Origin of the sequence: Labrys okinawensis, assembly GCF_047345005.1 — a bacterium.
GTDB lineage: Bacteria > Pseudomonadota > Alphaproteobacteria > Rhizobiales > Labraceae > Labrys > Labrys okinawensis.
The window spans coordinates 6670683-6727433 of sequence record NZ_CP178864.1; the positions used below are offsets into that span (position 1 = coordinate 6670683).

The window sequence follows — 56751 nt, forward strand, 5'->3', positions numbered from 1 at the left end:
CCGAACCGAACTGGGCGAAGGCGGCCATTTCGCGATACTGGGCGAGTTCGCCCTTGATCCTGCCGGCGACCTTCTTCATGGCCTTGGTCTGCGCCGACGAGCCGACGCGCGACACCGACAGACCCACGTTCACGGCGGGGCGGATGCCCTGATAGAACAGGTCGGTCTCAAGGAAGATCTGGCCGTCGGTGATCGAGATCACGTTGGTCGGGATGTAGGCCGACACGTCGTTGGCCTGGGTTTCGATGACCGGCAGCGCGGTCAGCGAGCCGAGGCCGGCGGCCTGGCCCATCTTGGCGGCGCGCTCGAGCAGACGGGAGTGGAGATAGAACACGTCGCCCGGATAGGCTTCGCGGCCCGGCGGGCGGCGAAGCAGCAGCGACATCTGGCGATAGGCGACGGCCTGCTTGGACAGATCGTCATAGATGATCACGGCGTGCATGCCGTTGTCGCGGAAATATTCGCCCATGGCGCAGCCGGCGAAAGGCGCCAGGAACTGCATCGGGGCCGGGTCGGAAGCGGTGGCGGCGACGATGATCGAGTAATCGAGCGCGCCGTTCTCTTCCAGCACCTTCACGAACTGGGCGACGGTGGAGCGCTTCTGGCCGACGGCGACGTAGACGCAATACAGCTTCTTGCTCTCGTCATTGCCCTGGTTGAGCGGCTTCTGGTTGAGGATGGTGTCGAGCGCAACGGCGGTCTTGCCGGTCTGGCGGTCGCCGATGATCAGCTCGCGCTGGCCGCGGCCGATCGGGATCAGGGCGTCGATGGCCTTGAGGCCGGTCGCCATCGGCTCGTTCACCGACTTGCGCGGGATGATGCCGGGGGCCTTCACGTCGACGCGCGCACGGTGCTCGTACGAGATCGGGCCCTTGCCGTCGATCGGGTTGCCGAGGGCGTCGACGACGCGGCCAAGCAGACCCTTGCCAATCGGCACGTCCACGATGGCGCCCGTGCGCTTGACGGTGTCGCCTTCGGAGATTTCACGGTCGGACCCGAACAGCACGATACCGACATTGTCGGTCTCGAGATTCAGCGCCATGCCGCGCACGCCGCCGGGGAACTCGACCATCTCGCCGGCCTGGACGTTGTCGAGGCCGTAGACGCGGGCGATACCGTCACCGACGGAGAGAACCTGACCGACTTCCGAAACCTCGGCCTCCTGGCCGAAATTCTTGATCTGGTCCTTCAGAATGGCGGAAATTTCTGCGGCGCGGATGTCCATCAGCCGACCTCTTTCATGGCGATCTTGATCGATTGGAGTTTGGTCTTGAGCGAGGCGTCGATCATGCGGGAACCGATCTTGACGATCAGACCGCCGATGAGGCTCGGGTCGACCTTGACGTTGAGCGTAATTTCCTTGCCGGTCGCCGTCTTGAGCGAGTCCTTGAGGATATTGAGATTGTCGTCGGAGAGAGGCTGTGCGGCAGTGACATCGGCCGCAGCCTGGCCGCGGGCCTTGGCGACGAGCGCCGTGTAGCCGCGGATCATGTCGCCAACCGCGAAGAGGCGGCGGTTATGAGCGGCAAGCTTGATGAAATTGGCGGCAAGACCACCGATGCCGGCACGATCCAGCACAGCCGTGACGGCCTTGGTCTGCTCATCGGAGGAAAAGACGGGGCTGCGAACGAGGCGCTTGAGGTCGGCGCTTTCTTCAACCAGGCCACTGAAACGGCCAAGATCGGCGGCGACAGAATCGATGGCGTTCTGCTCAGTTGCGAGCTCGAACAAGGCGACGGCATAGCGGCCTGCCATGCCGGATACGATCGGTTCTTCCCCTGCCACCGCGCGTCTCTCTCTTGTAGCCGCTTCGGAAAGGAGACAGTCCAGCCGGGATTCCCCCGCACCTGACCGCCCAACCCCTTGGCGGATATGTTGAATTTCTTCACGGTTGCAGAACCGGGCCCTCCCCTGCCCTGCAACACGAGCGCTCACCTAACACACAGGCATTGCTGACGCAACAAGAGCCAAACACTGAAAAGGCGGGGAAAAATGCCGCGCCCCCAGCATTTTTCCGCCCTGTTTCGCATGGTTCTCGAAAGTGAACCGTTGCAGCCGCGTGAAGACAAACAAAAGGGCCGGCAATTGCCGGCCCGGAAGAGGCATTGCGCGGAGATCCACGCAAGACCTCAAATGTCAGATTTTCGCCTCAGGCGTCAGACTTCTGGGTGAGAATCTGGCGGCCGCGATACATGCCGGTCTTCAGATCGACATGGTGAGGACGGCGCAGTTCGCCCGAGTCCTTGTCCTCGACATAGGTCGGGGCCTTGAGCGCATCGGCGGAACGGCGGAAGCCGCGCTTCATGCGGGAGGTTTTTCGCTTCGGAACAGCCATTGGTTTCTTCTTCGTGGCGTGCGGATGCCGTGACAGTCACGGCAGCCCGATGACAAAATTCGATTGAAGGCGCAGCGTATACAGGAAGAGAACTCAGGAAGAAAGAGGCCGGAGTCATTATTTTCCCCGGGATCGCCGGCTCCGCGGGTGCACGGCCATCTTGCCCGTTCTTCCCTTATCATGGGGCGCGCCATTTCCAGGAATGGGCAAGATGCCCATGCACCCGGGACTACTCCACACAGGTAAAATACTCCGCCGAGTTCCGAGCCCGGTTCATGATCAGGCCGGCGAGGTTGCGCAGCCGTCTCGTCGGCGCGCCGGCGCTGCGGCGGATCGGGTTCGGCAGCGCCACGGCGAGCTGCGCGGCCTCGCGGGCATTCAGCCGGGATGCAGGCTTCCTGAAATAGAACTGCGAAGCGGCTTCGATGCCATAGATGCCATCGCCCCACTGCGCCACATTGAGATAGATCTCCAGCGTGCGCCGCTTCGACCAGACAAGGTTGGCCCACAGCGCCAGCGGCACTTCCAGCGGTTTGCGCGCGAAGGTGGGTAGCGGCCAGAGATAGAGGTTCTTCACCGTCTGCATGGCGATGGTGGAGGCCCCGCGCGAAGGACCGCCTTCCCGCTCCAGCACTGTGCCGATCGCCCCGAAATCGACGCCCCAGTGACGGCAGAACTGGCCGTCCTCCGACGCCATCACCGAAAAGCGCGCTACGAGAGCGATGTCGTCCAGCTTCACCCATCGCCGGTCCACCTTCTGTCCCGTGGCATAGAGTCCGAGCATCGGCAGGGAGACCGGCGGCACCACGGCGTAGACGAAAGTGAGCAGCACGGGGATGGCTGCAACCGCGATCAGGGCATAGGCAAGGCGCCGCCAGAGCGGCCGCGAACGTCTCCTGGCCGGCATGGCAACCCCAAGCTCCGTGCCTTGTTCGGGCATTGCCGCGTCAGCCATGGTCCCGCCCGGCCCCAAATGTTCTTAACCTCAATAGCGCAAAGCAAGCGGTGGCGCACCCTACAGTTAAAAAAGGGTTAACATCAGGAGCATGAGCAAGGTTGCGGCCGATCCGCTCTAGGCAGCCCGTGAGCGACCCCTCATATTAGGCGGTCTACTCAGGCGGGCCGCCCCGATCATGCATCCTAATATCACCTTCACACAGCTGCGCTGCTTCGTCGCCGTGGCGGAGACTAGCGGCTTCACCTCGGCCGCCCAGCGCATCCACCTGACACAGTCGGCGGTCAGCCAGGCCATTGCGGGACTGGAGGATGCGCTCGGCGCCAAGCTTCTCACGCGCACGCGCGAGGGGGTCGTCCTCACCGACATGGGCGAAGCGGCCCTGATCGAAGCCCGAGCGCTGCTTGCCGGCGCCCAGCGTCTGGCTGCCGTTACCCGCAACAGCGACAAGCTGGCGGGTGCGACCTTGCGCATCGGCTCGGTGCAGAGCGCGGCGGCGCGGCTGTTGCCCGGCTGGCTGAAGCCTTTCCGGGCGCTCTATCCACAGGCGGGCATCACCCTGCACGAGGGCACCGACGACGAGGTGACCGCCTGGGTGCTGGCTGATGCCGTCGATGTCGGCATCAGCGGCCAAGCGCATCCCGATCTCGACAACCACATCGTCGCCAATGATGATTTCGTGCTGGTGCTTCCGGCCGATCACCGCCTGGCCAAGAATGCCTCGATCAGCCTTGAGGCGCTCGATGGCGAGCGCGCCATCTTTTCCGGCGGAGGCGACGACACGCAACTCGCGACCGCGCTCATGGCCGCCGGCGCCAAGCCCCAGGTGCTGTTCCTGGCGCGCGACAATTCCACCATCTTCGGCATGGTGCGCGAGGGCATCGGGCTCACCATCATGCCGGACCTGACCTTGCCGGATGACACGACGGGCCTTGCCGTGCGCCGGCTGACCCCGACACTGCGGCGTGACCTGCATGCTTCCACGCACAAGAGCGGCCTCAGCCCGGCCGGCAAGGCCTTCATGGAGTTGCTGCCGATCGATACCCTGAACGGCTCGACGTGAAACGCCTAGGCGCCGGGTGCCGGCACCAAGCCGTAACGGAGCATCGTCTCCTTCATCTTGACGAGATCCGGCGACTCGACGCTGAGCAGGTCCGCCACCTCGCGGAAATAGCCGGGACCAAGCACACCAGGCGTCAGCACCACCAGGCAGGAGGCCGGCTCCTGCGTATCATTGCGGAAGGCGTGGACGACGCCACGGGGAACGAAGAGAGACTCGCCCGGCGCCAGTGTGAGATCGCGTCCGTCGACACGGAAGCTCATCACGCCGGATAGGCCGTAGACCGCTTCATCCCAGCTTTCATGGTAATGGGCCACCGGCATGCGGGAATTGGGCTGCACGATCATCTCGAACATGTCGAGACTGCCCGCGGTGTCTTCCTTGCTCTGCAGGAAGCGCAGTTCGAGGCCCTTGATGCTTATGGTCTCTGGCATGGCTGATGGCGCCTTCGGTGGATTGACGCCCCAAGCTGGACGCCCGCGAGGAATGCCGCAAGGGTTCGCACAGGGGTATCTCGCGTATTTCCTATCCCTCTTTAGACGATGAATCCGGTCACATGCTGCCCGACTGTACCAGATGGGAGCTTGAGTCGTGGGACCGCCGGCTTTCCAGCCGGCTCTTGCGCCATCGACTCGCAGAAAAGAACCGTCCAGGACGCAGCGGTCCCAGCTTCACCCGCCGCTCTGCGTGATCACCATCTCCAGCATCTTGGCGGCCTTTGTGAAATAGCGCTCCTTATGGCGGAGCATGCGGAAGGCGCGGGGCGGGATGTCGAAGCCGATGCGCACCAGGCGACCTGCCTGCAGGTCGGGGCCAGCGACCAGTTCCGACATCACGGTGACATAGGGGCCCGAACGCACGGCCGAGCGCACCGCCTCGTTGGAGGGCAGTACCAGCGCGACCTCGAGTGCCGCGGGATCGACTCCCCAGGCCCTCAGAGCCTCCTCGAAGGCCGAGCGGGTGCCGGAGCCCGCTTCGCGCATGATCCACCGAGCGGTGGCGATGTCATAGGCCCGGACCACGCGTCCGTCGGACCAGGGATGGCCAGGGGCGACTACGACGATCAGGCGGTCATGCGCCACTGTCTGCACATGCAGGGCCGGCTCGTCGATGGCGCCTTCGATGAAGCCGATCTCGGCGGCGCCTTCCAGCACCGCCTGCGTCACGCTCTGGGTGTTGCCGATCTCCAGGCGGAGGTCGATGGTGGGGTGGACATCGTGATAGCGGGCGAGAAAGGGCGCCACCCAGTAGCTGGCGATGGTCTGGCTGGCCTGCAGGGTGAGCGAGCCGCGCAGGCCTCCCCCGAGTTCGGAAAGCGCCAGCTCTGCGGCCTTCGCGGAAGCGAGCGTTGCCCGTGCTTCGGGCAGAAACTGGCGGCCGCCCTCGGTCATTTCGATGCGCCGGCCCACGCGGTGGAACAGAGTGGCGCCGTAACGGTCCTCCAGCACGCGGACGGCCGAACTCACCGCAGAGGGCGTCAGACGCAAGTCCTCCGCGGCGCGCGTGAGATGCTCCCGCTCGGCCACCGCCACGAAAATCCGCAATTGTTCCAGGGTCATGGGCCAATCATTCGATTTAATCGAACGAAACCTACACTATTTCGAAATGGATTGAACAGCGCTTTTCGGCGAAAAACATCCATCGCATCGAAGCCCCGAAAAGTACCCGCAATGACCCCCGGCATCAGCAACAAGGTTCGCGAAATCATCCCAGGTGCTGGCCTGTGCATCGTGGTCACTGCCCTTGCGATGGCGGCCCAGCTCGTCGAGACCAGCTTGTTTGGCAAAGCCTGGCTGGAAGCCTTGGTGCTCGCCATCCTGATCGGTGCGCTGGTCCGCACCTTCGCCCAACCTGAAAAGCATTTCGACCGCGGCATCACCTTCGGCGCCAAGACCTTGCTGGAAGTGGCGGTAGTGCTGCTCGGCGCTTCCGTCAGCGCCGCCGCCATCGCCGATGCCGGCCCGGCCCTGATCGTCGGCATAGCCGGCGTGGTAGCAGTTTCGATCCTGCTGAGCTTCGGCATCGGCCGCTCGCTTGGCCTGCCTTACAACATGGCGCTGCTGGTCGCCTGCGGCAACTCGATCTGCGGCAATTCCGCCATCGCGGCCACAGCACCGGTGATCGGCGCCAATGGCAAGGATGTCGCCGCCTCCATCGCCTTCACTGCCGTGCTCGGCGTGGTGGCCGTGATCTGCCTGCCCCTGCTGGTACCCGCCTTGGGCTTCTCGGCCGGCCAGTATGGCGTGTTCGCCGGCCTCACAGTCTATGCCGTGCCGCAGGTGCTGGCCGCCACGGCTCCGGTCGCTGCCCTCAGCGTGCAGATCGGCACGCTGGTCAAGCTCACCCGCGTGCTGATGCTCGGCCCAGTGATCTTGGTGCTCGCCTTGATCGGCGAACGCCAGCGCGCCGCCAGCGCCGACGACAGCGCCGTCCGTGCCAAGCCAAAGCTCAGGCAGATCGTGCCCTGGTTCATCATCGGCTTCCTGGCAATGATGGCCCTGCGGTCCTTCGACCTGCTGCCGCAAGCCTCGCTCCAGCCCATCGCCTCGGCCTCCAACACGCTGACCATCGTCTCGATGGCCGCCCTCGGCCTCACCGTCGACATCCGTGCCGTCGCCAAGGCCGGCCCGCGTGTCACCTCCACGGTGATCCTCTCGCTGCTGGTGCTCGGCGTGATCAGCTATGCCCTCATCATGCTGCTGAAGGTGGCGTGAGCGCTCAGAGATCCAGGCTCAGCGCCGCGCCTGACGCCGGCACCGAGCAGCAGAGCAAAGCCTCGTCCTTGCCCACTTCGGCCATGGGCTCGCCTTCATGGGATACTGCGCCTGACAGCACCTTCGTCCGGCAGGTGCCGCAGGAACCGACACGGCAGCTATAGGGCGGGCTTAAGCCCAGCGCCTCGGCAAATTCCAGCAGGGAGCCGGACGAAGGCTTCCACTCCGCCTGCCGGCCCGAAGCCGCGAAAGCGACTGTAACGGGCTCGGCTGCCGGCTCCAGTACGATCCGCATCGGATCTCCCGCGTCCCTCCGGCGCTTGAATGCGGAAGGACCGAAGGCTTCGGCGTGGATGCGGTTGTCGGGCACATTCAAGTCGCGCAAGCCGTCGTAGAGGCCCTGCATGAAAGTGCCGGGCCCGCAGAGATAGAAGTCGTGGTCGTCGAAGCGGAGGCTGGAGCGCAGGAGGGCGGCGTCGATGCGGTCGTAACGCTCGTAATCCCCTTCACCGGCACCGGTCGAGTCGCTCAGGACGCGCACCACCTTCACCGCACCTTCCGCGGCTGCCACGAGCGCGGCGATCTCGCGATCGAAGGCGCGCTCCGCCTTGGTGCGGGCGGACTGGAACAGCACAGTCCGGCGGATGCGACGCTTGCGCAGGCCCTCGTAGACGATATGGCGCAGCATCGCGAGCATGGGCGTGATGCCGATGCCGGCGGCGAGCAGCACGGCCGGCCTCTCTTCCAGCGCGTCGATGGTAAAAGCTCCCGCCGGCGCGCGAGCCTCGATGACATCGCCGGGCTTGAGGCCGTGCAGGAAGCGCGACACCGCGCCCTCGCGCTTGACGCTGATGCGATAGACCCCGTCCGAAGGCGCTGAGGAAAGCGTGTAGGTGCGCAGGGCCTCGTTGCCATCGGGCAAGTGCACGCGGATGGGAAGATGCTGCCCGGCCTGGTGGGCAATCAGCCCGGCGCCGTCGGCGGCCTCGAGATAGAGCGATCGGATGACACTGCTCTCCTCGACGATCCCCGCCACGCGGAAGGGCCGCCAGGTCTTGCCGAGCTCGGCAGCCTTCAACCAGGCGGCGGCCTCGGCCCAACTGCCTGTCAGCAAAGCGTTCGGTGAGGCCCCCTGCGGCCGGGACAGCCAGCGCAGCGGCAGGACCCCTGGGCGGTAGACGATCTGGCGGGGCGTGAAGCGCAGCAGCCGCTCGGCGCCTTGGAACGCTGCGATCTCGGGCGAATCGAGCTCGACCTCGCCGAGGCCGGAGAGCTGCAGGAGGTCACCCGTCTCGAAATCGATGAAGACGAGACCGGCCTTCTGGTTCACCAGGATATTGCCGAGCGTGTTGAAGAAGAGATTGCCGGCAAAGTCCGGAATGGTCAGCACGCCGTCCTCGCCCACCCGCACGAAACCGGGCCGGCCGCCGCGATGGGAGACGTCGACCTGGCGCCCGCTATCGGGACGGTCAGCGTAGGAGGCGATGAAGAAGGTATCCGCCTTGACGATCATCGCGGTAGCAAGACCTTCCAGGCTCCGAAGGCGCTGGGGCGTTTCGGCATGCGGCAAGGTAGGCTCGCGCGTGAAATCGAAATTGCGTATCTGGATATATTGCGGGCAATTGCCGTAGCTCTGGCCGACGACGACGTCGAAGGAAGCCTCATCGCTCCGCTTGACCGTGCCGTTCAACCGGTTGCGCCGCCGGGTGTGCAACTCGATGCCGATGAGGCCGATGGCGTCCCCGTCCCGCAGGCCCGAGGCCGCCGGATCGGCCGGATTGACCGCAGCCGCGACATGCAAGGTGTGGGGATCGGGCGAGCTCAGGAACCCCGGGTGGCCTGACAGCACCGTCGCCCAGGCATTACCTGCAGGATCGACCGTCGCGGCCACGAGAAAGGGCAGCTGGGGATAAAACTCGCGATGCTGGTCGATCAGATGGTCGCGCAGGACGCGGCGACCGACCACATCCATGCGCTCGGCGACGCCGGCCCGCCGTTGCAGAGCTATCTCGCCCCGGTGCCACGGGGACGTGGACAGGATGGGAGTGCTGCCGTCCATGGTGGAAACCTTTCGATGACGAGGCGAGCGACCCTGGGGGCGGGTCATCAGACCCGACCCCCCAAATGTCCTAGGCCGCCAGCCCGATGGCTGTCTTCTGGAAGGGCACGAAGCCCGGAAGTGCCTCGACCCGGCGCAGCCAGGCGTTGACATGACCGTAGGGCGCAAGATCCACATTCCCCTCGGGTGCCGAGGAAATGTAACTGTAGAGCGCGACATCGGCCGCGGTCGGGCGATCCGTGGCGATCCATTCGCGACCGGCCAATTCTCCATCGATCAGCTTGAGGATGCCATGCGCGCTGGCGATGGCCCTCCTGGCATCAAAATCCCGCCCGAACACGGTCACGAGGCGGGCGGCGCAGGGCCCGTTAAAGATCTCGCCCGCGGCCACTGAGAACCACCGCTGCACGGCGGCGGCCGCCTTCGGCTCCGTGGGAACCCAATCCGTCAGGCCAAGCTTGCGAGCGACGTAGACGATGATTCCGACGGAATCCGAGACGATAACGCCATTGTCGTCCAGCACCGGCACCTGCCCGAAAGGATTGAGGTTCAGGAAATCGGGATGCTTGTGCGCGCCTTTGGCAAGATCCATCTCGACCAGCTCATGCTTCACCCCTGCCAGTGATAGGAAGAGATGCGCCCGATGCGAATGGCCGGACAGGGGATGGTAATAGAGCTTCATGGTCGATCTCCCAAGGTGGTGCGTTTCGACCAGAAACATACTTATTCCATTGCTAAGAGAGAATACGCATTATCTGGAAGTCATTATTTCATTGAATGAAACAGTGATACGCGCGAGGAGCCATGGATCGCTGGCAAGCCATGCGGGTGTTCGTGAAAGTGGCGGAGACGGGCGGCTTCGCAGAGGCGGCGCGCAAGCTCTATATGAGCCCGCCCGCCGTCACCCGAGCCGTCGCCGCCCTCGAGGAGACGATCGGGGCAAGGCTTCTCATCCGCACCACACGCTCGGTGAAGCTCACCGATGCGGGCCAGCGCTACCTCGCCGATTGCCAGCGCATCCTCGCCGATCTCGCCGATGCTGAGGCAGCCGCCGCCGGCTCCTATGCAACGCCGAGCGGCACGCTGGTGGTCACCGCGCCGGTGCTGTTCGGCCAGATGCATGTGATGCCCATCGTGATGGATTATCTCAGCCAGCACCCGGCGGTGACGGTGCAGACCCTTTTCCTCGACCGTGTCACCAACCTGATCGAAGAGGGCATGGACGTCGCCATCCGCATCGGACGCCTGCCGGATTCGGAATTGAACGCCATACGTGTCGGGACGGTGCGCCGGGTGGTCTGCGCCTCGCCAGCCTATCTCGTGGCGCATGGCCAACCCATGACGCCCGCCGAACTCGCCAACCACAGCGTCATCGCCAATGTGAGCGCCTGGCCTTCGCTGGAGTGGCGCTTCGGGCGCGAGCGAAAGACCAGCGTCGGTATACATCCGCGCCTGATCTGCAATCTCAACGAGGCTACCATCTCTGCCGCCATCGAAGGCTGGGGCCTGGTGCGCGTGTTGTCATACCAGGTAGACGACGCCGTCAGGGACGGGCGTCTTCGCATCCTTCTCGCCGAATTCGAGGAAGAGCCCCTGCCCGTCCATGTCGTGCATGCCGGCGGGCGCGGACCGTCAGCCAAGATCCGCTCCTTCGTCGATTTCGCAGTAGAACGGCTAAGGGCCAGCCCGGTCTTCGGCGCCGGTTAGTTGGAGTGGCAGTCTCCGACTGCCATTTTTGAAACCGAATCCTTTGCAGGAGTGGCCCATGGCGGTCGGAGACCGCCACTCCGATCCCGCCCGTTGACCATCCCGCATGGGGCGCTATAGACTGTCACACCAGCACGGGGATGGAGTCCCCCCAAACCGCCGCAAGGCTGATGACTCCTACCAGGCGTTTCGCGCCGGTAGGGGTGTGTCCGTTCTCCTCCTGATCGAAACGCTGTGCCGTTCAAAAAGGAGGACCCATGTCTGATTCATTCACGAATACGCTTCTCATCGCCATTGGCGGGGCCCTCGGCTCGGTGGCGCGCTATTGGGGCGGCATCTGGATGGCGCCCTACGGCCAGAGCCTGCCCTGGGGCACCATCCTCATCAATATTCTCGGCTCATTCGCCATTACCTTCTTCGGCACGCTGACCATCGCGAGCGGCCGCATCCCGCTGGCGGACGGGTGGCGGCTGTTCTTCATGGTGGGCATCTGCGGCGGCTTCACCACCTTCTCCTCGTTCAGCCTGCAGACCTTCGAACTTCTGCACATGAACATGCCCGGGCGAGCGCTGGCCAATATAGCCGCCTCCGTCCTGCTCTGCCTCGCCGCCTCGGCGGTGGGCTACTACGCCGCCACCGGCATCAATGGCGGATCACAGCAGACGGCGCAGGTGCAGACAGAGGAATCGTGAACTGAGAGCGCGGACTTCACAGCGATATGCGAGCATGTCGCTGTGAAGTCCGCGCTCTCAGGAACCGATCTCGATGTTGGAGACGTCGAAGGCCCGGTGATGCGCGATGGTCGCCGCCCCCACCGCACATTCGAGTTCGCCCAGGGTGGAGAGGCGGATCTGAGGCCTCGCCATGCCCGGCACGATGGCAGCACCCACCGCCTCGGCGATCGCGTCGAGCCGCGACGCCAACACCGGCCGCATAGGCCCGCCGAGGACGATGGTGCCGGGGTTGAAGATGTTCACCAGTGTGGTGAGCCCGGTAATGAGATGGCCGGCGAGGCCGTTCATCACCGCGTCGGCGTCGCGATCGCCGCGAGCGGCCGCCTCGGCCACCCGCGTTGGCAGAGCCGAGAGACCGTCCGTGTCGTAGCCCTCGCCGGGTCGGTAGGCGCGCTGCAGGGCGGCGATGTTGACGAAGGTTTCCAGGCAGCCCTCCTGCCCGCAGGAGCAGCGGGGGCCCGCGGTACGGATGCGCAGATGGCCGAATTCGCTGCCGGTGCCGCTGGCCCCGCGCATCAGGCGGCCGTTGATGATCGCAGCACCGCCACAGCCCGTGCCGAGCTTGAGATAAATGATGGCGTCGGTCGAGAGGCCCGGCTGGGTATAGACCTCGCCGAAGGCGGCGGCATGGGCATTGTTCTCGACGAATACCGGCACGCTCAGCGCCGCCTCGGCGAGGGCTCGCAAATTGACGTCCTTCCAGCCGAGGATCGGCAAATGCACGACATGACCGTCCGAGCGCACCAGGCCGGGCACGGTGATGCCGACCGAACGCAGCCGGCCCTTCACCCGACGTCGGCGCTCCAGCCCCTCGACATAGGTCGCGATGGCCTCGACCGCTGCAGTCGGGCTGATGGTGGTGGCCAGGCGCTGCGTCTCGCTGTCGACGACGCCGAGCGCCAGGTCGAGCAAGGCGAACCGCACCAGGCCGACACCGATCTCGGCACCCAGGAAGAAGCCGCCCTGCGGGTTGAGGGCGATGTCGACGCCGGGCCGCCCGACATCCCGCCGCGCGCCATCGCCCCGTCGGGCGTGCTGTTCGATCACCAGGGCATCCGAAGCGAGATTGTCGACCAGATTGGTGATTGTCGCCGGCGTCAGGGCAAGGCGGCGCGCGAGCTCGGCCCGCGGCATGGCACCCTGCAGGCGCAACTGGGTCAGGATGCGGCGCTCATTGACATAGCGGGCGAAGGTCTGGTCGGCCATGCGCTCCTCCGCTACTCAATGTATGCGGCCGGGCGGGGAAGCATAAGCGACTCGTTCCGCTTTGATCGCCTCTTCTCGCCCAACACACATCCCTCATCGACCACGACAGCCGGCAAATTATCATCCTTGCCGCTTGCCTTCCATATTTATTTAGATAATAAATAAATTATCGACAGCCGTGGAAAGTCCATCCAATGCCGAAGAAGGAAGACCGTCGCCTCAAGGTGGGCGTGCTGGGCTGCGGCCCGATCGCCCAGGCAGCCCATTTCGAGAGCTGCACCAAGGCGCGCAATGCCGATCTCTACGCCATTTGCGACGTGGCGCCGGACTTGCTGGAGCGCATGGCCTGGACCCACCAGCCGGAAAAGACTTTCTCCGATTATGCCGCCATGCTGGCCGATCCCGAAATGGACGCCGTCATCGTCGCCACCTCCGATGCCTTCCACGTCCCCGCCTCCCTGCAGGCGCTTGCGGCTGGCAAGAATGTGCTGAGCGAAAAGCCGATCGGTGTCGGCGTCGAGGAGGTCGAAAGCCTGCGTGAGGCCGTGACGAAAAGCGGCAAGGTGCTGCAGGTCGGCCATATGAAGCGTTTCGACGCCGGGCTGGAGGCGGCCAAGGACTTCATCGACCACGAGATGGGCGAACTCCTGGCACTGAAAGCCTGGTACTGCGATTCCACCCACCGTTACCCGATGACCGACGCAGTGCAGCCCCTGATCGTCACCAGCAAGCTGGCCCGCAAGCCGGCCGGCGATCCCAAGGCCGATCTGCAGCGCTATTACATGCTCGCCCATGGCAGTCATCTCGTCGACACCGCACGCTATTTCGGCGGCGAGATCCTGGAGGTCGAGGCGCGCCTTTCCGAGCGCTTCGGTGCCCGCTGCTGGTTTGTGGATGTTGCCTTCGCCAATGGAGCGCTCGGCCATCTCGACCTTACAGTGGCCGTCCGCATGGACTGGCATGAAGGCTTCCAGATCTATGGCGAGCAGGGCAGCGTCATCGGCAAGACCTATAACCCCTGGTACTACAAGAGCAGCGAGGTCGACATCTTCCGCGAGAGGGACGGCGCCACCACCCGCGTGCTGGGCGCCGATGGCCATTTCTATCGCCGTCAGCTCGAGGGCTTTGCCGACGTCATCCTGAAGGGCGCGCCGATGCGCGGCGCCGATGTCGAGGACGGCGTCGCCTCGGTGCGCGCGATGATCGCCATCGCCCAATCAGCCCGCGAAGGCCGGACGGTGAAGCTCAAGGACGTGCAGGGAGTGCTGTGATGGAACTCGGCATCTTCGCCAAGACCTTTCCGGGCAGCGAACCGGGCCTTGTGCTGGCGGCGGCCCGCGCGGCCGGCTACCGCACCGTGCAGTACAACATGGCCTGCTCCGGCCTCGATTCCATGCCGGCGGCGATCCCGGACGCGATGGCGGATGCCGTTCGCGCTGCAGCGACCGAACAGGGCATCGACATCGCCGCGGTTTCCGCGACCTACAACATGATCCATCCCGATCCCGCGGTTCGCCAGCGCGGCCGTGACAGCCTCGCCGTCATCGCCGCCGCCGCCGACCCTATGGGCACGCGCCTCCTGACCCTCTGCACTGGCACACGCGACCCCGAAGACCAGTGGCGAGCCCATCCCGCAAACCATACTCCCGAGGCCTGGCGGGATCTCACCGCGAGCCTGGAGGCGGCAATCGCTATCGCCGAGACCTACGACGTCTACCTGGGCATTGAGCCAGAGCTTGCCAATGTCATCGATTCCGCCATCAAGGCCCGCATGATCCTCGATGAGATGGCGAGTTCACGCCTCAAGATCGTGCTTGATCCCGCCAATCTCTTCGAGATGGCCAATCTTCCTGAACAGCGCCGGATTGTGGCCGAGGGCATCGACTTGCTGGCCGACCGCATCATCATGGCACATGCCAAGGATCGCGATCCCAAAGGCGGTTTTGCCACTGCCGGCAAGGGCGTGATCGACTTCGACCACTACCTCGCCTGCCTCGCCCGCGCCGGTTTTGACGGGCCGCTGGTGACGCATGGGCTGAGCGCGAGCGAGGCCGCAGGGGTGGCCGTGTTCCTGGGTCGGAAATTGGCGGAGTTGCGACCTTGAGCAGTGTTCGACACAGGACGCGCGAAGCCTCCCCCACGAAGCTGGGGGAGGTGGCCGAGCGCAGCGAGGTCGGAGGGGGTGTGGTCAGGATAAAGTACGGGAAGCACCGTCCCCGGCTTTCGTTTCCCATGCCTTTTTCTGACCACACCCCATCCGTTACGACTTCATCGTGCCACCTCCCCCAACTTCGTGGGGGAGCCTTTGCGGTGCATCTTTCGCTCGGACGGCGGAGCCAGGCCGTATGACCCCGTCCCCTTCCTTCTTCGACCGTAACGGCCTTCGTCTTGCCGTCTTCACCCACGGCAGCGGCACCCCAATGGTCTTTCAGCACGGGCTGTGCGGCGATGCGGGCCAGACGGCCGATGTCTTCCCTTTCGACCTGCCCGCCCGCTGCCTGACGCTCGAATGCCGGGGCCATGGCGCCTCTGAGGCCGGCGATACCACGCGCTTCTCGATCGCCACCTTCGCCGACGACATCGCGGCCTGGGTCGAGAGTCTCCATCTCGGCCCGGTCGTCCTCGGCGGCATCTCGATGGGGGCCGCCATCTCGTTGCGCCTCGCCGTGACAAGGCCCGAACTGGTACGCGCCCTGGTGCTGGCCCGCCCAGCCTGGATCGCCGAGGCGGCGCCTCCCAATATGGAGGCCAATGCCGTGGTCGGCGATCTGCTGGCGGGTTATTCGCCGGAGGAGGCCCGCGCCAAGTTCGATGCATCGGAGATTGCGCGCGACCTCGAGGAGCGAGCGCCCGATAATCTCGCTTCCCTGCGCGGCTTTTTTACCCGCAGGCCGCAGGCCGTGACCTCGGCCCTGCTCACCCGCATCTCGGCGGACGGCCCGGGTGTCTCTCGCGAGCAGATCGCCTCTCTGAAGCTGCCGACCCTGGTTGTAGGTACCGATGTCGATGCCATCCATCCCATCGGCCACGCCGAGGCGCTCGCCGCCATGATCCCCGGCGCCCGCTTCCTGCGCATCACCCCCAAGGCGCTCGACAAAGCGCGCTACACCCAGGATTTCCGCACCGCTCTGGCGCAATTCCTTTCGGAGAACCCCGCATGAAACCCGCCTCCGGCTGGCTCGAAGCCCTGCCCGCCGACCGCCTGCTCGCCGAATTCTCGCTGTGGTCCGCCGATCTCGGCCGCCTCGCCGACGACATCGCCCGCGTCGAGCCCCACGTCGACATGTTTCATATCGACGTCGCGGACGGCCATTTCTCGCCGGCCCTGCTCTATTTCCCCGACCTTACCGCCGTGGTGCGCAAGGTCACGGCCAAGCCCCTGCATGTCCATCTGATGACGATGGACGACATCCTGATCGACCAAATCGACCAGTTCGCCGAGGCAGGCGCCGACCTCATCTCCATCCACGCCGAGAACGCGAACGCGGACGTTGCCCTCGCCCATATTGCCAAGCTTGGCCTCGCCTCGGGCGTGGTGCTGCAGCTCCATACGCCGGTGGCGGCCGCCGAGCGCTTCCTCGACCGCATCGGCATCCTCACTTTGCTCGGGACGCTGATCGGCATCAAGGGTGTCGGCCTGGACGATTCGGCGCTCGACCGCCTGCGCGAGGCGCGCAAGCTGATCGCCGCCAAGGCCGGCCACCGCATCATCCTCGCCTCCGACGGCGGCAACCGCGAGCACACCGTTCCCAATCTGCGCCTCGCAGGCGCCGAGACCATCGTGATGGGCTCCCTCGCCTTCGGCGCACCGGACCTTGCCACCCGCATCGACTGGGTGCATGGCCTGACGCGGGAAGACTGAACATGTATCGACGCGCCATCGGCATCGATCTCGGCGGCACGCAGCTTCGCGTCGCTCTCGTCGACGATACCGGCACGGTGCTGAAACGCGCCGCCACCCGCACCGACGTGCCGGGCGGACCAAGGGCCGTTATGGCCCAGTTCAAGGCGTTGGTCGCCGAAATCACCGAGCACGAGGGCCTCGACCGCATCTCCGGTATCGGCGTCTGCGCGCCCGGCCCGCTCGACAGCACCACCGGCACCTTCATCCACGTCCCCACTCTGCCGGGCTGGGAAGACTTTCCCTTGCGCGACGAACTGGCGGAGGCGTTGGGCACGCGGGTGGTGGTCGAGGGCGACGCCATTGCCGCCTGCTATGGCGAATGGCATTTCGGGGCCGGCAAGGGCCTGCGGCATCTCCTCTATATCACCGTCTCCACCGGCATCGGCGGCGGCGTGATCAGCGATGGCCGCCTGCTCCATGGCCGGCGTGGCATGACCAGCCATGTCGGCCATTTCCGCATGGCGATGAACGGACCACGCTGCTCCTGCGGCGCCATCGGCTGCTTCGAGGCCTTCGCCGCCGGCACGGCACTCGACAGGCGTGCCCGCCAGGCGGCGCTGGACCATCCCGAAAGCCTGCTCGCCCGCATGGTCACGCCCACCGCCGGCGACGTCGTCGAGGCGGCCCGCCAGGGCGATACCGTGGCAAGTTGCCTGGTCGACGAAGAAGCCGGCTATCTCGGCGAGGGCCTCACCAGCCTGATCCACCTTTACAGCCCTGAGAGGGTAATTATCGGCGGCGGGGTGTCAAACGGCTTCGACCTGATGGAAACGCGCATTCACGCCGCGATCCGCAACACAGCAATGCCCTCCTTCAGAGACGTGCCCGTCGTGAAGGCCGGCCTCGGCGACAACGCCGGGCTGGTGGGCGCCGCAGCTTTGCTGCTGTTCGACGAACGGGGCGAATAACAGAGATCGGAGGCTTCCAGCGAACTCTCCGAGGTCCTGAACGCCTCGGTTTCCATGAATTGAATTAACACCGCCCCGGCCGGGTGCTACCCCTTGCCAGTTCGACCTCCCCTTTGTGAAGCGGTGCGCCGCGGCTGTTGGAGCCGCCTCTCCCCTGCCACCGACAGTCTGGAGCTTCATCCATGGATTACGTCAAACTCGGCTCTACCGGCCTCGAAGTCTCGCGCGTCTGCCTCGGCTGCATGACCTATGGCGATCCCCAGCGCGGCAACCACAGCTGGACCCTGCCGGAAGAGCAGAGCCGCCCGCTGATCCGCCAGGCGATCGAAGCCGGCATCAATTTCCTCGACACCGCGAATGTCTATTCGGATGGTTCCTCGGAGGAGATCGTCGGCCGTGCCATCAAGGATTTTTCGCGCCGCGAGGAGATCGTGCTCGCCACCAAGGTCAATTCACGCATGCGCCCCGGCCCGAACGGCGCCGGCCTGTCCCGCCGCGCGATCCTCGGCGAGATCGACCACAGCCTGAAGCGCCTCGGCACCGATTACGTCGACCTCTACCAGATCCACCGCTGGGACGCCTCCACGCCGATCGAGGAGACGCTGGAGGCCCTGCATGACGTCGTGAAGGCTGGCAAGGCCCGCTATATCGGCGCCTCCTCGATGCATGCCTGGCAATTCGCCAAGGCGCTCTACATCTCCCGCCTCCATGGCTGGACCGAGTTCGTCTCGATGCAGAACCATGTCAACCTGCTCTATCGCGAGGAAGAGCGCGAGATGCTGCCGCTCTGCGAGGATCAGGGGGTCGCCGTCATCCCCTGGAGCCCGCTCGCCCGCGGCCGCCTGACCCGCGCCTGGGACGAGACCACCGAGCGCCAGGAAACGGACGCTTTCGGCGGCACGCTCTACAACGCGCATGTCGAAGCCAATCGCAAGATCATCGAGGCGGTCGCCACGATCGCAAAGGCGCGCGGCGCGCCGAAGGCACAGGTCGCGCTCGCCTGGCTTGCCCAGAAGAGCGTGGTGACGGCCCCCATTGTCGGCGCCTCCAAGCCCAACCACATCACGGATGCGGTGGCGGCGATCAGCCTGAATCTCACGGATGCGGAAATCGCCTCGCTGGAGGAACCCTATATCCCGCAGAAGACCGCGGGATTTCAGTGATGACAATCGCCTTTTAGAGAGGCGAGTCGCGCCCTGTATTCAACCCAACCAGGAAATCTTTATGTCCCCCACCATCCGCTTCAACGACGGCAACCAGATTCCCCAGATCGGCTTCGGTGTCTGGCAGGTGCCCAATGAAGGCGCTAACGCCGCCGTGACGGCTGCGATCAAAGCCGGCTACCGTTCGATCGACACCGCCGCCGCCTACCAGAACGAGACGGGCGTGGGCGATGCGGTCGCTGGCTCCAGCGTGCCGGCAAAGGATCTCTTCATCACCACGAAATTGTGGAATGCCGACCAGGGCTATGACACAACCCTGCGCGCCTTCGATGCCAGCATGGGGAAGCTCCGGCTCGACAAGCTCGACCTCTACCTCATCCATTGGCCGGTGCCCTCGCGCGACCGCTATCTCGAGAGCTGGAAGGCCTTCATCAGGCTGCGCGAGGAGGGACGCATCGCCTCCATCGGCGTCTCGAATTTCCAGGTACCGCATCTCGAGCGCCTGAAGGCCGAGACCGGCGTGGTGCCGGCGATCAACCAGGTCGAGCTGCATCCGCGCTTCCAGCAGAAGGCGTTGCGTGACTATCACGCCAAGGAAGGCATCGCGACGGAGGCCTGGAGCCCGCTCGGCCAGGGCCGGCTGCTTGCCGATCCCGCCATTGCGGCCATCGCCGGCAAATATGGCAAGACATCGGCCCAGGTAATCCTGCGCTGGCACCTCGACATCGGCAATGTGGCGATCCCGAAATCGGTGACGCCGGCCCGCATCATCGAGAATTTCAAGGTCTTCGATTTCAGGCTCGCCCCAGAGGACATCGCGGCCATCGATCGACTGGACGATCCTCACGGCAAGATTGGCCCCAACCCAGATACTTTTGCGATGATGTGAAGCAAGACGCGGCGCGAGGCCTTCTTCGCGGAGCGGGGCAGGCTTTCGTGCATCTTACGCGAAGAAGCGGTTGGCCGGCCGCGGCAGGCCCAGGTTCTCCCGCAGCGTCTTGCCCTCATACTCGCGCCTAAACAGGCCGCGCTCCTGCAGCACCGGCACCACCTTGTCGACGAAATCGTCGAGACCGCCAGGCAGATAGGGGAACATGATGTTGAAGCCGTCGGATCCCTCGGTATGCAGCCATTCGGCCATGGCGTCGGCGATGGTTTGGGGCGTGCCTACGAAAGCCAGGCCGGCGTAACCGCCGAGGCGCTGGGCAAGCTGGCGCACGGTGAGCCCCTCGCGCTCGGCAAGCTGCAGTACACGTTCACGCCCGCTCCTCGACTGGTTGGTCTCGGGGATCGGCGGCAGCTTTCCTTCGGGATCGAAGCCCGAGGCGTCATGGCCGAGCGCGATGGAGAGCGAGGCGATGGCGCTGTCGTAATGGACGAGGCTGTCGAGCTTCGACCGCTTTGCCTTCGCCTCCTCCAGCGTGTCGCCAATCACCACAAAGGCGGCCGGCAGGATCTTCATGTGATCGCGGTTACGCCCGAGCTTTTCCATACGGCTCTTCACATCGGCATAGAAGCGCTGACCGTCAGCAAGCGTCGCCGGCGCCGTGAACACCGCCTCGGCGGTCTCGGCAGCCAGTTGGCGACCTGCCTCCGAGGAGCCAGCCTGCACAATCACCGGCCAGCCCTGCACCGGACGGGCGATGTTGAGCGGACCGCGCACCGAGAGGCTCTCGCCCTTGTGGTCGAGCACATGCATCCCGGCCGGATCGAAGAAGATGCCGCTCTCGACATCGCGGATGAAGGCATCGTCGGCCCAGCTGTCCCAAAGGCCCGTCACCACGTCGTAGAACTCGCGCGCCCGATGGTAACGCTCGTCATGCTCGACATGGTCGGTCAGGCCGAAATTGAGCGCCGCATCGGGGTTGGACGTGGTGACGATGTTCCAGCCTGCCCGGCCGCCGCTGATGTGGTCGAGCGAGGCAAAGCGGCGGGCGACATGGTAGGGCAGGTCGAAGGTGGTCGAGGCGGTAGCGACCAGGCCGATATGCTCGGTGGTCCCGGCCAGCGCCGAGAGCAGGGTGAAGGGCTCGAATGAGGTCGCCGTGTGGCTGCGCTTCAGCGCCTCCACCGGCATGTTGAGCACGGCGAGATGGTCGGCCATGAAGAAGGCGTCGAAGCGACCTTGTTCCAGCTTCTGGGCCAAGCGCCGGAGGCCTGGAAAGTTGAAATTGGCGTCCGGCCAGGCGCCGGGATAGCGCCAGGCGCCGGTATGGATGCTGGCGGGCCGCATGAAGGCCCCGAGCCGCAATTGGCGAGCCATGAAATTCTCCACTTAAATCGCTTGTAAAAAAAAGGAACTGCCGGCAGGCTTGGCAGGAAATGAGTTTAGGGGACTCTGTCTCGGCGGATAATTACATTCAACACATAGCTCATATGTAATTGTCGCATCCTTGCATCCCCATGACGAGCCCGACGCTGCTGCCCCGCGGGACAAACGTGGAGGGTAGACAGTCATCACCGGTGCATCGCGTTATTGCGGCGCCTTGACCGTTAGGGACGCCTAGCCGGGAATTGGCGTCTCGACCGGCTTCCGGCCTGATGAAAAGGCGGCCCGAGAATGCCGAAAACGACGGCACGTTGCGGCTCCTCGAAAGGGATTCTTCGCCGTCCTCCAGTCACGAATCAGTCAAATCCAGGTGACCAAAATCGAAGAATATCAACGGCCTGACTGGCCTGTCGCATTGTCCCTATCAATGTACCTTTCGTTACACACAAGTGGCAGCCATGTTATTGATGTATCAGGAGAAACAGCTGGCTATTTGTGCTCGAAATCGGCTAAGCTTGACCATCGCGAATTTCGGCCCTATCGTCCCGATCGTTGATTCACGGATTGACATCCCATTATCCCTGATAATTATACTTGACGTTATACTCGCGTAGGGTGATTTCCCCAGACAACTGACAGGCGTTCTTCTGTCGCTCACGAGAACAGTAGCCTGCCTTTTGTGCGTTTCTAAGCAATGCCGCGGCGCGCCAAACGGGTTCGGACGCAGCGGAACCTTCCCGAGGAACTCGCTGTCCCTCATCCACCTCAACCGGAGCCCATCAAAGCAAAAAACCTAACCATCCCCGGATACTCATAACAAGGAGTGACATATGCCCTATTCCGGAAGCGAACACGCCCTCTCGAAAGCAACGACCTCCGCCATCAACGCCGGAGCTCACGTGTTCAGGGAGGCCCGCGAAGCAAAGGGATACAGCATCGAGGATCTGGCCGTGACGTGCGGCCTGACGGTGGACGAGATCAAGGATGTGGAATTGGGCCTGGATGCCAGCCCCAGCTATCTGCGCCGCGTGGCAGCCGCACTTGGCCTGCCGGAAAGCGCCGCCTGCAACGCCTAGAGCAAAATGCGTTCAGGTGGAGCGGATTTCGGAATTAACTGACTGGTATCAAAAGCATTTTGCGATTCTCGGCGATTCGATTTGAAAGCAAAACGCTCTAGAAGGTAATCTCGGGAGGAACCGGCATTCGCCGCATCCGTAGGCTACGGATGCGGCGAATGTCGTTTTGAGCGCCGTCAGTAGTGCGACTACTGTGTCAGGCGCCGCGGCGGAAAGGCTGGGTTCAGGCGAAGCCCGCGCAAGAGATCGAGGGCCGCGTTGAGCTGGGTATCGTTCCTGGCATCGACGGGGACGTAGAAGGACGAGCCGCCGCCTTCCTCCTCGCCGTCTCGCGCCTTGAGATGACCGGCGAGTCCTGCTTCCCCGCTCGTGCGGTGCACAACGCTATAGGCTTCGGCATCGCTCTGGAGAATGAGAATGTCGGGCTCGATGCCCTCGGCCTGAATGGAGCGCCCCAGCGGCGTATAATAGCGCGCCGTGGTCAGGATCAGGGCGCTCTCATCAGCCAGACGCGAGACCGTTTGCACCGAGCCCTTGCCGAAGGAGCGGGTGCCGAGGATGGTGGCGCGCTTGAGGTCCTGCAGCGCACCTGCCACGATCTCCGCGGCCGAAGCGGTGCCGCCGTTGATCAGCACGATCACCGGCTTGTCGCCGATGAGGTCGGCGCCATTGGCGATGAATATCTTGGCGAGATTGGGATCGCGCCCACGCACCGACACCACCACGCCCTTGCCGACAAAACCGGCAGAAACCGTGATCGCCTGGTCGAGCAGGCCGCCGGGGTTGTTGCGCAGGTCGACGATATAGCCTTTGAGATCCTTGGGCTTGATATCCGCCTGCAGCTTGACGGTGGCCTTGTGCAGACTGCCGAAGGTGTTGTCGTCGAACTCGACGATACGGATATAGCCGACATCCCGGCCGAGTTCCTGGAATTGCACCGTCTCGGTGGCGATGATGGCGCGAGTGATGTCGAGATCGAAGGCTACAGGCCTGCCTGCACGCTGGATCGACAGCCTTGCCGTGGTGCCCTCCGCACCCTGCATCTTCTTGAGCACATCATCGAGGCTCATGGACCGGAGCGGCGTCCCGTCGATGCTGAGGATGATGTCGCCGGCCAGCAGCCCTGCCTTGGCGGCGGGCGAGTCCTCGAGAGCGTGCTTGACCACTATCGCGCCATTGTCGAGCGACACCTCGATGCCAAGGCCGGCGAACTTGCCCGTCAGCTCGCGCTGCATGTCACGAAAGGCGCGCGCATCGACATAACGCGAATGCGGATCGAGCGAACCGACCATGCCGTCGATCGCCGCCTCGATCAGCTTCCGCGGATCAGGCTCGTCGACATAGTTGGAGAGGATACGTTGATAAATGGCGGCGAAGCGCCCAAGTTCATAGATCTGTTGGGCACTGTCCGTACTGGGATCATCCGGATCGGGCGGCTGCGCCACAGCCGGAGGCGACATCAGAGCTATTGCGAGACAGATGACTGCAAGTGGACGTACCGGCATGGCAGCCTCCACCAAACATCATCTAGAGAGTATACAAGGTAATAATGGCCGGATAATAGCGCCCTTGAGTTTATGTTCCTTGCGAAACAGTACCGGCACGACGGATTCATCAATGATTTCCAACATAAATATGGTCGGAAGCGGCAACGGGACTCTTTCCGAAGCAATGATCGAAAGTCTCGTCCATACCTTCTATGGCCGGGTGCGGCAGGATGAGCTGATCGGCCCGATCTTCAACGCCAAGGTGGCCGACTGGGACGACCATCTCGCCAAGCTCTGCGCCTTCTGGTCTTCCATGGTGCTGCGGACGGGGCGCTATGATGGAAGGCCCCTGCGCCCTCATCTGATGCTGCCGCTCGAAGGGCGCCATTTTGACCGCTGGCTCGACCTTTTCGAGCGCACCGCCGGCGAGGTGCTGCCGCGCGAAGCCGCGCTCGTCTTCATCGACCGCGCCCGCCGCATCGCCGACAGTTTCGAGATGTCGATCGGCACGCAACGGGGCGAGATCCGCCCGCCCCGCCATCAGGGCCGACCAATGCCGCTGGCGGACGGGTAGCGTGTCGGTCAGCCAACCGATCCCATGCCAAAATGCTGATCGAGACGCTCGAATTGCAGTACTTGTGCATAGGCCGCCGCCATCTCCCGGCTCACCGCTTCCAGCATCAGCCGATTCTCGATCCATACTTCGGCGAGGACCTCGGAAACGTGACCCGAGTCGGATGCCGGGATCGATATGTGATGGAGCATTTGAAATCATTCCCGTGTTGATGGGGAAATAGATCGAAGCGCTGCTATCGAGGAGTGCGATCGCGTGGCTGGCGACCGTTCCGGGCCAAGCCGATGCACATGGCGAGAAAGAGGAGTGCCCCGAGAAGCCAGATCAGGGAGCCAACGATCGCAAGCACCTGGGTTGTTTGGGTAACGGCCAATGCAATGCCGGGCAGAAAGGTGATGGCGCCGAGATTTGCGACGCCGAACTGCCAAGGCGCTAGCTTCGACGCCCCCAATTCCGGGAAGGCTCTGATGGTGAGACCGTACAGGCCCAGTGACGCCCAACCCACCAGGTTGATATGGGCGTGTACGGCGACGAGTTGAAAGTTCTCGGTGATACCCATGCCGATACCAAGGCAGAGACCGATAACAAGATATGTTGCTGCTGCGACGATGTAATAGCGGTCGATCCGGCCCACTGTGCTGCCTCTATGCTTCACCTGGACCCGTGATTACGCCGACGAAGCGACCGCTCGCTTCAGTCAAATCACCCATCGTTCGAAAAATCTGTCTGGGTAGTTTCCCGCGTTCACCGCTTCGCTGGCGCAAAACCACCGGACAGGCGGGCGCCGCCAAAGCTCAGAACAGATTGTGCTCGTAGGCGTAGGCTGTCGCGGCTGCTCGCGATGGCACGTCAAGTTTGTTGAAGATGTTGGCAAGGTGGCGGTCTATGGTCCGCACGCTCAAGCCGAGTTCGGCGCTGATCGATCGATTGGTCTTGCCGTTAGCGACCAGCCGCAGGACCTCGATCTCGCGCGTGGTCAGATGGCAGCATGCCTTTGGCGCAGAGACCCGAGGCACGGCCAGGAGAAGCTCGATATCCGGCATGGCGCGGAGATGCCTGAACGTTGTCAGGGCTTGGTCGAACGCCAGTCTTGCTCCGGCCTGCTCCCCCAAGGCGAGATTCGCGTACCCAAGCATCACTCTCGTACGAGCGGCCTCATAGGGGACACCGACCGATCGCCACAATGCCAGCGCTTTGCTGAGTTTCGCCAGGCCGCCCTGCGTATCGCCTTCCGCCACGCGGACCATGCCGCCCGATTGGAGAGCGAGAGCCATCGGAGCCTCAGTGCCCATGCGAATCGCGATTTCGATCAGTTCGTCGGCGACGTGCCTCGCCTCTTCATGCTTGCCCAGTCTGAGCAGGATCTCCGCCAAAGCGGGCAGGAGGCGGAGCCGACCCTTCCCGGCATGACAGGCATCGACCTCACGGCGAAGGCAGGCAAGCGCCTCTCGTGCCTTTCCTTGCGCCAGACGCAGAAGCGCCAATCCCGGCTGCAAGCTCGAACCCAGGTGCTCCGCCTCCCGGTACGCCATTTCAGAGCAGCGGAACTCTCCCTGCAGGCGATGAATTTCCGCCCGCAGGTAATGCGCTGCCGCCCGCACCAGCATGGCTGGCTTCGAGGTTCCAGCATGGCCGAGACGTTTGGCGATATCCATGGCTTCGGGCCATTGTCCACTCAGATGCAGGATCTCGGCCCGGTGCAAAAGACATTGGTTCGAGAACACCGCGACCTGGGGCCGCGACTTGCACCAGTCATCGAAGGCCGAGGTCCATTCGCGCGCCCGATCGAATGCAAACATTCGATGATAATTCGCGATGGCCGTGCAATAGACCAGCCCGGTGAACATGGGTGTCAGCTCGCCGGCGACCACGGCGACCATCGCTTCATCAAGCAGCGCAAGACCGGCTGCGACCTCGTCGTCCGCCAACAAGGCCCGGCCCTGGAGGGTCCGGGCATAGACGCCGAGATCGTTATCGCGGAAACGATCGCCAATGTCGGCCGCGGCAGCAGCCAAGCTGCCAGCAGGCCGATTTTCATTCAGGGCCAGATGCCGCTGTATGGCGGGCAGGAGAAGATACCCCCGCTCGGGACAATCGTCTCCCGCGCGTTCGACGAGGCGCTGGGCCCTGGCGAGCCAGCCATTGGCGCGGGAGACCTGCCCCTGCCAGGAAAGCCGAAACCCGATCCAAAAAGCGCATCGCGCGGCAGCAATGGTCTGGCTGTTGGACTGGTAACAGTTGTGCGCCTTCTCGAAGGCCTTCAGGTAATCATCCTCGCGGCCCGACAGGCCCGCGGCGATCGCGAGGCGCTCGAAGTCCTCGCCCCTGCAGTCGCCGCCGTCCGTGCCGGCGGCAAGGGTGTCGCAGTCATCGTTCCGGGCCGGGGCGTCATGGGCTGGCAAGTCGTGCTGATAAGCCTCCTGCACGATGTCGCGATGTCCTTCTTCCAAGTTTACTCGCATATTCGCCCCTCGCCGCTGTGCGGCGCCCGACCAAGAGCGTGAAAGCACGCTTATCGGGCCAAGCATGCATTCACATTGCAAGATGCCAGCATGAGACCGGGCGCTTTCCCGCCTGCCCGACCTTTGTTGCGAAGGGGACGAGCGATCGGCTGACGACCGCCCGTCAAGGCGGCATTGGTTCACCCTCGATAATCGTCATGCGTGTGCCCGTCGCGATGAGACGAGCCAGGCGGAAGCCTGCTGCGCCAAACAATCCTGCGAATTGTTCCCGCGTGCGCTCCTGCCCGCCAGGCGAAACCAGCATGTTGAGGTCGCTGAACTTCGCCTCGGCGCCTTGGTTTGGTGGCGCGATCAGGCGCTCGATGACCAGCAGCCGGCCATTGGCGGCGATTGCCTCCCGGCAATTGTGCAATATATCGGCCGAGGCGCGGTCATCCCAATCATGCAGGATCCCCTTGAGGACATGGATGTCGCCGCCGGGAACCTGCTCGAAGAAGCTGCCGCTCACGATCTCCACCCGCGATGCAAGACCCATCGCTGCGACACGATCGGCGGCTCGCGCGGCGACATGCTCCAGCTCGAACAGCACACCGCTCGAAGCTGGATTGGCGTTGAGAATACCGGCCAGGAGGGCGCCCTCGCCACCACCCACATCCACGACGCGGCCGGCACCTGCAAAGTCGTAAGCCGCAACGACAGCATCGCAGACCTGGCGCGAAATCGCAGTCATGGCCTTGTCGAACAGGGCGCCCTCCTCGGGATGCTGGGCTCGATAGGCCCACACGCCGGTGCCATGAACATGACTGAAGGCGCTGTCGCCGGTTTGCACGCTGTAGAGCAGCTCGTCCCAGGCACGGCGAACATAAGGCCGGCCGATGAAGGCGGCCCAAGGCCCCACGGGATCGTTCACATCGGAACCCAGGCACCGCGCCATCGGCGTCAACGCAAAGACCCGTTCTTCTTCCTCCCGGAATATATCGACAGCGGCGAGTGCGCGAAGAAGCCGGTACAATGACCCGGAATCGGTGGCGGTGGCCTGGGCCAGGTCCTCGATCCGCCGCGCACCCCCGATTAGATGATCCGCGATCCCTAGCACCGCAGCGACATGAATCGCCTGCGAAACCTGGTAGCCGTTGACCAATCGCATCAGCGCGACGGACGGGCTCTCTTGTGCTGCCGTTGTCATGGTTCGGACAACCCCTGACCATCTCCGCCGGGGCGCATATATCCATCCTTGCGTTTCGAGTTGCGGCGGCCACTGCCTGGCCGCGCATAGCCATCGTTGCCTTCGACGACACGTGCCAGAAGTTCGAGCAGCGTAGCCTGTTCAGCAGCCTCGAGGGGGGCCAGGATCCTGGTCTGAGCCTCAAGAAGAACGGGTCTTACGCGCTGGCGCAGGGAGGTCCCATGCAAGGTCGGCACGAGAAGCCTGACGCGCCGATCCGCCGGATCGAGCGTTCGGTCCACCAGGCCCATCGCCGACAGCCGGTCCACCATCTGGCCGACACTGGTCGCATCGATGCCGAGGGCCATAGCAAGCTTACGCTGATCAAAGCCCGGGCGATCGTCAATGGCGGCGAGCACTGCATATTCGATGGGTCGCAGTCCCTCCGGCATCAGGATCTCCGCACTGACGCCAACGCAGATCTGATTGAAACGACGGGCAAGATGCGCGGGCACGCGATGGCGCGCCAGCAGCCCTGGCCTGGGGCCTGCAGGCTCGGCCTCCGAGCGGCCGCCTCCGCCGAGGTCCGCAGTCTCGCGATATTTCGCTTCATTTATATCATCAGAACTCATATCATCAGAATACTGACGAAATGCCAGATAGTCAAACGAAACTCTCGCCTCTCTCCCGGCGCACTCGGATTCGAGCGACGCCACGAGATCGCCATCGCGCGTGCTCTCAACAGCCAGGGAAAACAGCCGTGACTTGTTGTGAAACGATCGGCCGTGGAGGTCGAAGGTCTCGAATACCTTGCGATTGGGGGGAATCGGCCAGAATTGCAAAGACGCGTCGAAACAAAGAGTTGGAGCAAAAATGCGCTCACGAACCAAACGCGTTTTGCTCTAAGCGCTTCGAGACTTCAGACGCGCCGCGATCATATCGGCGATGTAGCGCGCGTCGCGCCCGACCCCGTGAATCATTGCCGACGACATCGCATAGAGAAACGGCAGCCCGACAAAATAGAGGCCCGGTTCGCCATCCGCGACGCCGCGATAATGCATGGGACGGCCGTCGTCGCCAAAGATCGGCCGCTCGATCCACGACAGGTCATGTTTGAAGCCGGTGCACCACACCACATTGTCGACCTGCAAGCGGCGCATACCCTCCAGAACGGGCATACCCTCCAAAACGCCGACAGTTCTGGCCACGCGTTCGACCCCCGCGCGGTGGAGATCAACAGGCTTGACCCTGATAAGGGGGCCGCCGCCCGCGACAATCCTAGGCCTGACCTTGCGCCCAAGTGGCGTCCTGACGGTGAGGAGGCGATGAAACACCAGGCGGAACAGGATGCGCACCAGCAGATGCCGGGCCAGCGCCGTCTCGATCCTGAACGGCACATGGCCCGTGTCGCGCCCCGATAGAATGACGCGATGCCCTGCCGTTGCCAGTTCCATGGCGATCTCCGATCCCGAATTTCCCGCCCCGACGATCAGGACATTTCCTTCGCGCAATTGCGAGGGATTGCGATAGTCACTCGAATGCAGTTGCGTGATGGCAGGTGAAAGCTGCTTGGCAAAGGCCAAGATCTTCGGTTCCCTATAGCCTGACATAGCGACGACGACATGGGCAGCCTGATAAAGCGTGGGCCCCGCACTTACGACATAGCCATCTCCGCCAGTGTAAATGCGATCGACTTTGGTGCCCAACTGTACCGGCAAGCGGAAGCGTTCCGCATAGGCCTCCAGATAGTCCGCCATCTGGTCCTTCGAGGGGAAATGCTCCTTTCCCTTTGGAAAAGCCATACCAGGCAAACCATCAAAATGGGCGGGCGAGAACAGACGAAGCGAGTCCCACCTCGCTCTCCAGTTGTCGCCGATGCGGCTGGCTCCATCAAGGATGATATGATCGATGCCGCGTGACGTTAGATAATGGCCGACCGACAGCCCGGCTTGCCCGGCGCCGATAATCACAACATCGAAACGTCTGGCATTAACTCCCGCCGTGGCGGAGGACCCAACAAGGGTTGAGGTGTCCGGGGGGATCGGGGTATCCATCGAATGCCCGGACCTCCCGAGCGAAAAATCTGTGTGCATGTTGCCTCTGCCTGTTTTGCAAAGGCCCTGCTATCAAGCTTGCGCAACAGGCGCTTCCGCCAAAAGCCCCATGCCACGCGCCTTGAAACAATGGGTAATTTACACCACCGTTCGGCAGGATATCGGCCCGGAGGCCGGAATTTCCACGCCGCCATGGCATCTACGTTCAATTTGAGGCATAGGGTGCGGATTGCCTCAAGCAAAACGCGTTTACGCAGAAGCGCTATTTTGCTCTCGCTCCTTGGTTCCAAGCGCTTTGCAACTTGCCGAGTTCGGCATATTGCAAAACACACTCCAGAGACTTCCATGCCCACCCGCCTCCTCGCCACGTCGATCGGCCTGATCGCCATCCTGCTCTGGGCGGTCCTCGCTCTCACCACGGCCCTGGCGAGCCGCATCCCCTCCTTCGAGCTGCTTGGCCTCACCTTTGCGGTGGCGACCGCAATGGGTGCAATCTCCTGGTTGTTTCGGCCCGGCGCTGCCAGCGCGCTCCGGCAGCCGCTTCCGGTCTGGGCACTCGGCGTCGGCGGCCTGTTCGGCTATCACGCCGTCTATTTTGCTGCGCTCAAACGGGCGCCGGCCGCCGAAGCCAGCCTGATCGCGTATCTCTGGCCACTCCTGATCGTGCTGTTCTCGGCGATGCTGCCCGGCGAAAGGCTACGCTGGTATCACGTTGCCGGCGCTCTCCTGGGCTTTGCCGGTGTGCTGGTGCTCGGCCTGTCCAAGGGGCTCAGCGGCTTCGATACCGCCGCCATGCCGGGCTACCTGTTGGCGCTGGCTTGCGCTTTCATCTGGTCGGGCTATTCGGTGCTCTCGCGCCGCTTCAAGGCGGTGCCGACGGATGCGGTGGTGGGCTTCTGCGGCATGACCTGCCTCCTGGCCCTCCTCTTCCACGGCCTATTCGAGGAGACGATCTGGCCGGAGCCGAAGGAGTGGCTCGCCATCATCGGGCTCGGCCTCGGTCCGGTGGGCCTGGCCTTCTATGCCTGGGACCGTGGCGTCAAGCATGGCGACATCCGCCTGCTGGGCGTGGCCTCCTATGCCACGCCGGTGCTCTCGACGCTGATCCTGGTGCTGGTGGGCTTTGCGCCCCTGAGCCTGGGGCTGGGGCTGGCGGTGCTGCTGATCGTCGGAGGCGCCTTGCTAGCCTCGCGCGACCAGCTCTTTCCCCCCAGGAAGGAAGATATTGAAGCCGCGTTCGATTGAGGAAGACCTCAGCCCCCCGCCTTCCGGACGAAATGATCGATGATCGACTTCGAGACGCGCGCCGGACGATGGGTCTCCGCGTCGAGGCAGCACCAGCTCGACTTCACCTCGGCAAGCACTTCCTCGCCACGCTTGATGATAATTTCGTAGAACGCCCGCGCGCCGTGGACTTTCTCCAATATGACCGTTGCGATCACATGATCATCCAGAAAAGCCGGCTTGCGATAGGTGATTTCATGTTTGAGGGCGACCCAGGACAGACTCGCGATCGCATCGGCCGGAGCCAGGCGCTCCCAATGGCTGATGATCGCCGCCTGCACCCATTTGAGATAGCTGGCATTGTTGACGTGGCCCATGAAGTCAATATCCGAGCGGTCGATGCCGACGGTATAGTCATAGGGGACAACACTTCGAAACATGAACAGGGCGCCTCCGCGCAAAACTCACATATGGGAACTGCGGAGCCCGATTACAGGCCACCCGCCTTTGCGAGACGCATTTGCGGCGAGAGGAGGAGGATCACGCAGCACAGTGGCCTCAGCAAGGCGAGCTGCGGGATTCTTGCAATTTTATGAGGCTGGATAACTATACCAGCGCAGCGAAGGCCATGGCCATCCGTTCATAAGATGGGCGCTTGTGCGGCGTCACCAGGTCGGGCAGGCGTGCCAGCCTTTCCCAGCGCCAGCCGAAGAATTCCTGCGGCTCGCCGGTGGGAAGGTTGACGACATCGATCTCGCTCTCCTGCCCCTCGAAGCGGAACGCTGCCCAGCGCTGCTTCTGGCCGCGGAAGGGGGAAAGCTTGTGCGGCGGGCCGTCATATGGCGGGAAATCATAGGGCCACCATTCGTCCGTGACCGCAAGCAGCGAGGCGGAACGGACATTGGTCTCCTCCCACAGCTCGCGTCGGGCCGCCGCGACGATGTCCTCACCCTCGTCGATGCCGCCCTGCGGGCACTGCCATTCGTGACCGGGCACGATGAGTTCGGGCCCCGAAGTCTCCGCGCGGCCGACCAGTACCAGGCCCTGCCTATTGAACAGGGCAATGCCGACATTCGGGCGATAGGGTTTTTCGCTCATGCAACAAGCTGGCGGAACGCGGCCACGACCTGGCGGTAGACATCGCGCTTGAAAGGCACGATCAGACCCGGCAGAGCGTCGAGATCCTCCCAGCGCCAGGCGTCGAACTCGGCCTTCACCCCGCCGCCGGGATGCTCGACATCGATCTCGCCATCGGTGCCCGTAAAGCGGAAGGCATACCATTTCTGGGTCTGACCGCGATATCTCGCGGTCCAGCCGCCGCCTACGGCTTCCGGCGGCAGGTCGTAGGAATACCACTCCGGCGCCTCGGCCAGCAGCGCGATGGAGCGCACGTTGGTTTCCTCATAGAGTTCGCGAACTGCCGCTTCATAGGGATCCTCGCCCGCGTCGATGCCTCCTTGGGGCATCTGCCATTCGAGGGTCGGCTTGTTCGGCTGGCCCTCCTTGCTGCGGCGTCGGCCGATGAAAACCTTGCCGGCCGCGTTGAACAGGGCAGCGCCCGCGCAGGGCCGGTAGGGAAGCTTCGAACGGTCGGTCATATCGGGCCTTTATCTGGACGCGGCTTCGACGGCGGGGAGGAGCTTGTTCGCCAGCTTGTCATCGTCGAGCGGGCCGACGATCTTGTCGACGATCTCGCCCTTGCCGTTGACGATGAAGGTCTCGGGCACGCCATAGACACCCCAGTCGATGGCTGACCGGCCATTGGCATCGACGCCCACGGCATCATAGGGGCTGCCGAAGGTACCGAGGAAGCGACGGGCATTGTCGGGATCGTCCTTGTAGTTGATCCCGACCAGCCGCGCCTTCTTCATGGCGGCGAATTTCATCAGCTCCGGATGCTCTTCCTGGCAAGGGCCGCACCAGGAGGCGAAGACATTCACCACGGTGACCCCGCCGGCCTTGAAGTCAGCAGTGGCAAGCCCCGGCACCGGCTTGCCGTCGCGCGTGAGTTCGACGAGCGGCGCCAGCTTCATTTCGGGCACCGGCTTGCCGATCAGGGCTGAGGGTAGAGTTGAAGGATCGCCACCGCCCTGTAGCTGGTACAGGAAGAGGCCCGCCAGCGCCGCGAAGACGATCAAGGGAATCAAGACGAGTGCCCGGCGGCGCGGCGCCGGCGGCAGGGTCTGGCTGTTGCTCACTCCGCCTCCTTGCCCGAAGCTGAAGCCTGGCGCGAACGCCGGCGCAGGCCGCGCGCTTCAAGATCGGCAAGAATCTTGCGCTGCTGGCGGTAGTCGGCCAGCACCCAGACGATAAGGGAGACGATCACGAGGAGAGCCGCCGCATACGCCCATACGATGAAGGCCCAATGGGTGCCGAGGTCCATGCCGAGGATCGCCATCTCAGGCCTCCGCCGGCACGGTGGGCGACACGGCGCCGGCCGGGCTTGCAGCCGCCATCAGGCGCATGGTTCGGATGCGCCGACGCAGGATTTCGTTGCGAACGGCCATCACATGGAGTGTGGCGAACAGGAAGGTGAAGGCCAGCGCCATGTCGAGCAGCGGCCACAGCATCATCCAGGAATAGATGGTCGAGCCACCGATGCGAAACACCGACGCGCCCTGGTGCAACGTGTTCCACCAATCCACCGAGAATTTGATGATGGGTATGTTGACCGCCCCCACCAGCACCAGCACGGCACAGATGCGGGCCGCCTTGCCGGGATCTTCGATCGAATGCCAGAGCGCCAGCAGCGCCAGATACATCAGGAAAAGCACCAGCACCGAGGTGAGCCTGGCATCCCACACCCACCAGGTGCCCCACATCGGCTGGCCCCAGAGCGAGCCGGTGACGAGGCAGAGCAAAGTGAAGGCAGCGCCGATCGGCATTGCCGCCTTCATCGCCACCTCGGCCAGGGGATGGCGCCAGACCAGCACGCCGAGCGCGGACAGCGACATCACGCCCCAGCCCGCCATGGCGAGCCAGGCGCTGGGCACGTGGATATACATGATCTTCACCGTGGCGCCCTGCTGGTAGTCGTCCGGCGCCACGGCGACGCCATAGAGCCCGGCCACGAAGAGCAGCACGGTGACGGCCGTCAGCCACGGCAGCAGGCGCGCGGCGAGGCCCAGGAACACGGTCGGGTTGGCGAATTTCCACATGGGGGCTGTTTTACCCGCGCAGAGGCGGCGAAACAATGACGGAGGGAACAGAATCTGGGAGCGCGGACGTCTCGTCGGGTCTCCCAGGTCATTCCAGCCCGAACCGCAGCGCCCAGGCGGCCGCAACCGTTCCCAGCACCATGGAAAACAGCGTCATGGCGCAAAGCAGGAGAAAGGGCGGCAGGAAAGGCATGGGACCGGTGATCGCCGCCGTCGCCGCCGCCACGCCGAAGATCAGCACGGGAATGGTCAGCGGCAGGATCAGGATCGAGATCAGCATGCCGCCGCGCCGGAGCGCCACGGTGAGCGCCGCGCCGATGGCGCCGAGAAAGGTCAGCGCGGGCGTGCCGACCAGAAGCGTCAGCGTGAACGGAGCGATACCATGGCCGGGCATGTTGACGAAGAGCGCCAGCAGGGGCGCCGCAATCACCAGAGGCAGGCTGGTGGTGACCCAATGGGCCAGCGCCTTCACCGCCACGGCCAGCTCCAGTGGCGTGCCGCCGAGATGGATGAGGTCGAGCGACCCGTCTTCGAGATCGGCCTGGAACAGACGGTCGAGCCCGAGCAAGGTAGCGAGCAGCGCGCCGAGCCAGAGCACAGCGGGGCCGATGCGGGCGAGCAGATTGAGATCGGGACCGACGCCGAAGGGGATCACCGTGACCACGGCGAGGAAAAAGATCACGCCAACGGGCGCGCCGCCGCCCGAACGTACGGCCAGCCTGAGGTCCCGCACGAAAAGGGCGCCGAGGGCGCTCATGCGCCACCGATGGTGAGGGTCTGGCTCGGCATGAGGCCGAGATCGCCATGGGTGGCGGCGAGGATGATCCCGCCTTCGTCGAGATGTGCCCGCATCAGCTCGGCGAGGCGCGCCTGCGTCGCCGTGTCGAGGGCCGAGGTCGGCTCGTCCAGCAGCCAGACCGGGCGCCAGGAGACGAAGAGGCGGCAGAGCGAGAGCCGGCGCTTCTGCCCGGCCGAGAGATAGGCGGCCGGAAGATCGGCGAGATGTTCGATGGCGAAGAGGTCGAGCGCATCCTCGATGCCGAGCCTGATGTCGCCATAATAAGAGCGCCAGAAGCTCAGATTCTCGCGCACGCTCAGCGAGGGCTTGAGGGCGTCGCTATGGCCACAATAATGCATGTGCTCAGGGGCGCTCTTTTCGGCCTCGCCGCCTTCGATGCGCAGCATGCCCGACGTCTTCGGCACCAGGCCCGCCACCACGCGCAGCAGGCTCGACTTGCCGGCGCCGTTCCGCCCGACCACGGCCACGAGTTCGCCCGCTCCGGCGCTGAAGCCGATATCCTCGAATACGAGCCGCCCACCCCGCTCGCAGGCAAGGCTTTCGGCGATCAGGCGGAGGGCATGGGCTGTGTTCAAACGAGGCCGGTGTTGATCAGGTCGAGCATATGGACGACGCCGACCGGACGGTCATTCTCCATGGCGAACAGCACGGTGATGCGCCTGGAATCCAGGACCTCCATCGCCTCGCTCACCAAAGCATCGGTGCGGATCACCCTCGGCGAACGGGACATGACGTCGTCGACGCGCTTGGCCATGAGATCGTCGGCGATATGGCGGCGCAGGTCGCCGTCGGTGACGATCCCGACCAGGGCGCCGGCCGCATCGATCACGCCGACACTGCCAATGCCTTTGCTCGACATTTCGCGGATGACATCCGGCATGGGCGAGCCCGCCAGCACGACCGGCATGGCATCGCCCGTGCGCATGACGTCGCGCACGAATTTCAGCGCCGCGCCGAGCTTGCCGCCCGGATGGAAGACGCGGAAATCCTCGGCCGTGAAGCCACGCCATTCCAGCATGGCCATGGCGAGCGCATCGCCCAGCGCCAGGATCATCACCGAGGAGGTGGTCGGCGCCTGGCCGTTCGGGCAGGCCTCCTCGACCTTGGGCAGGATGAGGCAGTGATCGGCGGCCTTGGCCAAAGTGGAAGAAGGTGCCGACGTCACGGCGATCAGCGGCACGTTGAAGCGGGTGGCATAATCGATGATGTCGCCGAATTCGCGCGTCTCGCCCGACCAGGAGAGGGCGATGACGGCGTCATCGGTGGTGATCATGCCGAGATCGCCATGGCTTGCCTCGCTCGGATGCACGAAGAAGGCCGGCGTACCGGTGGAGGCGAAGGTGGCGGCGATCTTCTTGCCGATATGGCCCGACTTGCCCATCCCGGAGACGATCACCCGGCCCTTCAGGCGGCCGATGCGATCCACGACGGCGGCAAAGGCCATGCCGAGATCGCCGGCCAGCGCCTCGCTTAGTGCTGCCAGCCCAGCCCTCTCGGTTTCGATCGTGCGCAGGGCGGAAGATCGCGCCGAATTGACTGGGACCGCCGCCCTCACCGCGCCATGAGCCTTGTTCAAACCTTGCCTCTTTGCAATTTGCATCTCATGGCGGTGTTTATCACAAAAATGATGAACACCATGGTATCAGGATTCGAGGAGGCGCCAATGCCACGTGTGAACCGACCAGCCGCCGCCCCCGGTCCCCTGGATTGCTTCGCTGCGCCCGCAATTAAGGCAAGACCGCCGCACATGCTCATCATGGCGATCTGCTTGTGCCTCACGGCCGTTCCTGGCCTCGTTCTGTCTGCCACGTCGGCCCGCGCCGACAACTACCTCAACTTTGTCACGCGCCTCTGGCCGCTCGCCAAGGAAGCGGGCGTTTCGCGCGAGACCTTCGATGCCGCCTTTGCGGGGCTGGAGGTCGATCCCAAGGTGATCTCGCTCGCCGGCACGCAGCCCGAGTTCAACCAGACCATCCACGCCTATGTCGATGGCCGCCTGACCGCCAACCGCATCGCCCAGGGCAAGGCGATGGCGCAGCGCTGGAAATCCTGGCTCGACAAGGCGGAAGCCCAATATGGCGTGGATCGCTATGTCATCCTGGCGATCTGGTCGCTGGAGAGCAATTACGGTGCCTCGCCGGGCGATTCCGACATCATCCGCTCGCTCGCTACCCTCGCCTGCTGCACCACCAAGCGCCCGGAACTCTTCCGCGACGAACTGATCGCCGCCCTCAAGATCCTGCAGGAGCACGACATCACGCCCCGAGCGATGACGGGCTCCTGGGCCGGCGCGCTCGGCCAGGTGCAGTTCATGCCGTCCAGCTTCCTGAAATATGCCGTGGACATGGACGCGGACGGCAAGCGCGACGTCTGGGAGGACGAGCCGGATGTCATCGGCTCCATCGCCAACTACCTCAAGCAGCATGGCTGGGATGCCGGCAAGCGATGGGGCTATGAGGTCAAGCTGCCGGCGAAGTTCGATTTCACCGCCATCAATGCCCATGACGGCGGCCCGGCCTCGGCCTGGGCCAAGCTCGGCGTCGCGCGCGTGGACGGCCAGAAGCTGCCGGGCGAGGACAAGGCTTGGTTGTTCCTGCCGGCCGGCGCCAAGGGTCCGGCCTTCCTGATTTTCCAGAACTACTGGGCGATCAAGACCTATAACATCTCCGATTCCTACACGCTGTCGGTGGGCCTGCTCGCCGACCGCATTCGAGGCATCGACGCCCTCAAGGGCAACTGGCCGGCGCAGGAGACGACGCTCAACCGCAGCCAGATCACGGCGATGCAGACGAAGTTGAAGGCGCTCGGCTATCCCCTCGACACCATCGACGGCAAGATCGGCCCTGCAGCGCGCACGGCCCTGCGCAGCTGGCAGGCCAAGGCCGGTCTGATAGCCGACGGCTATCCCACGCCCGCCGTACTGCAGAAGCTGAGCGAAGCGAAATAGGCTATGATACGGTCTGGCAAAACGGCCTGATCCGGCAAGACCTTGACGCAGCGCTTTCTCCTCCTCGCTCTTCTCGCTGTAGCCGTCCTCGGCCTGGCGCAGCTTGCCGTGCATGCACGCAGCGGCGGCGACACGCCGGGCGAGGCGCTACGGCAATATAACGAGATGCAGGACAGGGTCCGTGCCAACAATGCCCGCCCGGCGCCGGTGCGACGAACCAAGGTGCGCGCCTCGCCCTTCTCGATGCCGAAGCCCGTCGCCCCCGCGCCGGCACCCACCGTCCCGCCTTCGCTCTTCGTGCATGTCATCGGCGATTCGCTGGCCGACCAACTCGCCAAGGGCTTGACCGACGTGCTCGACGACCGGCCCGACATCGCAATCATCGATGACGCGAAGGCCGATACCGGTCTGGTCCGCACGGATTTCTACGACTGGAACAAGGCAGTGGCCGATCTTCTCGCCGCCAACGCACAGATCGATGCGGTGGTGGTGCTGGTCGGCTCCAACGACCGCCAGACCATCCGTGACGGCGACACAAGGCTCGATCCCCAATCGGAGGAGTGGGAGGCTGCCTATGCCAAGCGTATCGACGCGCTGCTGGCGCCGCTGAAGGCGAGAGGCATCAAGATCTTCTGGGTCGGCCTGCCGCCGATGCGCAGCGACGATCTCAGCGCCGGCATGGTCCGCCTCAACAGCCTCTATCGCAAGCAGGTGGCGGAAGCCGGCGGCATCTATGTCGACATCTGGGACGGCTTCGTGAACGGCGACGGCAGCTACGCAGCCAGCGGGACCGGCCTCGATGGTCAGCCTGCCCGCCTGCGCAAGCCAGACGGGGTGCATTTTTCCGACGAGGGCGCCCGCATCGCCGCGCACTTCCTCGAGGGCGACCTGAGGCGCGTGCTGGGCGACGCTCCACCCGCTCCGGTGATCGCCACGGCTCCCGTAGCGGAACCGACGACGGATTCGCCTGGCGAGCCGCTGGTACCTGAGAAGCCGGAATATGGCCCGGTGATGCCACTCGACGCCTACGAGACCACGCCGGGCGGCGCGTTGCTGGGCGGCGCGGCTGCAAAACCGGCGGGCAGCGCCGATCCAAGCGTAGCCAAGGTGCTGCAACAGGGTAAGAGCCCGCCGCCACGCGAGGGGCGGGCGGATGATTTCCGCTGGCCGGATTGACTGGGAGCGCATCGCCGCGCCGTATCCAGCGCCATGCGCGCCGCCAGCCCCATCAGCACAATCCCCGTCAGCCGGTGCTGCACCACGGTCCAGAGCGGGTGGCCGGCGAGGAAGGCAGGGATCGTACCCGCCATGACCACGACGCAGGCGTTGAGGAAGGCGCTGGTGGCGATCTGGATCAGCCCGAGCTGCAGGTTCTGGGCGACGCGGTCTTCCCTGTCGATTGCCTGCTTGAGTTAGCGCACATGGGCAAGGATGCCTGCCCTTCTCTGGCAAGCACATCGTTTCCAGGAGCGGGCATCCCGGGAATCTCACTGCATGGCTTGCGCTCCGGACGTGCCGGCTGGAAAGCCGGCGCTCCCGGCACAGCCGCCATGGCGACTCCCTCACCGGGCCGCGAAACTTACCGACCCAGCATGGGTCTTGCACATGACGGGAGCTGGTGGCAGGTGAGGATGAGGCCAAGATCTGTTGATCGTGGAAGCGATTTTAAGATGAATCCTGCTGAAGTCTTCCATGTCCTCTACCTCATCGCGATCGTTGCGGAAGCCATGACCGCAGCTCTCTCCGCAGGCCGTCGACAGATGGACTGGCTGGGCGTTGCCCTTCTTGGCAGCATTACTGCTCTCGGCGGCGGCTCCGTGCGGGATATCCTGCTGGGACGGCATCCGCTAAGCTGGGTCGAGCATCCTTCCTACCTGCTGATCACCGGCGGGGCGGCGCTGGCGACGATCATGGTCGCACACTACATGCGCCATCTGCGCCGCCTCTTTCTGTTCCTGGACGCCGTCGGTCTGGTAGTGTTCACGATCATCGGTTGCGACATCGCCATCGGGCTCGGCTTGCCGATCATCGTCGTCATTGCCTCCGGCATGATCACCGGCTGCGTCGGTGGCGTGCTGCGCGATGTGCTCTGCGCCGACATCCCCCTGCTCTTCAGGGCGGAACTCTATGCGACCGTCTCGATCGTCACCGGCTGCCTCTATGCAGGCGGCCAGTGGCTCGAGCTGCCTCATTATCTCGTCATGTTGGGGGCAATGCTCATCGGCCTGGCGCTGAGGCTGCTTGCTCTGCGCTTCGGCTGGAGCATGCCCAAATTCGTCTACACTGAATCGCTGCACTGAGCGGCGAGGGCTGACCGGCGCTGGAGACGCTCAAGCATTATTCTCGCGAGCCGCCTAAGATCTCTTAATGAGTTCTTGGAAATGCCGATCGGCTTCCGCCTCGCTCAGCAAAGGCCTTGGGTCGTTGTCCGCCTCATCAATTTTCGCTCGAAGGGCGTCCAGCCTTTCATCTCGGACCGGTTCCTCGCGCATCACGAGAGCACACTCCCCGGTTGACATGAAGAGAAAGAGCCGGCGGAAAGCCGGCGCCTCCGTTAGCGCGGCAGGGTCGTCGCGCCCATCAGGGCTTCGTCGATCGCCCGTGCCGCCTGGCGGCCTTCGCGGATGGCCCACACGACGAGGGACTGGCCGCGGCGCATGTCGCCGGCCGCGTAGACCTTTTCCATCGACGTGCGATAGTCCTTGTCGGTGGCCGAGACATTGCCCCGCTTGTCGAGATCGACGCCCGACTGGTCGATCATGCCTTGCTTGACCGGGCCCGAGAAGCCAAGCGCAATGAACACGGCATCGGCGCGGATCACGGTCTCCGTGCCCTCGATCGGCCGGCGCTTCTCATCGGCCTTGGCGATCTTCACACCGGTGACGCGGCCATTCTTGCCGACGAGGCCGAGCGTCACAGCCTGGAACTCACGCTCGGCGCCTTCGGCCTGCGAGGAGGAGGTGCGCATCTTGGTCGGCCAGTAGGGCCAGATGGCGAGCTTGTCTTCCTTCTCGGGCGGGCGCGGGCGGATGTCGAGCTGCGTCACCGAGATGGCGCCCTGGCGGAAGGAAGTGCCGACGCAGTCGGAGGCGGTGTCGCCTCCGCCGATGACGACTACGTGCTTGCCGGTGGTGAGCAGCGGCTCTTCCTTGCTGATATCCTCGCCACCGACGCGGCGGTTGCTCTGCACGAGATAGGGCATGGCGAATTGCACGCCTTCGAGTTCGGCCCCCGGCAAGGCTGGATCGCGGGGCTGCTCGGCACCGCCAGCCAGCAGCACGGCGTCGTGCTGGCCCTTGAGGTCGGCGAAGCTCACGGTGACGCCGATATTGACGCCGTAGTGGAAGGTAACGCCCTCGGCCTCCATCTGACGCACCCGGCGCTCGATATGGTGCTTTTCCATCTTGAAGTCGGGAATGCCGTAGCGCAGCAGGCCACCAGCGCGGGGCTCGCGCTCATAGACATGCACGTCGTGGCCGGCGCGGGCAAGCTGCTGGGCGGCGGCAAGGCCCGCAGGACCGGAGCCGACCACCGCAACCTTCTTGCCGGTCTTCGTCTTGGCGATTTCCGGCTTGATCCAGCCCATGGACCAGGCCTTGTCGGCGATAGACTGCTCGATGGTCTTGATGGTCACCGGCACGTCCTCGAGGTTGAGCGTGCAGGCTTCCTCGCAGGGCGCCGGGCAGATGCGGCCGGTGAATTCCGGGAAATTGTTGGTGGAATGCAGATTGCGCGCCGCCTCCTCCCAGTCGTCCTGGAAAACGAGATCGTTCCAGTCCGGGATCTGGTTGTTCACCGGGCAGCCGGTGGGACCATGGCAGTAGGGAACGCCGCAATCCATGCAGCGCGCCGCCTGCTTGGCCACGTCCTTGTCGTCGAGCGGAAGGGTAAACTCGCGATAATGGCGGATACGATCCGCCGCCGGCATGTACTTCTGGTCCTGCCGGTCGATTTCAAGAAAACCTGTTGCCTTGCCCATGGGGATGGTCCTGAAAGCTTATGTCGGCCAGATAAATCGGCCTGGTTGATTCAATCGGCTCGGCGCCGGCCACTCCCTTCCCCCTTGTGGGGAAGGGTAAGGGATGGGGGTCGATCAAGATGAGGCGAGCTTCTCGCCCCAAGACCCCCCACCCTCTATCCCTCCCCACAAGGAGGAGGGAAGACCCCAGCGTCGCGCTCTTCCTCGTCCGTTTACTCCGCCGCCATCAGCGTGCGGGCTTTTTCCATCTCGCGCAAAGCACGGCGATACTCCACCGGCATCACCTTGACGAAGCGGGTGCGATAAGTCGCCCAGTCGTCCAGCATGGTCTGCGCCAGCGTCGAACCTGTGTAATGCAGGTGGTTCTCGATCATCTTGCGCAGGCGCTCCTCGTCATAGCGGCCCATGTCGCCGGAGACGTCGATACGGCCCTTGAACTCGAGGTCGCCGCCATGATGGTGCAGGCGTTCCATCAGGTCCTCTTCCTCTTCTACCGGTTCGAGATCGACCATGGAGAGGTTGCAGCGCTTGGCGAAGCTCTGGTCCTCGTCATAGACATAGGCAACGCCGCCCGACATGCCGGCCGCAAAGTTGCGGCCGGTCTGCCCGAGCACGACCACCACGCCGCCCGTCATATATTCGCAGCCATGGTCGCCGGTGCCTTCGACCACCGCCGCCGCGCCGGAATTGCGCACCGCGAAGCGCTCGCCCGCCACGCCGCGGAAGTAGCACTCGCCCGAGATGGCGCCGTAGAGCACTGTGTTGCCGACGATGATCGACTTCTCCGGCACGGCCAGCGTGTCTGGGTGTGGCTTGATGATGATGCGGCCACCGGAAAGGCCCTTGCCGACATAGTCGTTGGCCTGGCCCACCAGAGTGAGATCGACGCCCGCCGCGAGGAAGGAGCCGAAGCTCTGGCCGGCGGTGCCCGTCAGGTTCACCTTGATGGTGCCGTCGGGCAGACCCTCGTAGCCGTAGCGCAGCGCGACCTCGCCCGACAGCATGGCGCCGGCGGTGCGGTCGACATTGGTGATCCTGCCCTCGATCACGACCTCGCGGCCATAATCCAGCGCCGGCGCGGCCTCGGCGATGAAGCCGCGGTCGAGCACGGTGTCGATCGGGTGCTTCTGCTTCTCCTCATGGCGGATGCCGACATTGGCCGGCACGTCGACCTTGTGGAAGAGCCTGGTGAAGTCGAGCCCCTTGGCCTTCCAGTGCTCGATGGCGTCCTGCTTGTCGAGCAGGTCGGAGCGGCCTACCAACTCGTCGAGCTTGCGGAAGCCGAGTTCGGCCATCAGCTCGCGCACTTCCTCGGCGACGAAGAAGAAATAGTTGATGATGTGCTCGGGCGTGCCCTTGAAGCGCTTGCGCAGGACGGGATCCTGCGTCGCCACACCGACCGGGCAGGTGTTGAGGTGGCACTTGCGCATCATGATGCAGCCGGCCGCGATCAGCGGGGCCGTGGAGAAGCCGAACTCGTCGGCACCGAGCAGCGCGCCGATGATGACGTCGCGGCCCGTGCGCAGGCCGCCATCGACCTGCAGGCGCACGCGCGAGCGCAGACGGTTGAGCACCAGCGTCTGTTGTGTTTCGGCGAGACCGATCTCCCAAGGGCTGCCCGCATGCTTGATCGAGGTCAGGGGCGAGGCGCCCGTGCCGCCTTCGAAGCCGGAGATGGTGATGTGGTCGGCGCGCGCCTTGGCGACACCGGCGGCAACCGTGCCGACGCCGACCTCCGAGACGAGCTTGACCGAGACATCGGCCGCCGGATTGACGTTCTTCAGGTCGAAGATCAGCTGCGCCAGATCCTCGATCGAATAGATGTCGTGATGCGGCGGCGGCGAGATCAGCCCGACGCCAGGGGTCGAATGGCGCACCTTGGCGATGACGGCATCGACCTTGTGGCCGGGAAGCTGGCCGCCCTCGCCGGGCTTGGCGCCCTGCGCGACCTTGATCTGCATCATGTCGGCATTGACAAGATATTCCGCCGTGACGCCGAAGCGGCCTGACGCGACCTGCTTGATGGCCGAGCGCTTGGAACGCCCGTCCGGCAGGATCTTGAAGCGCTCGGCTTCCTCGCCGCCCTCGCCGGTGTTGGACTTGCCCCCGATGGCGTTCATGGCGATGGCCAGCGATTCATGGGCCTCGCGCGAGATCGAGCCGAAGGACATCGCACCGGTGACGAAGCGCCTCACGAGATCCTTAGCCGGCTCGACATCGGCGAGCGGCACCGGCGCCATGCCGCGCTCACTGGCCGTCTTGATGCGGAACAGGCCGCGCAGGGTCTGCAGGTGACCGTCTTGCGCGTTGATCGCCTGCGCGAAGTCGCGATAGCGATCCTGCGCATTGGTACGCACCGCGTGCTGGAGCGTGGCGACGCTGTCCGGGGTCCAGACGTGGTCCTCGCCGCGGATGCGGTAGCCATATTCGCCGCCGACATCGAGCGCGCTGCGGTAGACAGGGGCGTCGGAGAAGGCGTCCTTGTGGCGCAGGACCGCCTCGGCCGCGATCTCGTTGAGGCCCACGCCTTCCACCATGGTGGCGGTGCCGAAGAAAAACTCCTCGACGAAGGCCGAAGACAGGCCCACCGCGTCGAAGATCTGCGCGCCGCAATAGGACTGGTAGGTCGAGATGCCCATCTTGGACATCACCTTCAGCACGCCCTTGCCGATCGACTTGATGTAGCGCTTGACCACTTCATACTCGTCGACTTCCTCCGGGAAATCGAGCTGGGCATGCATGGCTGCCAGCGTCTCGAAGGCGAGATAGGGGTTGATGGCCTCCGCGCCATAGCCGGCGAGACAGCAGAAATGATGAATCTCACGGGCCTCGCCGGTTTCAACGACGAGGCCGGCCGCGGTGCGCAGGCCACGGCGGATGAGGTGGTGATGCACCGCCGCCGTCGCCAGCAGGGCCGGAATCGGAATTCGATCGGGACCGGTCTGGCGGTCGGACAGGATGATGATGTTGTAGCCACCATGCACGGCCGCCTCGGCACGTTCGCACAGGCGGTCGAGCGACCCGCGCATGCCCTCGGCGCCTTGCGTGGCCGGATAGGTCATGTCGAGTGTCTTGGTGTCGAAGCGCTCCTCGACATGGCCGATGCAGCGGATCTTCTCCAGGTCCTCATTGGTGAGGATGGGCTGGCGCACTTCGAGCCGCTTCTTGCGCGAGGTGCCCTCGAGGTCGAGGATGTTCGGGCGAGGACCGATGAAGGACACCAGGCTCATCACCAGTTCCTCGCGGATCGGATCGATCGGCGGATTGGTGACCTGCGCGAAGTTCTGCTTGAAATAGGTATAGAGCAGCTTCGACTTGTCGGAGAGAGCCGAGATCGGCGTATCCGTGCCCATCGAGCCGACGGCTTCCTGGCCCGTGGTCGCCATGGGCGGCAGCAGGAGCTTGATGTCTTCCTGGGTGTAGCCGAAGGCCTGCTGGCGATCGAGCAGCGAGACGTCGGTGCGCGAGGCGCGCGCCTCCACCGGCGGCAAGGTCTCGAGCACGATCTGGGTGCGCTTGAGCCATTCCTTGTAGGGATTGGCGTCGGCGAGCGAGGCCTTCATCTCCTCGTCGGAGATGATGCGCCCCTCCTCGAGGTCGATCAGAAGCATCTTGCCGGGCTGCAGGCGCCACTTCTCGACGATGTCTTCCTCCGCGATCGGCAGCACGCCGAACTCGGAGGCGAGCACCACCAGCCCGTCCGTGGTGACGAGATAGCGCGCGGGGCGCAGGCCGTTGCGGTCGAGCGTGGCGCCGATCTGGCGGCCATCGGTGAAGACCACGGCCGCCGGCCCGTCCCAGGGCTCCATGAGGGCGGCGTGATATTCATAGAACGCGCGCCGGTCCTCGGACATCAGCGGGTTGCCCGCCCAGGCCTCTGGAATCAGCATCATCATGGCATGGGCGAGCGAATAGCCGCCCTGCACCAGGAATTCGAGCGCGTTGTCGAAGCAGGCGGTGTCGGACTGGCCCTCATAGGAGATGGGCCAGAGCTTGCCGATGTCGTTGCCGAACAGCTCCGAGTCGACCGAGGCTTGGCGAGCGGCCATCCAGTTCACATTGCCGCGCAGCGTGTTGATCTCGCCGTTGTGCGCGACCATGCGGTAGGGATGGGCCAGCGTCCAGCTTGGGAAGGTGTTGGTCGAGAAGCGCTGATGCACCAGCGCGATGGCGCTCTGGAAGCGCTCGTCGGTAAGGTCCTTGAAATAGTCGCCGAGCTGGGTGGCGAGCAGCATGCCCTTATAGGTGATGGTACGGCTCGATACCGAGGCGGGATAGAAGCCCGCCGTCTGCGGCCTGCGCTCGACATCGTTGTAGATGGTGTTGGAGATCACCTTGCGGATGATGAAGAGGCGCCGTTCGAACTCGTCCTGGTCGGGCGTCGCGGCCGAGCGGCCGATGAAGGCCTGCATATGGATGGGCTCGGTGGGCAGCACGCTCTCGCCCAGGCCCGAATTGTCGATAGGCACGGCGCGCCAGCCGAGGAAAACCTCGCCTTCGTCAGCCACGACCTTCTCGACCACGCGCATCGCATGCACGCGGCCTTCCTCGTTCCGGGGCAGGAAGAAGAAGCCGACGGCATAGTCGCCGGGCTCGGGCAGCGTGAAGCCAAGCGCCTGGCACTCGGCGGCGAAGAACTCGTGCGGGATCTGGACCAGCATGCCGCAGCCGTCGCCCGCCTTCGGATCGGCGCCGACAGCGCCCCGATGGTCGAGATTGTGCAGGATCTGCAGCGCCTGGGAGATGATCTTGTGGCTCTTGTGATTCTTCATGTCGGCGATGAAGCCAACGCCGCAGGAATCCTTTTCATTGGCCGGATCGTAGAAACCCTGGGCCTTGGGCAGGCCGGGATCTCGCACGACGACACGGTCTTTCGTCACGGCCGCATTGGTTTTCGTCGCGGCTTCCATCGCCGCTGCCGAAACCGTCTGCCGTCCGTGTTCGAAGATCGCGCTCATCGCCTGTCTCCCTCTCTGCCTCGATCGCCAATAGACTGTTTGCTGGACACTCAACCGCCCTGATCGCTTGCCCATGCAATTGCCGGGCCGCGACTATGCCGCCTGAATGTCCTTATTGCACTACTATGTGTCGCTCAGCCGATACCAGCCTTGCTTCACACATTGTCGCAGAGCCGAACGGAAAACCGTTATCCACTTTCCCTGGCTTTGCTCCATGCTGCACCGCTTTGCGCTGAAACGCGAGAGGGCAGTTCTTGTCCTACGGCGTGGCCGGGCCTGCGGGCCATCTTCGGCTCATCCGCGTGCCACCAGCCTGAACGGCAGCGGCATCCCTAATGGGACAGCATGACTGTCCTAATATGGAGGGGTGACATGACACATTTTCAGGCAGGGGACAAGCACATAAAAGCGCCAACGCGACGTTTTCTTTCGCGGCAGGGCCGTGCGCCGGCAAGAAAGCGTATGCGGAGCAGCGGGAAGGCGACAGAGTATTCTTGCGGCGTGCTCTTGCAAGAGCATCTGTCGCTGAGGTGCGAAACAGCTTCGGTGCAACGGAGAGAAACTATAGGGAACCGACGAAATAATCCGCACTGCTCCGCGGTCGAGGAAACACGTGCGTTTGCCAGCTGGCATCCGTGCCGAGGAAACCCCGCGCCGTATTCGGCGCGGAAGGGCGACCCGCGATCAGATCCGATCGATACCGTTCCTCTAATTTGGCGCGGAAAAGGTAGTGATCATAAATATCGAGCACGTGGACGGCATAGGCGGTCGCCAGGGCCGAATTGCCGCGTATGATCAGCAAGTTCTCATCATTCGCGTAGGAGGCCTTGTAGCCCAGATTGTGGCTGCCGGTAATCAGGACGCAATTGTCTGCGTCGAGTGGATCGATCACGATGATCTTGTCGTGGATGATGGCATGCCCGGCCGTCAAAAGCTCAGGGTGCAAATTGCCGACCGGGATTCTGACTGCTGCAGCCCGAATCATCGCGATCTGGCTTCGATCGCCATGGGGCCACCATATGGCTGGCGGCGGAACCTTTACACCCGCCGGGGCGGCCGGCTCGTGAAGCGAACTTGGCGGCATCGCCCTGGGATCGCTGATGGCGCCCAGGATGGCGAGTTCCGGTCTATCCGATGAAAGCCGGGCTGCCTCGCCGATGATGTTCTGTTTCCCTGATTCACCAGGCATGAAGGTGAGGAAGAAAATGGCCTTCTTGGCGTGGGCCATGAGCCAATAGACATCGTTGAGATCGGCCGGCGTCGGCGACTTCTCATTGCGCGCCCTCGAGGGTGCGTTGGGCGACCGCCAGAGTTCGATGCTGGTGCCATCGGCCATCTGGTAGGGACCGGCGGGCTTGGCGTTGCTGTTACGCAATTCCGGACCCGGATCGCCTTGGTTGGCGGCCGATCCCTCAACGAGTTTGCGAGGGCCCATTTGAACCTGAAGAGGCACGCGCAACGGCTGCCTGTCGTCTCGCAAATCCTTCCAATAAGACCAGTAGGCGTCTGCAACCTTGGGATTCGTGATGATGATGGCATTATTCGACTGAGTGCACAGACCCGTACGCGACCAATTCGTGCTACCGGTCATCACTGCTTCCGCAATGCCGTCGCGGACATAGACACAGAACTTGTTGTGGCCGATCGACTGCTCGTTGTTGAACATTCGATCGAAGACCTGTCCGCCCTTGTCGAGGGCATGAAGCTCGTTGCGGATGCGGTTGTTTTCCGTATCCCATACTACAGGCCGATCGGGTGTGCGGGCCGAACCGGGCGGCTTGGTGTCGGTCTTGCTAGCGGTGGACAGGATAAGATGGACCTTGCCGGCCTCAACCCCCTGCTTCAGCAGCGCCTTCAGTTCGGGATCGTCCAGCTCGTAGAGGGCAAGACAAACCTCTCCGTCGCCGCCAACCGCCTGCTTGAGGAACCGGCAGACGAAGCTCAAGGCATCGCCTGTCAGGAAGGTTCGAAGGGGATCGCCAGGAATCGCGATATGTTCGTCCAGCACTTTCAGGAGACCCTTCGTGCTCTCCAGATCTTCCTTCGCGAGTTTATCCTTGCTGTCGAGAGACCTCAGTTGCTGGAGCAGATTCTGCGTCGAGAGAATGCCGTTCGTGAATGTGGCTTCGATGGCCGAGCCATCTCGTCCATACTTATGGGTCACGTCGATCGGCGGGGTTCTGAAAGGCTGCTCCAGGATGAATAAGGGCCGGCGAGTTCCGTCGTAGCGCGACTTGCCGTCGCTATCGAGATAGGGAGCGGTCTCCGAATCCGGAACCTGGGTACGGCCTTCTCCCGCGAGGCCGACCGGGACAATCTCGTAATGCACGCGAAAGTCGATGAGGCGAACCGCGGTCGTGTCACGTGACTTGCGCAACGTCAGATCCCGCCACTGCAAGGCCTGGATCGGCCAGACTGAACTGTCCTGCTCGAGCCAGCGCGGATTGGACTGATCGTTGAACGAAATCCAGGTCGGCAGCACGCGCCGGGCACCTGCATCCTGCCCAGTCTCGTGAACACGCGTTATCATGAAGCCGAGACAATCCGGGATGGGTGCTTTGATCGTCCAAGCCAGATAGGCCACATCGCCGTTACACCACGAGCCGGCCGCGATTATCGAACCCATGGCCCACCTCTATTGTTTTCGGCCGCCGAATGTCCGAGTGGCATTGCCCATTAGGTCACTAGCAGCAACGAGGGTCGCGCATCAGACCCTGCTGGAGCGTTTTACTTTCAGATGGAATCACCAAGAATCGCAAAATGCTTTTGGTACCAATAAGTTAATTTCGTAATCCGCTCTTGCCTGAACGCATTTTGCTCTAGGATTGGAACGGAATGGTTCGGCCAGGTTGCCTGGCCTGGTCCCTGGTATAGGAAACGCCGTGGACTTTGACGCCTCGGGCGTCGAGGAGGGTTATGATGCCGCCCTTGTTGGACAATTCGGTGGGCTTTTGGATCTGCACGACCTTCGTCGCTCCCGCCTCGATCGATCCGCTCAAGGGCATCGCATGCTTCAACTTGTCCTTGATGAGCCAGCCTGTGAGATCGACCGCGACATCCGCGGTATTGAGGAGCGTGACGGTCTCCCGCTCGGGGGATTTCGTATCGTTCACATAGGCGGCGACAATCCGCACCAAACCGTCCGGCACTCCAAGCGGGGGAATGCCGTCGCGATCGACCGGCGTATGCGGCAACTTCGGATGAGCCGGATCCGCGGGAACATTGGGATCCGCCGACTGGTCGTCGGAATGCCAGGACTGGGACTGGAATTTCAGAAAGACGGCCACCCACTGCTGCTCATGCGGGAATTCGAAGACCAATCCTCCGTCCTGATAGACGCCATTGTCGCTCGCGAACGGACCTGGGGGATTACCCTGATTCATATGGATGTCGTGAATGCCCGCGCCAGGCTTGAAGCCGAAATACTGATCGGCCTTGTTCCGTTCCGGCCCCCATGTCTGGCCAAAGGCATAGATCATGGCGTCTTCGTCAGCCATCGCGCGCTGCACATAGGCATCGATCTTCTCGTTTAGATCATTATCGGGACCAGCGGCCGATGAAGGGAGTGGTTTGAGCTCCCAGGGCTGCATCAAGTTCTCCCGAATGTAGTCGAGCGCGATTCCATCGGGCTTGCTGCGTGCCGGATGCAATCCGATATCAAGCGCGCGGAGCCGTTCCGTAATCGGATGTTCGAAGCGCGAACGGACCAGGAACTCCACCTCGCTTCCATCTTGAGAGCGAACATTGATCGCGATTCGATGAAGCGTTCCGTTCTCGGAAACGAGAACTTGATAATGCGGACTTTTCCCGGTCGCGAGACGGTTGTTGATGGGGCGTCCCTTCAGGACGGAATACCCTTTGAGGGCCATGCCTGTAGCCTCCCCAATTCACGCTTGCGAAAGCACCGACGCTGCCGATTGGCTCGTCTCCGCCATCCGCGTCTTGTCTGCCGGTCATATGAAATACCGCACGCGTGACATCGACGTGAAAGCCAGCCCATCGCGGCGCGCGCAGCATACAGACCTTGCGCCGACGGGCCTGAAAGCCTCTCGACAGCGAGAAACAACCCTCGTTTTCGAGTGATTCCTTGACGCGACGCGGCTCACCCCTGGGAGGTCGCAGAGGGTCTCTCCTCATTACGTAGCCGGCTATTCGATTTGGGCGGCGGGAGGAGTTCGTCGCCTTTGGGTATCGCCATGATACCGGACCGGACACGCCGCAAGGTCGGCACGGCCGCAAAACAGCATCTGGCGCAGGGCTGCTACTGCGCCCGCATTCCCAGCACCCGCCTCACGATGATCGGCAGGGCAATCGCAGCCACCAGCAGAACGCCGAGGATCACATTGATGACGATGCCGGGCACGTTGATCAGCGTGAGGCCGAACGTCGTCAGGCCAAGCACGAAGACGGCGATCACCACGCCCGGGATGGTGCCGGAGCCGCCGGCGATCGACATGCCGCCGAGCACCGCCACGGTCACCACTTCGAGCTCCCAGCCGAGCGCGATATTGGGGCGGGTCGAGCCGATGCGGGCGGTGAGCAGCGCGGAGGCGAGGCCCGACAGCAGACCCGTCAGCACGAAGAGCAGGAAACGGATGCGGTTGACCGGGATGCCCGAGAAACGCGCCGCCACAGGATTGTTGCCGATGGCGTAGAGCATGCGGCCCCAGGGCGTGAAATGCACGACGATCGCGAAAATCAGCGCCAGCACCAGGAAGAGGATAAAGGCGAGATAGAACGGCGGGGTCTGGATGATATAGCTCTGGGCAAGGCTCGTGTACTCGTCCGGATAAGTGGTGATGGCCTGGTCGCCCAGCACGACCTGGGCGATGCCGCGATAGAGCGACATGGTGCCGATGGTCACCACGATCGAGGGCAGGCCGAAGCCGGTTACCAGCCAGCCATTGAAGGCACCGCAGACGATGCCGACAAGGATGCCGACTGCGATCAGCGCCACCGGCCCATAGCCCGCCTGAGCGGTATAGCCGATGGCGAGCGAGGCGAGCGCCACGGTGGCGGCGACCGAAAGGTCGATCTCGCGGGTGAGGATCAGGAGCGCCATGCCGAGCGCGATGATCGCCTTCTCCGAGAAGTTCTGCGTCATGTCGGAAAGGTTGTAGATATCGAGGAAATAGGGCGAGCCAACAGCGTTCACGACGATGACGAGTACCAGCAGGATGCACAGGATCGTCTCCCAGCGGAGCAGCCAGTCGGTCAGGCGCCAGGGCGCGCGGTCGAGGACCTGATAGCGGGTCTGTTCGCTCATGAGCGCACCCCCTCTCGCGCGGCGGCGCGGCGACGCGCCTCCGGCAGGATAAGTTTGCCCTGCCGGCGTTCGGCCCTGGCATTGACCACCACGGCGGCGAGGATCACCGCGCCCGAGATCGCCATCTGCCAGAAGGGCGAGATGTTGATCACCGGCAGTGCGTTGACGACGACGCCGAGGAAGAGCGCGCCGAGCAGCGCCCCTGTGACCGAGCCGATGCCGCCCCCGATCGAGACACCGCCGATGACGCAGGCCGCGATGACGCTGAGCTCATAGCCGAGCGCGATCTCGGTATAGGCAATGCCGAAGCGTGCCACCCACAGATAGCCGCACAGGCCCGACACGGCGCCCGACAGGGTGAAGACCAGCAATTGCTGGCGCGAGAGGTCGATGCCGCAATAGCGCGCCGCGATGGGATTGCCGCCCACCGCATAGAGGCCGCGCCCCACCGTGGTGAAGCCGAGGAAGACGGCCATCAGCACGGCGACGACGAAAGCGAGGCAGACCAGGCTGGAAATATGGAGGTTGGGGGTCTGCATGCCGAAGATAGGGAGACTGGGAATATTGAGCACGATGGCATGCGGAAAGGCGAGGAAGGCCGAAGTCATCAAATCCGACGAGATCCATTTTCCCCCAGAGACAATGAAGACAAGGCCACGATAGATGGCAAGCGTTCCGAGGGTCACCACGATGGGCGGAATGCCGACCCAGGCGACGAAGACGCCGTTCAGGAAGCCGAAAAAGGTGCCGACGGCAATCGCCACCAGGATGACGATGAAGATGGGCACGTTCGGTGCCCAGATCGAGAACAGCGCCGCCACCATGCCGCTCAAGGCGAGGTTGGCCGCCACCGACAGGTCGATGCCGCGGGTGAGGATTACCGCCATCTGCGCCAGAGCGAGCATGGCCAGGATCGTGGTGTCGTCGAGCAGGGAACTGAGCGAATCCCCGCTAAGGAACACCGGCGCGCGCAAGCCGATGGCGAGGATCATGCCGAGGACGATGAAGGCGAGGATGATCTCGCGGGCATAGCGACGCCAGAGTGCCCTCATGTCGACGGTCCTTTAAGGAGGACGCTCGCTCTGAGCGAGACGAAACGATTCAGAAAAAGGCGCGACGCTTGCCGGTCCCGCGCCCGCACGCTTAGTGTTCCGACCTTCGCCCCCATCACCCATGACCTCCTGTGGCGGCGGTGACGATAGCGGCGGCGTCCATGTCGGCGCGGGCGAATTCCTTGACGATGCGGCCCTCATGCATCACCAGGATCCGGTCCGACATGCCCATTACCTCCGGCAATTCGGAGGAGATCAGCACCACGGCGAGACCTTCCGCAGCGAGATCCACCATGAAGTCGTGCACCGCCGCCTTGGAGCCGACATCGATGCCCTTGGTCGGCTCATCCAGGATGATCACCTTCGGGCCAGTGGCGAGCCATTTGGCGATCACCACCTTCTGCTGGTTGCCTCCGGAGAGTTCCTGCAGGCGCTGATCCCAGGAGGCCGCCTTGACGGAGAGACGCGTGCCGAGGCGGCGGGTGTCCTGGATCTCGGAAGCGAGCGAGAGGAAGCCGCCGCGGGCATGGCGGAAGAGGCTTGCCAGCGTGGTATTCTCGCGCACGCCGAAGGGCAGCACCGCGCCCTGGATCTGGCGGTCCTCCGGCACATAGGCGATGCCGGCGGCGATCGCATCAGCCGGCGAATGGATGGACAAGGGCTTGCCGGCTAGGCTGATCTCACCCGCGCTGGGCTTGCTGATGCCGAACACGGCCTGCATCGCCTCCGAACGGCCGGCGCCGACGAGGCCGTAGAGGCCGAGGATCTCGCCCTTGCGCAGGGCGAAGGAGATGTCGGCGAATTCGGTGGCGTTGGACAGGTCCTTCACCTCCAGCGCGACCTCGCCGATCGGCACCTCGCGCTTGGGGAAGACCTGATCGATCGAGCGGCCGACCATCAGCCGCACCAGCTGGGGCGGGCTCGCCTCCGAGATGGCACCCTCGCCGACATGTTCGCCGTCACGCAGGCAGAGCCAGCGGTCCGCGACTCGGAAGATCTCTTCGAATTTGTGCGAGATGAACAGGATGGCCCGCCCCTCGGCCTTGAGCTGGGCGATGATGCGGAAGAGATCGTCGATCTCGCGGGCCGAAAGCGCGGCGGTGGGTTCGTCCATGATGACGATGCGTGCCTCGTGCGAGAGCGCGCGGGCAATCTCGACCAGGTGCTTCTGTGCGACGCCGAGCGCCTTCAGGGGCTCGGCCGGGTCGATGTCGCTGTCGAGCCGCGTGAGCAGTTCGCGCGTGCGGCTATTGACGGCGCCCCAGTCGACCAGGCCGCCCGGACCTTTGGGCATATGGCCCATGAAGACATTCTCGGCCACCGAGAGCTCATCGAACATGATGGTCTCCTGGTGGATGGCCGTGATGCCGGCCGCCCAGGCATCGCGTGGGCTCGAAAAGCTCACCGCTTTGCCGCCGACACGGATCTCGCCCTCGTCCGGCGTGTAGATGCCGGTGAGGATCTTCACGATGGTGGACTTGCCAGCCCCGTTCTCGCCGAGCAGCGCCGTCACCTGGCCGGGATACAGGGTGAGGTGGGTGTCATGCAAAGCCCGCACGCCGGGAAAACGCTTGGAAACGCCAGTCAGGGAGAGGAGCGGGGTATCGGCGGAAGGAGATGCCATAGAGTAGTCCGAAATGCGGAAGAGGCGCGGGGAGCCTCCCCCACGAAGCTGGGGGAGATGTCATTGCGAAGCAATGACGGAGGGGGTGTGGTCAGGAAAGAGCAAGGGAACCGTCAACCAGCAACTCCGATTCCCGCGATTTATCCTGGCCACACCCCCTCCGACCCGACTTCGTCGGGCCACCTCCCCCAGCTTCGTGGGGGAGGCTCCCCGCGCTCCATTTACAAAGGACCACGCCTCAGAAGATCTTCGCGTATTCCTCGATATTCGACTTGTCGAAAGTGAAGGGCTCGCCCATCACGGCCTCGCCATCGTCACCGATCTTGGTCTCGCCCTTCGAGCCCATCTTGACGGTATCGCCGGGTCCGGCCTTCTCGCCATTGATGATGCCGGCGATGATCTGGGTCGAACAATAGCCGTAGTCGACCGGGTTCCAGATCGCGAAGGAGTCGCAGGCGCCCTTCAGCACAGCATCCTTCATTTCCGACGGCAGGCCCAGGCCGGTGATGTAGACCTTGCCGACCAGACCGCCGTCGATGATCGCCTTGGCGCCGGCGCGGATGCCGATGGTGGTGGGGGAGATCACGCCCTTGAGGTTCGGGTGGGTCTTCACCAGGCCCTGCATCTCGCGATAGGACTTGTCGTCCTGGTCATCGCCATAGACGATGTCGACGAGCTTGAGCTTGGCATAGTCGGGTTTCTTCCACTCCTCCTTCATGGCGGCGATCCAGCTGTTCTGGTTCGTCATGGTGGAGGCGGCGGAGAGGATGGCGACCTCACCCTCGCCGTTCAGGGTCTTCGAGATCATCTGCACCTGCTTGGCGCCGATCATCGGTGTCGAGGAGGCATTGAGATGCATGATGCGTCCGCCCTTGGCGATGGCGCTATCGAAGGAAATCACCTTGATGCCGCGCTGCATCGCCTTCTTGCCGACGGGCACGAGGGCATTGGCGTCGTTGGCGGAGACGATGATGCCGTCGACTTTCTGGGCGATCAGCGCATCGATCACGGCGATCTGGTCTTCGGCGGTTGCCTTGGTCGGGGCGGTGTAGATGATGTCGAAGCCGCCGAGCTCCTTGGCAGCCTTCTGGGCACCGTCGCGGCAGGCATCGAAATAGGAATTGCCGAGATTCTTCACCACCAGCGCGATACGCTTATTGGCGGCGAAGGCCGGCGTGGCGGCAAGCGGCAGGGTGCCGGCCAGCAGCGAACCGCCGAGGATCTTCAAGGCGTTGCGGCGCGATTGGTTCTCGAACATGTCGTCTCCTCCAGAAAATCGCCGGCTTTTGCCGGTCGGTTGGACTGTGCACGCGCAAGGCGGCAGGAATACCAAGTCCCCTCGCGCAGATGCAGCATTGATGCCTGCCTTGTCGCCGATTGCAAGGGGCGAGCGAAATTTGTCTGATTAATTCTTCCCGGGTGGGCGGACGTCTCGTCCGCTCCTGGAACTGACGCACATGTGGATGGGATGATGCGGACAAGATGTCCGCTTACCCGGGAAGAGGCCGGCTGGACGCCTGCGATCCCGGGATTACTCGGGCAGCGCCGCGCGCCAGGCGGCCTTGTACCGCTCCAACCCCGCGACATCCCGAAAGGCCTGCGGCTGATGCAGCGGCTCGCGGTCCGGCATGGCCGGCCAGGTTGCCAGCAGCGAGGTGCCATAGGCCGTGCCGCCGCTGTCGACGCTGCTCAGCACCGCCTGATACGGGCGCAGCGCCGCGAGGAGGCTGCAATAGGTGGCGTTCGCCGCAAAGCTGCCTTCGACCAGCAACGGGCCTTCGTTCGCCCCCAGCGCCTCGAGCAGATAGTCCGTCACAAGCACGCAATAGAGGCTGGCGAGGCCGGCATGCATGCCCGGCCCCGCGGGAAGGTGACCACGAATCTCGAAAGGGTGGGCCGGAAAGGGGCCGCC

53 protein-coding genes and 1 riboswitch (2 of these 54 running past the window's edge) are annotated in these 56751 nt (G+C 63.8%); of the genes, 18 read left to right on the forward strand and 35 right to left on the reverse strand.

The genetic code is table 11. The features are described from left to right. The 4 genes from atpA to ACMDCR_RS31005 all read right to left on the reverse strand — a co-directional run. On the reverse strand, positions 1-1225 hold the 5' portion of the coding sequence (atpA, locus tag ACMDCR_RS30990) for a F0F1 ATP synthase subunit alpha (protein ID WP_413990297.1). Its footprint begins 302 nt before the window's first position; only the first 1225 of its 1527 coding nucleotides appear in the window; the start codon lies at positions 1223-1225; the stop codon falls past the left edge of the window. Then, the gene (locus tag ACMDCR_RS30995; RefSeq protein ID WP_413990298.1) at positions 1225-1785 is read right to left on the reverse strand and encodes a F0F1 ATP synthase subunit delta; all 561 of its coding nucleotides are present in this window, start codon (positions 1783-1785) and stop codon (positions 1225-1227) included. Before ACMDCR_RS30995 ends, atpA begins: the two co-directional genes overlap by 1 nt. Positions 1786-2149: 364 nt before the next feature. Further along, a complete protein-coding gene (rpmF, locus tag ACMDCR_RS31000; RefSeq protein WP_068294749.1) occupies positions 2150-2335 on the reverse strand; it encodes a 50S ribosomal protein L32 in 186 nt (61 codons plus the stop codon). Between the two features lie 229 nt (positions 2336-2564). Beyond that, positions 2565-3290 carry a biosynthetic peptidoglycan transglycosylase gene (locus tag ACMDCR_RS31005; RefSeq protein WP_413990299.1) on the reverse strand — a complete coding sequence of 242 codons (726 nt, stop codon included), beginning with the start codon at positions 3288-3290 and terminating at the stop codon, positions 2565-2567. 178 nt (positions 3291-3468) lie between these two features. On the opposite strand from ACMDCR_RS31005, the gene ACMDCR_RS31010 reads away from it, so the two are divergent. Beyond that, positions 3469-4353, forward strand: coding sequence for a LysR family transcriptional regulator (locus ACMDCR_RS31010; protein WP_413990300.1), 885 nt, complete (start codon positions 3469-3471; stop codon positions 4351-4353). 5 nt (positions 4354-4358) lie between these two features. Here ACMDCR_RS31010 and ACMDCR_RS31015 read toward each other — a convergent pair whose 3' ends face one another. Together ACMDCR_RS31015 and ACMDCR_RS31020 are read right to left on the reverse strand one after the other, a co-directional pair. Then, positions 4359-4784 (reverse strand): cupin domain-containing protein, encoded by a 426-nt coding sequence (locus ACMDCR_RS31015; protein ID WP_413990301.1) that lies wholly within the window; start codon positions 4782-4784, stop codon positions 4359-4361. A gap of 237 nt (positions 4785-5021) precedes the next feature. Then, positions 5022-5909 (reverse strand): LysR substrate-binding domain-containing protein, encoded by an 888-nt coding sequence (locus ACMDCR_RS31020; protein WP_413990302.1) that lies wholly within the window; start codon positions 5907-5909, stop codon positions 5022-5024. Positions 5910-6020: 111 nt separating this feature from the next. Here ACMDCR_RS31020 and ACMDCR_RS31025 point away from each other — a divergent pair, with 111 nt between their 5' ends. Continuing rightward, entirely contained in the window at positions 6021-7064 is a 1044-nt protein-coding gene (locus ACMDCR_RS31025) for a YeiH family protein (RefSeq protein WP_413990303.1), read from the forward strand. Positions 7065-7068: 4 nt separating this feature from the next. Here the strand turns inward: ACMDCR_RS31025 and ACMDCR_RS31030 are convergent, their stop codons facing one another. Both ACMDCR_RS31030 and ACMDCR_RS31035 read right to left on the reverse strand, forming a co-directional pair. Then, positions 7069-9123 carry a pyridoxamine 5'-phosphate oxidase family protein gene (locus ACMDCR_RS31030; RefSeq protein ID WP_413990304.1) on the reverse strand — a complete coding sequence of 685 codons (2055 nt, stop codon included), beginning with the start codon at positions 9121-9123 and terminating at the stop codon, positions 7069-7071. Positions 9124-9193: 70 nt separating this feature from the next. After that, positions 9194-9805, reverse strand: a complete 612-nt coding sequence (locus ACMDCR_RS31035; protein ID WP_413990305.1) for a glutathione S-transferase family protein — start codon at positions 9803-9805, stop codon at positions 9194-9196. A gap of 122 nt (positions 9806-9927) precedes the next feature. Between ACMDCR_RS31035 and ACMDCR_RS31040 the strand changes: the two genes are divergently transcribed. Both ACMDCR_RS31040 and crcB read left to right on the forward strand, forming a co-directional pair. Continuing rightward, positions 9928-10830: a LysR family transcriptional regulator gene (locus tag ACMDCR_RS31040; RefSeq protein WP_413990306.1), complete on the forward strand. Its 903-nt coding sequence runs from the start codon at positions 9928-9930 to the stop codon at positions 10828-10830. A gap of 127 nt (positions 10831-10957) precedes the next feature. Next, positions 10958-11017: riboswitch (Fluoride riboswitch) on the forward strand. 70 nt (positions 11018-11087) lie between these two features. After that, positions 11088-11522: a fluoride efflux transporter CrcB gene (gene crcB, locus ACMDCR_RS31045; protein WP_413990307.1), complete on the forward strand. Its 435-nt coding sequence runs from the start codon at positions 11088-11090 to the stop codon at positions 11520-11522. A gap of 57 nt (positions 11523-11579) precedes the next feature. Here the strand turns inward: crcB and ACMDCR_RS31050 are convergent, their stop codons facing one another. Further along, a complete protein-coding gene (locus tag ACMDCR_RS31050) occupies positions 11580-12770 on the reverse strand; it encodes an ROK family protein (RefSeq protein ID WP_413990308.1) in 1191 nt (396 codons plus the stop codon). A 194-nt stretch (positions 12771-12964) separates the two neighbouring features. Between ACMDCR_RS31050 and ACMDCR_RS31055 the strand changes: the two genes are divergently transcribed. The 7 genes from ACMDCR_RS31055 to ACMDCR_RS31085 all read left to right on the forward strand — a co-directional run bounded on the left by ACMDCR_RS31055 (position 12965) and on the right by ACMDCR_RS31085 (position 19634). Next, positions 12965-14041: a Gfo/Idh/MocA family protein gene (locus ACMDCR_RS31055; RefSeq protein ID WP_413990309.1), complete on the forward strand. Its 1077-nt coding sequence runs from the start codon at positions 12965-12967 to the stop codon at positions 14039-14041. Next, positions 14041-14874: a sugar phosphate isomerase/epimerase family protein gene (locus ACMDCR_RS31060; protein ID WP_413990310.1), complete on the forward strand. Its 834-nt coding sequence runs from the start codon at positions 14041-14043 to the stop codon at positions 14872-14874. The genes ACMDCR_RS31055 and ACMDCR_RS31060 overlap by 1 nt, the downstream gene beginning before the upstream one ends. A 241-nt stretch (positions 14875-15115) precedes the next feature. Continuing rightward, complete coding sequence (locus ACMDCR_RS31065) at positions 15116-15931, forward strand: alpha/beta fold hydrolase (protein ID WP_413990311.1); 816 nt, start codon at positions 15116-15118, stop codon at positions 15929-15931. Beyond that, complete coding sequence (locus ACMDCR_RS31070; protein WP_413990312.1) at positions 15928-16632, forward strand: ribulose-phosphate 3-epimerase; 705 nt, start codon at positions 15928-15930, stop codon at positions 16630-16632. The genes ACMDCR_RS31065 and ACMDCR_RS31070 overlap by 4 nt, the downstream gene beginning before the upstream one ends. Positions 16633-16634: 2 nt before the next feature. Beyond that, positions 16635-17582, forward strand: a complete 948-nt coding sequence (locus ACMDCR_RS31075; RefSeq protein ID WP_413990313.1) for an ROK family protein — start codon at positions 16635-16637, stop codon at positions 17580-17582. Between the two features lie 182 nt (positions 17583-17764). Beyond that, positions 17765-18745, forward strand: a complete 981-nt coding sequence (locus tag ACMDCR_RS31080; protein ID WP_413990314.1) for an aldo/keto reductase — start codon at positions 17765-17767, stop codon at positions 18743-18745. Positions 18746-18806: 61 nt separating this feature from the next. After that, the gene (locus tag ACMDCR_RS31085) at positions 18807-19634 is read left to right on the forward strand and encodes an aldo/keto reductase (protein ID WP_413990315.1); all 828 of its coding nucleotides are present in this window, start codon (positions 18807-18809) and stop codon (positions 19632-19634) included. A gap of 54 nt (positions 19635-19688) precedes the next feature. On the opposite strand, the gene ACMDCR_RS31090 is transcribed toward ACMDCR_RS31085, so the two are convergent. Then, complete coding sequence (locus ACMDCR_RS31090) at positions 19689-21008, reverse strand: LLM class flavin-dependent oxidoreductase (RefSeq protein ID WP_413990316.1); 1320 nt, start codon at positions 21006-21008, stop codon at positions 19689-19691. Positions 21009-21844: 836 nt separating this feature from the next. Between ACMDCR_RS31090 and ACMDCR_RS31095 the strand changes: the two genes are divergently transcribed. Next, positions 21845-22090: a helix-turn-helix domain-containing protein gene (locus tag ACMDCR_RS31095; RefSeq protein ID WP_413990317.1), complete on the forward strand. Its 246-nt coding sequence runs from the start codon at positions 21845-21847 to the stop codon at positions 22088-22090. 188 nt (positions 22091-22278) lie between these two features. Here the strand turns inward: ACMDCR_RS31095 and ACMDCR_RS31100 are convergent, their stop codons facing one another. Further along, positions 22279-23595 (reverse strand): S41 family peptidase, encoded by a 1317-nt coding sequence (locus ACMDCR_RS31100; protein WP_413990318.1) that lies wholly within the window; start codon positions 23593-23595, stop codon positions 22279-22281. Between the two features lie 112 nt (positions 23596-23707). On the opposite strand from ACMDCR_RS31100, the gene ACMDCR_RS31105 reads away from it, so the two are divergent. Further along, positions 23708-24151: a group III truncated hemoglobin gene (locus ACMDCR_RS31105; protein WP_413990319.1), complete on the forward strand. Its 444-nt coding sequence runs from the start codon at positions 23708-23710 to the stop codon at positions 24149-24151. A gap of 8 nt (positions 24152-24159) precedes the next feature. Here the strand turns inward: ACMDCR_RS31105 and ACMDCR_RS31110 are convergent, their stop codons facing one another. The 3 genes from ACMDCR_RS31110 to ACMDCR_RS31120 form a co-directional block, all read right to left on the reverse strand. Continuing rightward, entirely contained in the window at positions 24160-24342 is a 183-nt protein-coding gene (locus ACMDCR_RS31110; protein ID WP_413990320.1) for a hypothetical protein, read from the reverse strand. Positions 24343-24386: 44 nt separating this feature from the next. After that, the gene (locus ACMDCR_RS31115; RefSeq protein WP_413990321.1) at positions 24387-24785 is read right to left on the reverse strand and encodes a hypothetical protein; all 399 of its coding nucleotides are present in this window, start codon (positions 24783-24785) and stop codon (positions 24387-24389) included. A gap of 160 nt (positions 24786-24945) precedes the next feature. Beyond that, positions 24946-25758 carry a LuxR C-terminal-related transcriptional regulator gene (locus ACMDCR_RS31120; RefSeq protein WP_413990322.1) on the reverse strand — a complete coding sequence of 271 codons (813 nt, stop codon included), beginning with the start codon at positions 25756-25758 and terminating at the stop codon, positions 24946-24948. A 21-nt stretch (positions 25759-25779) separates the two neighbouring features. Between ACMDCR_RS31120 and ACMDCR_RS31125 the strand changes: the two genes are divergently transcribed. Next, positions 25780-26655 (forward strand): hypothetical protein, encoded by an 876-nt coding sequence (locus ACMDCR_RS31125; protein WP_413990323.1) that lies wholly within the window; start codon positions 25780-25782, stop codon positions 26653-26655. A 121-nt stretch (positions 26656-26776) separates the two neighbouring features. On the opposite strand, the gene ACMDCR_RS31130 is transcribed toward ACMDCR_RS31125, so the two are convergent. The 3 genes from ACMDCR_RS31130 to ACMDCR_RS31140 are packed head-to-tail and all read right to left on the reverse strand — an operon-like array spanning position 26777 to position 29832. After that, positions 26777-27799: a methyltransferase gene (locus ACMDCR_RS31130; protein ID WP_413990324.1), complete on the reverse strand. Its 1023-nt coding sequence runs from the start codon at positions 27797-27799 to the stop codon at positions 26777-26779. Beyond that, positions 27796-28668: a MarR family winged helix-turn-helix transcriptional regulator gene (locus tag ACMDCR_RS31135; RefSeq protein WP_413990325.1), complete on the reverse strand. Its 873-nt coding sequence runs from the start codon at positions 28666-28668 to the stop codon at positions 27796-27798. Before ACMDCR_RS31135 ends, ACMDCR_RS31130 begins: the two co-directional genes overlap by 4 nt. A 12-nt stretch (positions 28669-28680) precedes the next feature. Then, the gene (locus tag ACMDCR_RS31140) at positions 28681-29832 is read right to left on the reverse strand and encodes a flavin-containing monooxygenase (RefSeq protein ID WP_413990326.1); all 1152 of its coding nucleotides are present in this window, start codon (positions 29830-29832) and stop codon (positions 28681-28683) included. Between the two features lie 345 nt (positions 29833-30177). On the opposite strand from ACMDCR_RS31140, the gene ACMDCR_RS31145 reads away from it, so the two are divergent. Beyond that, positions 30178-31077: a DMT family transporter gene (locus ACMDCR_RS31145; RefSeq protein ID WP_413990327.1), complete on the forward strand. Its 900-nt coding sequence runs from the start codon at positions 30178-30180 to the stop codon at positions 31075-31077. 8 nt (positions 31078-31085) lie between these two features. Here the strand turns inward: ACMDCR_RS31145 and ACMDCR_RS31150 are convergent, their stop codons facing one another. From ACMDCR_RS31150 to ACMDCR_RS31190, 9 genes are all read right to left on the reverse strand, one after another. Then, positions 31086-31496 (reverse strand): acyl-CoA thioesterase, encoded by a 411-nt coding sequence (locus ACMDCR_RS31150; protein ID WP_413990328.1) that lies wholly within the window; start codon positions 31494-31496, stop codon positions 31086-31088. 166 nt (positions 31497-31662) lie between these two features. Then, on the reverse strand, positions 31663-32154 hold the full coding sequence (locus ACMDCR_RS31155) for an RNA pyrophosphohydrolase (RefSeq protein WP_413990329.1): 492 nt from the start codon (positions 32152-32154) through the stop codon (positions 31663-31665). Further along, on the reverse strand, positions 32151-32654 hold the full coding sequence (locus ACMDCR_RS31160) for an RNA pyrophosphohydrolase (RefSeq protein WP_413990330.1): 504 nt from the start codon (positions 32652-32654) through the stop codon (positions 32151-32153). Before ACMDCR_RS31160 ends, ACMDCR_RS31155 begins: the two co-directional genes overlap by 4 nt. A 9-nt stretch (positions 32655-32663) precedes the next feature. Continuing rightward, positions 32664-33254, reverse strand: a complete 591-nt coding sequence (locus tag ACMDCR_RS31165; protein WP_413990331.1) for a DsbE family thiol:disulfide interchange protein — start codon at positions 33252-33254, stop codon at positions 32664-32666. After that, positions 33251-33454 (reverse strand): heme exporter protein CcmD, encoded by a 204-nt coding sequence (gene ccmD, locus ACMDCR_RS31170; protein WP_413990332.1) that lies wholly within the window; start codon positions 33452-33454, stop codon positions 33251-33253. The genes ACMDCR_RS31165 and ccmD overlap by 4 nt, the downstream gene beginning before the upstream one ends. A 1-nt stretch (position 33455) precedes the next feature. After that, positions 33456-34214 carry a heme ABC transporter permease gene (locus tag ACMDCR_RS31175; protein WP_413990333.1) on the reverse strand — a complete coding sequence of 253 codons (759 nt, stop codon included), beginning with the start codon at positions 34212-34214 and terminating at the stop codon, positions 33456-33458. An 88-nt stretch (positions 34215-34302) separates the two neighbouring features. Continuing rightward, positions 34303-34971 carry a heme exporter protein CcmB gene (gene ccmB, locus ACMDCR_RS31180; protein ID WP_413990334.1) on the reverse strand — a complete coding sequence of 223 codons (669 nt, stop codon included), beginning with the start codon at positions 34969-34971 and terminating at the stop codon, positions 34303-34305. Continuing rightward, complete coding sequence (gene ccmA / locus ACMDCR_RS31185) at positions 34968-35588, reverse strand: heme ABC exporter ATP-binding protein CcmA (RefSeq protein WP_413990335.1); 621 nt, start codon at positions 35586-35588, stop codon at positions 34968-34970. The genes ccmB and ccmA overlap by 4 nt, the downstream gene beginning before the upstream one ends. Further along, positions 35585-36613, reverse strand: coding sequence for a KpsF/GutQ family sugar-phosphate isomerase (locus ACMDCR_RS31190; RefSeq protein WP_413990336.1), 1029 nt, complete (start codon positions 36611-36613; stop codon positions 35585-35587). Before ACMDCR_RS31190 ends, ccmA begins: the two co-directional genes overlap by 4 nt. A gap of 63 nt (positions 36614-36676) precedes the next feature. On the opposite strand from ACMDCR_RS31190, the gene ACMDCR_RS31195 reads away from it, so the two are divergent. From ACMDCR_RS31195 to ACMDCR_RS31205, 3 genes are all read left to right on the forward strand, one after another. Further along, positions 36677-37960 (forward strand): lytic murein transglycosylase, encoded by a 1284-nt coding sequence (locus ACMDCR_RS31195; RefSeq protein ID WP_413990337.1) that lies wholly within the window; start codon positions 36677-36679, stop codon positions 37958-37960. A gap of 42 nt (positions 37961-38002) precedes the next feature. Beyond that, positions 38003-39136, forward strand: coding sequence for a DUF459 domain-containing protein (locus ACMDCR_RS31200; protein WP_413990338.1), 1134 nt, complete (start codon positions 38003-38005; stop codon positions 39134-39136). A 494-nt stretch (positions 39137-39630) separates the two neighbouring features. After that, positions 39631-40260 carry a trimeric intracellular cation channel family protein gene (locus ACMDCR_RS31205; protein WP_413990339.1) on the forward strand — a complete coding sequence of 210 codons (630 nt, stop codon included), beginning with the start codon at positions 39631-39633 and terminating at the stop codon, positions 40258-40260. Between the two features lie 254 nt (positions 40261-40514). Here the strand turns inward: ACMDCR_RS31205 and ACMDCR_RS31210 are convergent, their stop codons facing one another. From ACMDCR_RS31210 to ACMDCR_RS31250, 9 genes are all read right to left on the reverse strand, one after another. Continuing rightward, positions 40515-41939, reverse strand: coding sequence for a glutamate synthase subunit beta (locus tag ACMDCR_RS31210; RefSeq protein ID WP_413990340.1), 1425 nt, complete (start codon positions 41937-41939; stop codon positions 40515-40517). 212 nt (positions 41940-42151) lie between these two features. Further along, positions 42152-46849 (reverse strand): glutamate synthase large subunit, encoded by a 4698-nt coding sequence (gene gltB, locus ACMDCR_RS31215; protein WP_413993773.1) that lies wholly within the window; start codon positions 46847-46849, stop codon positions 42152-42154. A 610-nt stretch (positions 46850-47459) separates the two neighbouring features. Next, positions 47460-49523 (reverse strand): phospholipase D-like domain-containing protein, encoded by a 2064-nt coding sequence (locus ACMDCR_RS31220; protein ID WP_413990341.1) that lies wholly within the window; start codon positions 49521-49523, stop codon positions 47460-47462. A 193-nt stretch (positions 49524-49716) separates the two neighbouring features. Continuing rightward, positions 49717-50766: a DUF2278 family protein gene (locus ACMDCR_RS31225; RefSeq protein ID WP_413990342.1), complete on the reverse strand. Its 1050-nt coding sequence runs from the start codon at positions 50764-50766 to the stop codon at positions 49717-49719. 392 nt (positions 50767-51158) lie between these two features. Beyond that, positions 51159-52163 carry an ABC transporter permease gene (locus ACMDCR_RS31230; RefSeq protein ID WP_413990343.1) on the reverse strand — a complete coding sequence of 335 codons (1005 nt, stop codon included), beginning with the start codon at positions 52161-52163 and terminating at the stop codon, positions 51159-51161. Continuing rightward, a complete protein-coding gene (locus ACMDCR_RS31235; protein WP_413990344.1) occupies positions 52160-53215 on the reverse strand; it encodes an ABC transporter permease in 1056 nt (351 codons plus the stop codon). The genes ACMDCR_RS31230 and ACMDCR_RS31235 overlap by 4 nt, the downstream gene beginning before the upstream one ends. 115 nt (positions 53216-53330) lie before the next feature. Then, positions 53331-54839, reverse strand: coding sequence for a sugar ABC transporter ATP-binding protein (locus ACMDCR_RS31240; RefSeq protein WP_413990345.1), 1509 nt, complete (start codon positions 54837-54839; stop codon positions 53331-53333). 238 nt (positions 54840-55077) lie between these two features. Beyond that, positions 55078-56097, reverse strand: a complete 1020-nt coding sequence (rhaS, locus tag ACMDCR_RS31245; RefSeq protein ID WP_413990346.1) for a rhamnose ABC transporter substrate-binding protein — start codon at positions 56095-56097, stop codon at positions 55078-55080. Positions 56098-56370: 273 nt separating this feature from the next. After that, positions 56371-56751 carry the 3' portion of an FGGY-family carbohydrate kinase gene (locus tag ACMDCR_RS31250; protein WP_413990347.1) on the reverse strand. It continues 984 nt past the right edge of the window, so only the last 381 of its 1365 coding nucleotides appear in the window; the start codon falls outside the window, past its right edge — the gene reads right to left on this strand; its stop codon occupies positions 56371-56373.

Coding starts and splice junctions, on each gene's coding strand:
- rpmF (WP_068294749.1), bottom strand. CDS start 2,335: ATGGCTGTTCCGAAGCGAAAAACCTCCCGCATGAAGCGCGGCTTCCGC.
- ACMDCR_RS31005 (WP_413990299.1), bottom strand. CDS start 3,290: ATGGCTGACGCGGCAATGCCCGAACAAGGCACGGAGCTTGGGGTTGCC.
- ACMDCR_RS31010 (WP_413990300.1), top strand. CDS start 3,469: ATGCATCCTAATATCACCTTCACACAGCTGCGCTGCTTCGTCGCCGTG.
- ACMDCR_RS31015 (WP_413990301.1), bottom strand. CDS start 4,784: ATGCCAGAGACCATAAGCATCAAGGGCCTCGAACTGCGCTTCCTGCAG.
- ACMDCR_RS31020 (WP_413990302.1), bottom strand. CDS start 5,909: ATGACCCTGGAACAATTGCGGATTTTCGTGGCGGTGGCCGAGCGGGAG.
- ACMDCR_RS31025 (WP_413990303.1), top strand. CDS start 6,021: ATGACCCCCGGCATCAGCAACAAGGTTCGCGAAATCATCCCAGGTGCT.
- ACMDCR_RS31030 (WP_413990304.1), bottom strand. CDS start 9,123: ATGGACGGCAGCACTCCCATCCTGTCCACGTCCCCGTGGCACCGGGGC.
- ACMDCR_RS31035 (WP_413990305.1), bottom strand. CDS start 9,805: ATGAAGCTCTATTACCATCCCCTGTCCGGCCATTCGCATCGGGCGCAT.
- ACMDCR_RS31040 (WP_413990306.1), top strand. CDS start 9,928: ATGGATCGCTGGCAAGCCATGCGGGTGTTCGTGAAAGTGGCGGAGACG.
- crcB (WP_413990307.1), top strand. CDS start 11,088: ATGTCTGATTCATTCACGAATACGCTTCTCATCGCCATTGGCGGGGCC.
- ACMDCR_RS31050 (WP_413990308.1), bottom strand. CDS start 12,770: ATGGCCGACCAGACCTTCGCCCGCTATGTCAATGAGCGCCGCATCCTG.
- ACMDCR_RS31055 (WP_413990309.1), top strand. CDS start 12,965: ATGCCGAAGAAGGAAGACCGTCGCCTCAAGGTGGGCGTGCTGGGCTGC.
- ACMDCR_RS31060 (WP_413990310.1), top strand. CDS start 14,041: ATGGAACTCGGCATCTTCGCCAAGACCTTTCCGGGCAGCGAACCGGGC.
- ACMDCR_RS31065 (WP_413990311.1), top strand. CDS start 15,116: ATGACCCCGTCCCCTTCCTTCTTCGACCGTAACGGCCTTCGTCTTGCC.
- ACMDCR_RS31070 (WP_413990312.1), top strand. CDS start 15,928: ATGAAACCCGCCTCCGGCTGGCTCGAAGCCCTGCCCGCCGACCGCCTG.
- ACMDCR_RS31075 (WP_413990313.1), top strand. CDS start 16,635: ATGTATCGACGCGCCATCGGCATCGATCTCGGCGGCACGCAGCTTCGC.
- ACMDCR_RS31080 (WP_413990314.1), top strand. CDS start 17,765: ATGGATTACGTCAAACTCGGCTCTACCGGCCTCGAAGTCTCGCGCGTC.
- ACMDCR_RS31085 (WP_413990315.1), top strand. CDS start 18,807: ATGTCCCCCACCATCCGCTTCAACGACGGCAACCAGATTCCCCAGATC.
- ACMDCR_RS31090 (WP_413990316.1), bottom strand. CDS start 21,008: ATGGCTCGCCAATTGCGGCTCGGGGCCTTCATGCGGCCCGCCAGCATC.
- ACMDCR_RS31095 (WP_413990317.1), top strand. CDS start 21,845: ATGCCCTATTCCGGAAGCGAACACGCCCTCTCGAAAGCAACGACCTCC.
- ACMDCR_RS31100 (WP_413990318.1), bottom strand. CDS start 23,595: ATGCCGGTACGTCCACTTGCAGTCATCTGTCTCGCAATAGCTCTGATG.
- ACMDCR_RS31105 (WP_413990319.1), top strand. CDS start 23,708: ATGATTTCCAACATAAATATGGTCGGAAGCGGCAACGGGACTCTTTCC.
- ACMDCR_RS31110 (WP_413990320.1), bottom strand. CDS start 24,342: ATGCTCCATCACATATCGATCCCGGCATCCGACTCGGGTCACGTTTCC.
- ACMDCR_RS31120 (WP_413990322.1), bottom strand. CDS start 25,758: ATGCTGGTGCGGGCGGCAGCGCATTACCTGCGGGCGGAAATTCATCGC.
- ACMDCR_RS31125 (WP_413990323.1), top strand. CDS start 25,780: ATGGCCGAGACGTTTGGCGATATCCATGGCTTCGGGCCATTGTCCACT.
- ACMDCR_RS31130 (WP_413990324.1), bottom strand. CDS start 27,799: ATGACAACGGCAGCACAAGAGAGCCCGTCCGTCGCGCTGATGCGATTG.
- ACMDCR_RS31140 (WP_413990326.1), bottom strand. CDS start 29,832: ATGGATACCCCGATCCCCCCGGACACCTCAACCCTTGTTGGGTCCTCC.
- ACMDCR_RS31145 (WP_413990327.1), top strand. CDS start 30,178: ATGCCCACCCGCCTCCTCGCCACGTCGATCGGCCTGATCGCCATCCTG.
- ACMDCR_RS31150 (WP_413990328.1), bottom strand. CDS start 31,496: ATGTTTCGAAGTGTTGTCCCCTATGACTATACCGTCGGCATCGACCGC.
- ACMDCR_RS31155 (WP_413990329.1), bottom strand. CDS start 32,154: ATGAGCGAAAAACCCTATCGCCCGAATGTCGGCATTGCCCTGTTCAAT.
- ACMDCR_RS31160 (WP_413990330.1), bottom strand. CDS start 32,654: ATGACCGACCGTTCGAAGCTTCCCTACCGGCCCTGCGCGGGCGCTGCC.
- ccmD (WP_413990332.1), bottom strand. CDS start 33,454: ATGGCGATCCTCGGCATGGACCTCGGCACCCATTGGGCCTTCATCGTA.
- ACMDCR_RS31175 (WP_413990333.1), bottom strand. CDS start 34,214: ATGTGGAAATTCGCCAACCCGACCGTGTTCCTGGGCCTCGCCGCGCGC.
- ccmB (WP_413990334.1), bottom strand. CDS start 34,971: ATGAGCGCCCTCGGCGCCCTTTTCGTGCGGGACCTCAGGCTGGCCGTA.
- ACMDCR_RS31190 (WP_413990336.1), bottom strand. CDS start 36,613: ATGCAAATTGCAAAGAGGCAAGGTTTGAACAAGGCTCATGGCGCGGTG.
- ACMDCR_RS31195 (WP_413990337.1), top strand. CDS start 36,677: ATGCCACGTGTGAACCGACCAGCCGCCGCCCCCGGTCCCCTGGATTGC.
- ACMDCR_RS31205 (WP_413990339.1), top strand. CDS start 39,631: ATGAATCCTGCTGAAGTCTTCCATGTCCTCTACCTCATCGCGATCGTT.
- ACMDCR_RS31210 (WP_413990340.1), bottom strand. CDS start 41,939: ATGGGCAAGGCAACAGGTTTTCTTGAAATCGACCGGCAGGACCAGAAG.
- gltB (WP_413993773.1), bottom strand. CDS start 46,849: ATGGAAGCCGCGACGAAAACCAATGCGGCCGTGACGAAAGACCGTGTC.
- ACMDCR_RS31220 (WP_413990341.1), bottom strand. CDS start 49,523: ATGGGTTCGATAATCGCGGCCGGCTCGTGGTGTAACGGCGATGTGGCC.
- ACMDCR_RS31225 (WP_413990342.1), bottom strand. CDS start 50,766: ATGGCCCTCAAAGGGTATTCCGTCCTGAAGGGACGCCCCATCAACAAC.
- ACMDCR_RS31230 (WP_413990343.1), bottom strand. CDS start 52,163: ATGAGCGAACAGACCCGCTATCAGGTCCTCGACCGCGCGCCCTGGCGC.
- ACMDCR_RS31235 (WP_413990344.1), bottom strand. CDS start 53,215: ATGAGGGCACTCTGGCGTCGCTATGCCCGCGAGATCATCCTCGCCTTC.
- ACMDCR_RS31240 (WP_413990345.1), bottom strand. CDS start 54,839: ATGGCATCTCCTTCCGCCGATACCCCGCTCCTCTCCCTGACTGGCGTT.
- rhaS (WP_413990346.1), bottom strand. CDS start 56,097: ATGTTCGAGAACCAATCGCGCCGCAACGCCTTGAAGATCCTCGGCGGT.